The organism is Shinella sp. (assembly GCF_049651085.1).
Taxonomy (GTDB): Bacteria; Pseudomonadota; Alphaproteobacteria; order Rhizobiales; family Rhizobiaceae; genus Shinella.
Genome location: NZ_JBASBL010000011.1, coordinates 1 through 57671, shown reverse-complemented (window position 1 = coordinate 57671; position 57671 = coordinate 1). Strand labels below are relative to the sequence as shown.

At 64.9% G+C, this 57671-nt stretch carries 45 protein-coding genes and 1 riboswitch (1 of these 46 running past the window's edge); of the genes, 25 read left to right on the top strand and 20 right to left on the bottom strand.

The genetic code is table 11. The annotated features are described in order from the left end of the window. Positions 1 to 86 carry the end of a formyltetrahydrofolate deformylase gene (gene purU, locus WA950_RS07465; protein ID WP_424551068.1) on the top strand. 799 nt of this gene lie to the left of the window's left edge, so only the last 86 of its 885 coding nucleotides appear in the window; its start codon lies off the left edge, out of view; the stop codon is at positions 84 to 86. A gap of 36 nt (positions 87 to 122) precedes the next feature. Here the strand turns inward: purU and WA950_RS07460 are convergent, their stop codons facing one another. Then, complete coding sequence (locus WA950_RS07460; protein WP_424551067.1) at positions 123 to 563, bottom strand: Lrp/AsnC family transcriptional regulator; 441 nt, start codon at positions 561 to 563, stop codon at positions 123 to 125. A gap of 112 nt (positions 564 to 675) precedes the next feature. On the opposite strand from WA950_RS07460, the gene WA950_RS07455 reads away from it, so the two are divergent. Continuing rightward, positions 676 to 1776: a saccharopine dehydrogenase NADP-binding domain-containing protein gene (locus tag WA950_RS07455; protein WP_424551066.1), complete on the top strand. Its 1101-nt coding sequence runs from the start codon at positions 676 to 678 to the stop codon at positions 1774 to 1776. Between the two features lie 138 nt (positions 1777 to 1914). Here WA950_RS07455 and WA950_RS07450 read toward each other — a convergent pair whose 3' ends face one another. The 5 genes from WA950_RS07450 to hglS all read right to left on the bottom strand — a co-directional run bounded on the left by WA950_RS07450 (position 1915) and on the right by hglS (position 8605). Next, positions 1915 to 2877: a MerR family transcriptional regulator gene (locus WA950_RS07450; RefSeq protein WP_424551065.1), complete on the bottom strand. Its 963-nt coding sequence runs from the start codon at positions 2875 to 2877 to the stop codon at positions 1915 to 1917. Between the two features lie 116 nt (positions 2878 to 2993). Next, complete coding sequence (locus WA950_RS07445) at positions 2994 to 4226, bottom strand: pyridoxal phosphate-dependent aminotransferase (protein WP_424551064.1); 1233 nt, start codon at positions 4224 to 4226, stop codon at positions 2994 to 2996. Positions 4227 to 4232: 6 nt separating this feature from the next. Next, positions 4233 to 5756: an aldehyde dehydrogenase family protein gene (locus tag WA950_RS07440; protein WP_424551063.1), complete on the bottom strand. Its 1524-nt coding sequence runs from the start codon at positions 5754 to 5756 to the stop codon at positions 4233 to 4235. Positions 5757 to 5778: 22 nt separating this feature from the next. Further along, complete coding sequence (locus tag WA950_RS07435; protein ID WP_424551062.1) at positions 5779 to 7197, bottom strand: FAD-binding oxidoreductase; 1419 nt, start codon at positions 7195 to 7197, stop codon at positions 5779 to 5781. 10 nt (positions 7198 to 7207) lie between these two features. Continuing rightward, positions 7208 to 8605 carry a 2-oxoadipate dioxygenase/decarboxylase HglS gene (gene hglS / locus WA950_RS07430; protein ID WP_424551061.1) on the bottom strand — a complete coding sequence of 466 codons (1398 nt, stop codon included), beginning with the start codon at positions 8603 to 8605 and terminating at the stop codon, positions 7208 to 7210. Between the two features lie 116 nt (positions 8606 to 8721). On the opposite strand from hglS, the gene WA950_RS07425 reads away from it, so the two are divergent. After that, on the top strand, positions 8722 to 9615 hold the full coding sequence (locus tag WA950_RS07425; RefSeq protein ID WP_424551060.1) for a LysR family transcriptional regulator: 894 nt from the start codon (positions 8722 to 8724) through the stop codon (positions 9613 to 9615). A gap of 110 nt (positions 9616 to 9725) precedes the next feature. Beyond that, positions 9726 to 11009, top strand: a complete 1284-nt coding sequence (locus WA950_RS07420) for an NAD(P)/FAD-dependent oxidoreductase (RefSeq protein ID WP_424551059.1) — start codon at positions 9726 to 9728, stop codon at positions 11007 to 11009. Positions 11010 to 11064: 55 nt separating this feature from the next. Here the strand turns inward: WA950_RS07420 and WA950_RS07415 are convergent, their stop codons facing one another. Further along, complete coding sequence (locus WA950_RS07415; protein WP_424551058.1) at positions 11065 to 12264, bottom strand: MFS transporter; 1200 nt, start codon at positions 12262 to 12264, stop codon at positions 11065 to 11067. A gap of 107 nt (positions 12265 to 12371) precedes the next feature. On the opposite strand from WA950_RS07415, the gene WA950_RS07410 reads away from it, so the two are divergent. The 6 genes from WA950_RS07410 to WA950_RS07385 all read left to right on the top strand — a co-directional run bounded on the left by WA950_RS07410 (position 12372) and on the right by WA950_RS07385 (position 17588). Continuing rightward, complete coding sequence (locus WA950_RS07410) at positions 12372 to 13193, top strand: AraC family transcriptional regulator (protein ID WP_424551057.1); 822 nt, start codon at positions 12372 to 12374, stop codon at positions 13191 to 13193. A 142-nt stretch (positions 13194 to 13335) separates the two neighbouring features. Then, positions 13336 to 14115: a precorrin-6A synthase (deacetylating) gene (gene cobF / locus WA950_RS07405; protein WP_424551056.1), complete on the top strand. Its 780-nt coding sequence runs from the start codon at positions 13336 to 13338 to the stop codon at positions 14113 to 14115. Beyond that, positions 14112 to 15461 carry a precorrin-3B synthase gene (cobG, locus tag WA950_RS07400; RefSeq protein ID WP_424551055.1) on the top strand — a complete coding sequence of 450 codons (1350 nt, stop codon included), beginning with the start codon at positions 14112 to 14114 and terminating at the stop codon, positions 15459 to 15461. Before cobF ends, cobG begins: the two co-directional genes overlap by 4 nt. Beyond that, positions 15458 to 16090 carry a precorrin-8X methylmutase gene (locus WA950_RS07395; protein ID WP_424551054.1) on the top strand — a complete coding sequence of 211 codons (633 nt, stop codon included), beginning with the start codon at positions 15458 to 15460 and terminating at the stop codon, positions 16088 to 16090. Before cobG ends, WA950_RS07395 begins: the two co-directional genes overlap by 4 nt. Positions 16091 to 16092: 2 nt before the next feature. Then, entirely contained in the window at positions 16093 to 16827 is a 735-nt protein-coding gene (locus WA950_RS07390) for a precorrin-2 C(20)-methyltransferase (RefSeq protein ID WP_424551053.1), read from the top strand. Then, on the top strand, positions 16824 to 17588 hold the full coding sequence (locus tag WA950_RS07385) for a precorrin-3B C(17)-methyltransferase (protein ID WP_424551052.1): 765 nt from the start codon (positions 16824 to 16826) through the stop codon (positions 17586 to 17588). The genes WA950_RS07390 and WA950_RS07385 overlap by 4 nt, the downstream gene beginning before the upstream one ends. On the opposite strand, the gene WA950_RS07380 is transcribed toward WA950_RS07385, so the two are convergent. Then, positions 17552 to 18322 carry a cobalt-precorrin-6A reductase gene (locus tag WA950_RS07380; RefSeq protein ID WP_424551051.1) on the bottom strand — a complete coding sequence of 257 codons (771 nt, stop codon included), beginning with the start codon at positions 18320 to 18322 and terminating at the stop codon, positions 17552 to 17554. The two genes, WA950_RS07385 and WA950_RS07380, sit on opposite strands and share 37 nt — an antisense overlap. Here WA950_RS07380 and cbiE point away from each other — a divergent pair. Beyond that, positions 18306 to 19577, top strand: coding sequence for a precorrin-6y C5,15-methyltransferase (decarboxylating) subunit CbiE (gene cbiE, locus WA950_RS07375; RefSeq protein ID WP_424551050.1), 1272 nt, complete (start codon positions 18306 to 18308; stop codon positions 19575 to 19577). The genes WA950_RS07380 and cbiE overlap by 17 nt on opposite strands. After that, positions 19574 to 20335: a precorrin-4 C(11)-methyltransferase gene (cobM, locus tag WA950_RS07370; protein WP_424551049.1), complete on the top strand. Its 762-nt coding sequence runs from the start codon at positions 19574 to 19576 to the stop codon at positions 20333 to 20335. Before cbiE ends, cobM begins: the two co-directional genes overlap by 4 nt. Here cobM and WA950_RS07365 read toward each other — a convergent pair. Further along, positions 20332 to 21186: a LysR family transcriptional regulator gene (locus WA950_RS07365; RefSeq protein WP_424551102.1), complete on the bottom strand. Its 855-nt coding sequence runs from the start codon at positions 21184 to 21186 to the stop codon at positions 20332 to 20334. The two genes, cobM and WA950_RS07365, sit on opposite strands and share 4 nt — an antisense overlap. 86 nt (positions 21187 to 21272) lie before the next feature. Between WA950_RS07365 and WA950_RS07360 the strand changes: the two genes are divergently transcribed. Then, positions 21273 to 22298 carry a YeiH family protein gene (locus tag WA950_RS07360; RefSeq protein ID WP_424551048.1) on the top strand — a complete coding sequence of 342 codons (1026 nt, stop codon included), beginning with the start codon at positions 21273 to 21275 and terminating at the stop codon, positions 22296 to 22298. 6 nt (positions 22299 to 22304) lie between these two features. Here WA950_RS07360 and metH read toward each other — a convergent pair whose 3' ends face one another. Both metH and WA950_RS07350 read right to left on the bottom strand, forming a co-directional pair. Further along, positions 22305 to 26096, bottom strand: coding sequence for a methionine synthase (metH, locus tag WA950_RS07355; protein WP_424551047.1), 3792 nt, complete (start codon positions 26094 to 26096; stop codon positions 22305 to 22307). An 82-nt stretch (positions 26097 to 26178) separates the two neighbouring features. Further along, positions 26179 to 26394: a hypothetical protein gene (locus tag WA950_RS07350; protein WP_424551046.1), complete on the bottom strand. Its 216-nt coding sequence runs from the start codon at positions 26392 to 26394 to the stop codon at positions 26179 to 26181. A 101-nt stretch (positions 26395 to 26495) separates the two neighbouring features. Continuing rightward, positions 26496 to 26714: riboswitch (cobalamin riboswitch) on the bottom strand. A gap of 407 nt (positions 26715 to 27121) precedes the next feature. Between WA950_RS07350 and WA950_RS07345 the strand changes: the two genes are divergently transcribed. Further along, positions 27122 to 35608 carry a GH36-type glycosyl hydrolase domain-containing protein gene (locus WA950_RS07345; RefSeq protein ID WP_424551045.1) on the top strand — a complete coding sequence of 2829 codons (8487 nt, stop codon included), beginning with the start codon at positions 27122 to 27124 and terminating at the stop codon, positions 35606 to 35608. A gap of 25 nt (positions 35609 to 35633) precedes the next feature. After that, positions 35634 to 36806, top strand: a complete 1173-nt coding sequence (locus WA950_RS07340) for an OpgC family protein (RefSeq protein ID WP_424551044.1) — start codon at positions 35634 to 35636, stop codon at positions 36804 to 36806. Positions 36807 to 36811: 5 nt separating this feature from the next. On the opposite strand, the gene WA950_RS07335 is transcribed toward WA950_RS07340, so the two are convergent. Next, positions 36812 to 38569 carry a glucan ABC transporter ATP-binding protein/ permease gene (locus WA950_RS07335; protein ID WP_424551043.1) on the bottom strand — a complete coding sequence of 586 codons (1758 nt, stop codon included), beginning with the start codon at positions 38567 to 38569 and terminating at the stop codon, positions 36812 to 36814. Between the two features lie 302 nt (positions 38570 to 38871). Between WA950_RS07335 and WA950_RS07330 the strand changes: the two genes are divergently transcribed. The 3 genes from WA950_RS07330 to WA950_RS07320 all read left to right on the top strand — a co-directional run bounded on the left by WA950_RS07330 (position 38872) and on the right by WA950_RS07320 (position 43867). Further along, a complete protein-coding gene (locus tag WA950_RS07330) occupies positions 38872 to 39612 on the top strand; it encodes a helix-turn-helix transcriptional regulator (RefSeq protein ID WP_424551042.1) in 741 nt (246 codons plus the stop codon). Between the two features lie 115 nt (positions 39613 to 39727). Further along, complete coding sequence (pyc, locus tag WA950_RS07325) at positions 39728 to 43186, top strand: pyruvate carboxylase (RefSeq protein ID WP_424551041.1); 3459 nt, start codon at positions 39728 to 39730, stop codon at positions 43184 to 43186. Positions 43187 to 43315: 129 nt separating this feature from the next. After that, on the top strand, positions 43316 to 43867 hold the full coding sequence (locus WA950_RS07320) for an N-acetyltransferase family protein (protein ID WP_424551040.1): 552 nt from the start codon (positions 43316 to 43318) through the stop codon (positions 43865 to 43867). 22 nt (positions 43868 to 43889) lie between these two features. Here the strand turns inward: WA950_RS07320 and WA950_RS07315 are convergent, their stop codons facing one another. The 3 genes from WA950_RS07315 to acnA form a co-directional block, all read right to left on the bottom strand. Further along, on the bottom strand, positions 43890 to 44264 hold the full coding sequence (locus WA950_RS07315; RefSeq protein ID WP_424551039.1) for a DUF2794 domain-containing protein: 375 nt from the start codon (positions 44262 to 44264) through the stop codon (positions 43890 to 43892). 336 nt (positions 44265 to 44600) lie between these two features. Next, positions 44601 to 45359, bottom strand: coding sequence for a DUF1223 domain-containing protein (locus tag WA950_RS07310; RefSeq protein WP_424551101.1), 759 nt, complete (start codon positions 45357 to 45359; stop codon positions 44601 to 44603). A 171-nt stretch (positions 45360 to 45530) separates the two neighbouring features. Further along, positions 45531 to 48224: an aconitate hydratase AcnA gene (gene acnA, locus WA950_RS07305; protein WP_424551038.1), complete on the bottom strand. Its 2694-nt coding sequence runs from the start codon at positions 48222 to 48224 to the stop codon at positions 45531 to 45533. A 269-nt stretch (positions 48225 to 48493) separates the two neighbouring features. Between acnA and ccmA the strand changes: the two genes are divergently transcribed. The 5 genes from ccmA (at position 48494) to WA950_RS07280 (ending at position 51420) form a co-directional block, all read left to right on the top strand. Further along, complete coding sequence (gene ccmA / locus WA950_RS07300) at positions 48494 to 49138, top strand: heme ABC exporter ATP-binding protein CcmA (RefSeq protein ID WP_424551037.1); 645 nt, start codon at positions 48494 to 48496, stop codon at positions 49136 to 49138. Continuing rightward, on the top strand, positions 49135 to 49794 hold the full coding sequence (ccmB, locus tag WA950_RS07295) for a heme exporter protein CcmB (protein WP_424551036.1): 660 nt from the start codon (positions 49135 to 49137) through the stop codon (positions 49792 to 49794). The genes ccmA and ccmB overlap by 4 nt, the downstream gene beginning before the upstream one ends. 80 nt (positions 49795 to 49874) lie before the next feature. Continuing rightward, positions 49875 to 50645, top strand: coding sequence for a heme ABC transporter permease (locus WA950_RS07290; RefSeq protein ID WP_424551035.1), 771 nt, complete (start codon positions 49875 to 49877; stop codon positions 50643 to 50645). Further along, positions 50642 to 50809: a heme exporter protein CcmD gene (gene ccmD, locus WA950_RS07285; protein ID WP_424551034.1), complete on the top strand. Its 168-nt coding sequence runs from the start codon at positions 50642 to 50644 to the stop codon at positions 50807 to 50809. Before WA950_RS07290 ends, ccmD begins: the two co-directional genes overlap by 4 nt. Next, positions 50806 to 51420 carry a DsbE family thiol:disulfide interchange protein gene (locus WA950_RS07280; RefSeq protein WP_424551033.1) on the top strand — a complete coding sequence of 205 codons (615 nt, stop codon included), beginning with the start codon at positions 50806 to 50808 and terminating at the stop codon, positions 51418 to 51420. The genes ccmD and WA950_RS07280 overlap by 4 nt, the downstream gene beginning before the upstream one ends. 74 nt (positions 51421 to 51494) lie before the next feature. Here the strand turns inward: WA950_RS07280 and WA950_RS07275 are convergent, their stop codons facing one another. Both WA950_RS07275 and WA950_RS07270 read right to left on the bottom strand, forming a co-directional pair. Further along, positions 51495 to 52325 (bottom strand): aldo/keto reductase, encoded by an 831-nt coding sequence (locus tag WA950_RS07275; RefSeq protein WP_424551032.1) that lies wholly within the window; start codon positions 52323 to 52325, stop codon positions 51495 to 51497. A gap of 131 nt (positions 52326 to 52456) precedes the next feature. Further along, positions 52457 to 52936 (bottom strand): L,D-transpeptidase family protein, encoded by a 480-nt coding sequence (locus WA950_RS07270; RefSeq protein ID WP_424551100.1) that lies wholly within the window; start codon positions 52934 to 52936, stop codon positions 52457 to 52459. 182 nt (positions 52937 to 53118) lie between these two features. On the opposite strand from WA950_RS07270, the gene WA950_RS07265 reads away from it, so the two are divergent. After that, on the top strand, positions 53119 to 53802 hold the full coding sequence (locus WA950_RS07265; protein ID WP_424551031.1) for a response regulator transcription factor: 684 nt from the start codon (positions 53119 to 53121) through the stop codon (positions 53800 to 53802). A 73-nt stretch (positions 53803 to 53875) separates the two neighbouring features. Continuing rightward, the gene (locus tag WA950_RS07260) at positions 53876 to 54331 is read left to right on the top strand and encodes a cyclic nucleotide-binding domain-containing protein (RefSeq protein WP_424551030.1); all 456 of its coding nucleotides are present in this window, start codon (positions 53876 to 53878) and stop codon (positions 54329 to 54331) included. Between the two features lie 30 nt (positions 54332 to 54361). On the opposite strand, the gene WA950_RS07255 is transcribed toward WA950_RS07260, so the two are convergent. From WA950_RS07255 to WA950_RS07245, 3 genes are all read right to left on the bottom strand, one after another. Beyond that, the gene (locus tag WA950_RS07255; RefSeq protein WP_424551029.1) at positions 54362 to 55168 is read right to left on the bottom strand and encodes an exodeoxyribonuclease III; all 807 of its coding nucleotides are present in this window, start codon (positions 55166 to 55168) and stop codon (positions 54362 to 54364) included. 77 nt (positions 55169 to 55245) lie between these two features. Continuing rightward, on the bottom strand, positions 55246 to 55920 hold the full coding sequence (locus WA950_RS07250; RefSeq protein WP_424551028.1) for an outer membrane lipoprotein carrier protein LolA: 675 nt from the start codon (positions 55918 to 55920) through the stop codon (positions 55246 to 55248). A 108-nt stretch (positions 55921 to 56028) separates the two neighbouring features. After that, the coding region (locus WA950_RS07245; protein WP_424551027.1) for a DNA translocase FtsK at positions 56029 to 57671 on the bottom strand (1643 nt) is incomplete at its 5' end.

Here is a 57671-nt window from a genome sequence, read left to right as displayed (position 1 = left end):
TCCATCACCGCGTCTTCATGAACGGCAACAAGACCATCGTCTTCCCGCCGAGCCCGGGCAGCTACGCCTCCGAGCGCATGGGCTGAACCAACCAAAGGCCGGCGTTTCGCCGGCCTTTCCTTCTAGCGCCGGATCCGCGTCGACAGGATGATCGAGGAGAGCGTGCGCTCCACGCCCTCGATCTCGCCGATCCGGTCGATCAGGTGGTCGAGTTCGGCAATCGATGCCGCCTCCACGATGGCGATGAGGTCGAAACTGCCGCTTACCGAATGCAGGGTCCGCACGGCGGAAATGGCGTGCAGCTCCGTCGTGATGCGGGCGAGCGTCTTCGGCGCGATGGTGATCAGCACATGCGCCTTCACCATGCCGCTCTCATAGGCATCGGAAAGCTTGACGCCGTAGCCGGCGATCACCCCGTCCCGTTCCAGCCGATCGATCTTGGCCTGCACGGTGGTGCGCGAAAGCCCCAGCCTGCGGGCGATGGTGGCCGTCTGTTCGCGGGCGTTCTCGCTGAGAATGGCGAGGAGCTCGCGGTCTTTGGCGCCTAGCGTCGAAATGCTCATAGTTGCCGTCGTTCTGCCGATATCGATGAAGCATTATGCCAGATATGGCGCTTTAAATCGACAGTGCCTGCCCTCAAAATAAGCGCATCAGTTCATGCCAGAGGGAAATCAAATGAAGGACATCGTCGTCATCGGCGCAGGCAAGATCGGCTCGACCATCGCCCGCATGCTGGCTCACTGCGGGGACTATCGCGTCACCGTCGCGGACCGTTCGGACGAGCAGCTTGCAGCCATCGAGGTCCACGCCGCCGTTTCGACGGTTGTCGTCGACATCGCCGATGCGGCCGCCATGAAGGCCCTGCTGACCGGCAAGTTCGCCGTGTTGTCCGCTGCGCCCTATCATCTGACGGTCGCCATCGCGGAGGCCGCTGCGGCTGCCGGCGTGCACTATCTCGACCTGACCGAAGACGTCGAATCCACCCGCCAGGTCAAGCGCATCGCCGCGAACGCCAAGACGGCCTTCATTCCGCAGTGTGGTCTTGCGCCGGGCTTCATCTCCATCGTCGCCAATGATCTGGCCAGCCGCTTCGATTCGCTCGAAAGCGTGCGCATGCGCGTCGGCGCCCTGCCGCAGTATCCGTCCAACGCCCTCAACTACAACCTCACCTGGAGCACGGACGGCGTCATCAACGAGTATATCGAGCCCTGCGAAGCCATCGTGGAAGGTGCGCTGATCGAGGTTCCGGCACTCGAAGAGCGCGAGGAATTCTCGCTCGACGGCGTAACCTATGAGGCCTTCAACACCTCCGGCGGCCTCGGCACGCTCTGCGAAACGCTGAAGGGCAAGGTCCGCACACTCAACTACCGCACGATCCGCTATCCGGGTCACGTCGCCATCATGAAGGCGCTGCTCAACGACCTTGGCCTGCGCCATCGCCGCGAAGTCCTCAAGGACATTTTCGAAAATGCCCTGCCGACCACCACGCAGGACGTCGTCATCATCTTCGTGACGGTTTCGGGCCGCAAGAATGGCCGCCTGATCCAGGAAACCTACGCCAACAAGGTCTACAGCGCGCCGGTCGCAGGCGCCCTGCATTCGGCCATCCAGATCACGACGGCCGGCTCGATCTGCGCCGTGCTCGACATGCTGGCAGACGGCTCGCTGCGCGCCGAAGGCTTCGTGCGCCAGGAAGAAATCGCTCTCGACGCCTTCCTCGCCAACCGCTTCGGCCACTACTACGCCCAGGAAAATCACGGCGCCCGCGCCGCCTGATTTTCGCCAATCCTTCGACGCCCCGGCCAACACCGGGGCGTTTTCGCATCGTGGCCCAAGCCGCGGGGAAGAGAAGAACGCCAAAAGGCGCGAACCAATAAAAATGGGGCCTCTCGCGAGGCCGCTTTTCTTTGCGGATCAGGCCGCACTCGGCCGGCAGGCCACCAAGCCCTCCGTGCGCGACCGGACGGCAGGCGTCGCCAGACACATGGCGACCGCCTCATATCCCCGTGCACCCTTCCGGGGTACTACAGCCATGGGCGTATCGTGGTTGGCGGGGCAGTAGAGGATGCTTTCATCCGCGCTGATATCGGCAAGGTCGAGGATCGAAGAGGAGCGTGTCAGCAGCAAGAGCGGCCGGTCGTCAAACGGCCGTGACCGCAGATAACGCCGCAGCGCCTGCTGCGTGGCCTGGTCCAGTCCCTGCTCCACCATGTCGACGACAAGGATGGCTGCCGCCGAGCGCTCCACGGCAACAACCAGCGCCGTCAGGGCGGGTGAGGAGCCCGCGCCCTGCGCGGCAAGCAGCCGAAGGTGCGCTTCAATCCGCGCATCGGCCGCCATGGCGCTGCCGTCGTCCAGCCGCTCCAGCCCGATAAAGGCGGCATTCGGAACGGCTTCGGCAATCGCGCGCGCCAGCCGGGTCTTGCCGCTGCCGAGGGGACCTGTGATGTAGGTGATGGGCGTCAGGGCGGGCAGCGAGAACCGCTCGCCGCCCCACGGCCAGGGCAATTCCAGCGAAACAGCCCTGGCCGCCTTCGCCATCAGGTTCTCCCGCGCCATCTCGACGGATTGAACGGTCTCCGCGATCCGGTCGAGCCGGCGTTCGAGGCCCGCCTGATGCCTTGCAAGCGCGGCCTTCAGGTCGTCCCCGTCGCCCGAAAGAACGTGCTTGATCTGAGAAAGGCCCATATCCAGCCGGCGCAGGGCGACGATGTCCCTGGCGCGGGCCATCTCGTTTTGACCGTATATCCTCCAGCCGGCAGCGGTGCGCAGCGGGGCCAGCAGGCCATGGCGCTCGTAGAGCCGGAGAGCCTTTGCCGAAATGCCGAGCTCCCTTGCCGCCTCGGCGGCAGTCAGATGAAGAGCAGACTTGCGCACGAATCACCTCCCTGTCGTTCACCGCCGTTTTATGAGGCCGGCCCCAGGGGCCGGGTCAACGAAAACCCGCCGCAGGCTGGCTGCGGCGGGCTCCGGAGGATCGAAGGCGGGCGGGCTCAGGAAAGCTGCGCGCAGGCCGCCGCGATGCGCTTCAGGGCCTCCGTCAGTTCCGCTTCCGACGTGGCGTAGGAGATGCGGAAATAGGGCGAGAGGCCGAAGGCCGAGCCGGGGACGACGGCGACGTGGGCGTCTTCCAGGAGATAATCCGTAAAGTCGCTGTCGGCTTCGATACGCCTGCCCTTCGGCGTCATCTTACCGATCACGCCCGCACAGCCGGCAAAGGTGTAGAACGCGCCTTCCGGCGTGCGGCAGACAAGGCCGGGGATGGCGTTCAGCGCCGAGACGACGAGATCGCGGCGGTGCTTGAAGCTTGCCTGGCGCTCCTTCAGGAAGTCCTGTGGGCCGTTGAGGGCTTCGACGGAAGCCGCCTGGCTGACGGAGGACGGGCAGGAGGTCGCCTGGCTCTGGATCACCGCCATGGCCTTGATCAACGCCTTCGGGCCGCCGGCATAGCCGATGCGCCAGCCGGTCATCGCATAGGCCTTCGAGACACCGTTGATCGTCAGCGCGCGGCTTTTCAGGCGCGGTTCGATGGCGACCGGGGTCACGAACTTGAAGCCGTCATAGACGATATGCTCATACATGTCGTCGACCATCAGCCAGACATGCGGATGGTTGAGCAGCACGTCGAGCAGCGGCCTGTAGTCGGCTTTGCTGTAGGCCGCGCCCGAGGGGTTGGACGGCGAATTGAACAGCACCCAGCGCGTCTTCGGCGTGATCGCCTGTTCCAGCTGCTCGGCCTTCAGGCGAAAACCGGCTTCCGCGTCGCAGGGGATCAGCACCGGCACGCCGCCGCAGATTTCCACGATGTCGGAATAGGAGGTCCAGTAGGGCGTCGGGATGATCACCTCGTCGCCCGGATTGACCGTAGCCATGAAGGCGTTGAAGAGGATCTGCTTTGCGCCCGTCGCGACGGTAACTTCGTCGATTGCGTAGTCGACATTGTTCTCGCGGCGGAATTTTTCCGAGATCGCCTTCTTCAGCTCCGGCGTGCCGTCGAGTGCGGTGTATTTGGTGTCGCCGCGGTCGATGGCGGCCTTGGCGGCGGCCTTGACGTTGTCCGGCGTGTCGAAATCAGGCTCGCCGGCGCCGAGGATGATGACCGGCAGGCCGTCCTTCTTCATCGCAGAGGCGCGTGCGCCGATCTGCAGGATCCTTGAAACGCCGATGGCGGCGATCCGCGAGGCGGGCGTGAAGCCCGCCTCCTCGATTTTGGATTGGCTATCCATGGCTGCCTACTCGATATCGAAGGAGACGCCCTGGGCGAGCGGCAGGGCCTTCGAGTAGTTCACCGTGTTGGTGGCGCGGCGCATATAGGCCTTCCAGGCGTCCGAGCCGGATTCGCGGCCGCCGCCGGTTTCCTTCTCGCCGCCGAACGCACCGCCGATTTCAGCGCCCGAGGTGCCGATGTTGACATTGGCGATGCCGCAGTCCGAGCCGTCGACCGACAGGAAGCGCTCGGCTTCCTGGACGTTGAGGGTGAAGATTGACGAGGAAAGACCGGCGGCAACCGCATTGTGGTCTTCCAGCGCCTTGTCGAAGTCGGAATACTTCATGACGTAGAGGATCGGCGCAAAGGTCTCTTCGAGAACCGGGCCGGCCTGCTTCGGCATTTCGACGATGGCGGGCTTCACATAGTAGGCCGTGTCCTTGCCGGCTTCCGCGACACGTTCGCCGCCCGTGACCGAACCGCCTTCCGCCTTGGCTGCCGAAAGTGCCTTCTGCATGCCGTCGAAGGCCTGCTTGTCGACGAGCGGGCCGACGAGGGCGGAGGTTTCCAGCGGGTTGCCGACGGAAACGCTCGTATAGGCCTTCTTCAGGCGCGGAACGAGCTGGTCGTAGACGCTGTCGTGCACGAAGAGGCGGCGCAGCGTCGTGCAGCGCTGGCCGGCGGTGCCCATGGCGCCGAAGGCGATGGCGCGCAGCGCCATGTCGAGGTCGGCGGACGGGCAGACGATGCCGGCATTGTTGCCGCCAAGCTCGAGGATCGAGCGGGCAAAGCGCTTGGCAAGGCGCGGGCCGACTTCCTTGCCCATGCGGGTGGAGCCGGTGGCCGAGACGAGCGCGATCTTGTTGTGGTCGACGAGGACCTCGCCGATGGCGCGGTCGCCGATGAAGACCTGCGACAGGTTCGCCGGGGCATCGCCGAAGCGGGCGAGGGCGCGCTCGAAGATCGCTTGCGATGCAAGGGCGGTCAGCGGGGTCTTTTCAGAGGGCTTCCAGATGATGGAATTGCCGGCGACAAGCGCCAGCGCCGCATTCCACGACCAGACGGCAACCGGGAAGTTGAAGGCGGAGATGATGCCGACGACGCCGAGCGGATGCCAGGTTTCCATCATGCGGTGGCCGGGGCGCTCGGTGGCGATCGTCAGGCCGTAGAGCTGGCGGGAGAGACCGACGGCGAAATCGCAGATGTCGATCATTTCCTGCACTTCGCCGAGGCCTTCGGAGGTGATCTTGCCGGCTTCGATCGAGACGAGGCGGCCGAGATCGGCCTTGGCGGCGCGCAGCTCCTCGCCGAGCAGGCGCACGAGTTCGCCGCGCTTCGGCGCGGGCACGAGGCGCCATTCCTTGAAGGCTTCATGCGCGGCTTCGATGGCCTTGCCGGCGTCAGCCGCCGAAATCGTCTTCAGCCTGCCGATCTCCTCGCCGCTGACGGGGCTGTAGGAGGCCATGTCGCCACCCTGCCAGGCGCTGCGTGCGACGCCCAGCTTGTCGAGAAGGGCTTCGGTTTCCTTTTTCACGTCGACGGTCGTCATGGAGTGTCTCCCTGTTGTCTGGTCAGAATGTGATGGCGCCGAGCGGACCCGGCGAGGTGATGGTTTTCAACCCGGCCGCCAGCTTGCGCAGCTCTTGCGGGGTGTATTTGTCGTAGAAGGTCTGGTTCTTGCGGCCGATCGCGTGTTCCGCGCTGAAGCTGCCATCGAACTGCTCGACCGCCACCGTGAAGACCCAGTCGCGCAGGTCCGCCTCGAAATCGGGATCGGAAAGCCGCGGATCGTCCTTCGCGACGACGAGATTGAAGTGCACGCCGCCATCGCCGATATGGCCGAAATCGCAGATCGTCACGTCCTCGAAGTGATCGGGTATCTCCGCCTTCATATGGGCAAGGAAAGGCATGATGTCGCCCCGGCGGAAGGACAAATCGAAGGCGATCAATCGTCCGCTATGCTTCACGCCCTCCGACAGCGCATGGCGCAGCGCCCAGATCTCGTGCGGCGGGCCGATAAAGGCGTCGGCAAGCGGTGCGTCTTCCTGCTCCCAGATCGCGGCCAGCACCTCTTCCAGCACCGCATCGAGCGGCTGCTCACCCTCGCGCGGCAGGTTGGAGCGGGAGATTTCCGCAAGGATCAAGAAATCCGGTACGATGCCGCCCTGGAAGGGATTGCGCAGCGACGGGACATGGTCGAGCGCGGCAGTGATCGCACCGCCGGACATGCCCTCGAAGGCGGAAAGGTAGCTGCCGAGCGCATCTTCCATGGCGACGAGCAGCGTCGAGACCTGTTCGGCCGAGGACGGCACGAGCAGGGCGGTCGCGGATTGCCTTGGTGCAGGCTCGAGATTCAGCACGCATTCGGTGACGATGCCGAAGGCGCCGGCGGTGCCGATGAAGAGCTGCTTCCAGTCTACGCCGGTATTGTTCTTGCGAAGGCTCGAGGAAAGGTCGAGCACGGTGCCTGCCTCGTCGGCGAGCACGACCGTGAGGCCCAAGGTGTTGCGGCGCACGTCGCCGTAGCGCAGGAAGCGCGAGCCGCCGGTATTCGTCGCGATCATGCCGCCAAGGCGCGGATCGGCGCCAAGATCGATGGGGAAGAACAGGCCGCTCTCCTCCAGCTTGCCGTTGAGATCGGAAAGGCGCAGGCCCGCGCCCGCCCTGACGGTACGGTTGACCCGGTCAAGCTCGAACGGCGCGGTGAGGCGGTCGAGGCTCAGGATGCCCTGCCGGCCGCTGTCGTCCGGCGTCGAGCCGGAGACGAGGCCGGTATTGCCGGATTGCGGCACGAGGGCGATGCCGTTCTTCACGCAATAGCCGACGAGCGCGGAAACCTGCGCGGTCGAAACGGGGCGGGCGACGAAGGCTGCGCGGCCCTTGTCGTAGCGCGCGCCCGTCTCATAGGCGGCCATGTCGGCGGGCTCGGTAAGAAGACCCTTCTCGCCGGCGAGGCTCTTCAGTGCTGCAATATGGCTTGCCTCGATCATTCCCTGTCCGTCACTCCGCTGCGACCGCCATGTTGACGATGCCGAGACACATTTCAAGCGATGCGCGCTCGATCCCGGCATAGTGGGCGAATTCGTCGAGAACCGAAGCGCCGAGGTCGCGCTCGAACATCACCTGGTTCGGGCTGGCGACGAAGTCCTGCGCCGCGTCGTCGCCGAGGTTCGACTGGAAGATGCCCGCGGCGCTGACCGGCAGGAAGTCTTCATAGACGATCGGGTCGAACTGGATGAGCCCGGCTTCTATGGCCGTTTCGAGATCGGCGCTGCGGCCGGTGACGCGGCTGCCCTTTTCCGTGAGGGAATAGCGGAAATAGCCGAGGCGCGCCTGGCGGATGCCGTCCCAGTCATCCGGGAAAGTCTTGAAGACATCGGTGAGCACGGCTTCGTATTCGCCGGCATTGGAGCCGTCGGCGGCCGGGCGCACGCGGACACGGGTCTCGTTCAAAAGCTGGTCGTAGAGTGCACGGCCCTTCGGCGTCAGCGCCACGCCGCGCTGCTCGATCTCCCCGAAACGGGCGGTGTGCGATCCCTCCTGCCAGCTGCCGTCCGCGGCGATGAAGGAAACGGGCTCTTCCAGCGACTTGAACGACGTCTGGCGCAGCAGGATCGGGCAGGTGCGGGTCGGCGGGCCTTCGACCACGGCCTTCGGGGCGATGCCTTCTTGCGGCATGCGCGCCTGAACCTTGTCGATGTCCAGCGTGCGCGGTGTAAGATGGTTGATATGCGGCCCCTTGAACGAGACGACATCGGCGATCAGGCGGTGCGCATCGTGCAGGCGCTTGTACATGTCGGTGCTGACGATGGCGTGATCGTGCCAGCGGAAGGTTTCGAGCACCTGCGCGACGAAGCGGGCGGCATCGACCGTATCCAGGCCGCCGTTGCGCTCGGCCTTCTCGACGAGGGTCACGGCTTCATCCGTGAAGATCTTGCGGGCCGCGAGAACCTCCGCAGCCTCGGCACGCAGCGCCGCATCGGCGATAAGGTCGAGGCGCAGCAGAGACGTGAAAACGCGGAACGGGTTGCGGTTGAGGCTTTGCGCGCCGACCGGGCGGAAGGCGGTGGAATGCACCGGCACGCCCGCCGTCGAAAGATCGTAGTAGCCGACCGGATACATGCCCATGACCGCGAAGACGCGGCGCATCATGGAAAGCTCTTCCGGCGTGCCGAGGCGGATGGCGCCGTGGCGCTCTTCGGAGATCCGGTCGAGCGTGTCGGTCGCTTCGAGGCGCGCCTTCAGGTGCGGATCGGCGGCAAGCGTTTCGTCATTCACGCTTGCGACCAGCGCCATCAGCGTGCCGTAGGCCGGAACTTCCTCGCGATACATGGCGGACATGGCCGCGGAAAAATCCGAGCGGATCCTGTCGGCGGAGACATACGAATTTGCTTTCATGGGAAGCGGTCTCATCTTACAAGGGTGGGAGGCCCTGTTCATTCTCAAAACGGATAATACCGCATCATTTTCTTGAGCGATTGCGACTGTTTTGACTATGTTGATGCGAGGAATGAATGAAGCTCAGTCGAAGGCTGATCCCGGACGTCACCACGCTGCAGGCGTTCGAATGCGCTGCCCGCCATGGCAGCTTCACGCAGGCGGCGCATGAGCTTAGCCTCACCCAGAGCGCCGTCAGCCGTCAGATCAAGGATCTGGAGGAGCAGCTTGGCGTGCTGCTGTTCGAGCGCGTGCGCCAGCGCGTCGTCCTGTCCGACGATGGACGCCGCTTCCTGCCGGAGGTGCGCAAGCTGCTGCACCAGACGGAAGAGACCATGCTGCGCGCCATGGCGTCGGCCTCCTCCGAGCACAGCCTCGCCATTGCGACCCTGCCGACCTTCGGCAGCCGCTGGCTGACGCCGCGCATTCCCGGTTTCCTTGCGGAAAATCCCGGCACGATCATCAACATTGCCTCGCGCTCGGCTCCCTTCGATTTCGACGAGGAGAATTTCGATCTCGCGATCCATTATGGCCAGCCGGTCTGGGCGCGGGCGGCCTGCACCTATCTGTGCAGCGAGGTCATCCTGCCCGCCGCAAGCCCGGACCTGCTCGCATCCTGGAACCTGAGCGAGCCGAGAGACCTCGAAAGGGCGCCGCTGCTGCATCTTGCGACGCGTCCGAAGCTCTGGGCGCAATGGTTCGAGCTGAGCGGTGCCTCGGCGGACACGGCCTATCGCGGCCACAGCTTCGACCAGTTTTCCATGGTGATCGAGTCGGCCGTCGCCGGGCTCGGTTTCGCGCTTCTGCCGAAATATCTCATCGAGCAGGAGCTTGCGAGCGGCCGCCTCGCCGTCGTCTTCGACCGGCCGATGGAGACCGAGAACAGCTATTATCTCGTTGTGCCGGAAGGAAAGCTGGAGAACCCGTTGAGCCAGGCCTTTCGCGCCTGGATCGCCAAGGAAGTGCCCTGACGTGCTTCATGCGGACGGGGCATGACCCCGTTCGCAATTTTCGCTTTTGTCATGGTGCGGTATCGCCGATTGTGCGAGGACAGATTTTCCTCCTTTAAAAGATAAGCACCATGCTCAACGACCCGCGCTCTCATGGCCTTTGGGAGATGACCGCTCCTCCCGCCCCCGAAACGGTTGCCTTTTCCGGCGCGGCGGAGGCGGATGTCGTCATCGTCGGCGGCGGCTATACGGGTTTTTCGACCGCGCTGCATCTTGCCGAGCGCGGCACGAAGGTTGTCCTGCTCGAGGGGGCGGAAATCGGCTATGGCGGTTCGGGCCGCAATGTCGGTCTCGTCAATGCCGGCATGTGGGTGATGCCGGACGAACTGCCGGGCGTGCTCGGTGATCTCTACGGCAGCCGGCTGCTCGAGCTGCTCGGTAATGCCCCGCGCCTCGTCTTCGACCTTGTCGGGAAACACAAGATCGATTGCGAGATCAATCCGGCCGGCACGCTGCATTGCGCGGTCGGCCAGTCGGGCTTCGACGAGCTGAAGCAGCGCGCCGAGCAATGGGCCCGCCGCGGCGCGCCGGTGCGCCTGCTCGGTGCTGACGAGACGGCGGCGAAGGTCGGCACCAAGGCCTATGCCGGTTCGCTGCTTGATATGCGCGCCGGCACGATCCAGCCGCTCGCTTATGCACGCGGCCTTGCCCGCGCGGCGATTGCCGCCGGCGCACAGGTCTTTACCGGCAGCCCGGTGACGGGCGCCGAGCGGAGCGGCAAGCGCTGGACGGTGAAGACCGCGCGCGGCACGGTGACGGCCGACTGGGTGGTCGTGGCGACCAATGCCTATACGGTCGCGCCGTGGCATGAAGTGCGCGCCGAACTCGTGCATCTTCCCTATTTCAACTTCGCCACGGTGCCGCTTTCGGCCGAAATGCAGGCGAAGATCCTGCCGGAACGCCAGGGGGCGTGGGATACGAAGGAAGTGCTGTCCTCCTTCCGTTTCGATCAGCGCGGCCGGCTGGTCTTCGGCAGCGTCGGGGCGCTGCGCGGCACGGGCGCCAGCATCCACAAGGCCTGGGCGCGGCGGGCGCTGAAAAGACTGTTTCCCGAGATCGGCGATATCGCCTTCGAGGCGGAATGGTATGGCAAGATCGGCATGACGTCGGACAACCTGCCGCGCTTCCATCGCCTTGCCGAAAACGTCATCGGCTTTTCCGGCTATAACGGCCGTGGCATCGCGCCCGGCACGGTCTTCGGCCGCACGCTGGCGCAGCTCGTCTCTGGCGAGATTACCGAGGCGGACCTTCCGTTGCCGGTCACCGATCCGCAGGCCCCTTCCTTCCGCGCGGTGCGCGAGGGCTATTACGAGCTCGGCGCGCAGATCGCCCATCTGGCGGGCGCGCGCTTCTAGCTCTTCTGACTGCCCCTTGCAGCAAAACGCCCGGTCGAAGCCGGGCGTTTCTCGTTCAGGGTTTTGCCGGCAGGCGCGGCAGGAAGATCGTCAGGATGCCGAGCAGCGGCATGTACGAGCAGACCTTGTAGATGAACTCGATGCCGTGACTGTCGGCAACGCCGCCGAGCAGGGCCGCGGCAAGGCCGCCGGCGCCGAAGGCGAAGCCGAAGAAGATGCCGGCGATCATGCCGACGCGACCCGGTATCAGCTCCTGTGCGAAGACGACGATGGCCGAGAAGGCGGAGGAGAAGATCAGGCCGATCAGCACGGTCAGCACGCCGGTCCAGAACAGGTTCGCATAGGGCAGCATCAACGCGAAGGGGATGACGCCGAGGATCGAGAACCAGATGACGAAGCGCGTGCCGAACCGGTCGCCGATCGGGCCGCCCATGAAGACGCCGAGGGCAGATGCACCGAGGAAGAGGAACAGCATGAGCTGCGCCTGCTGCACGTCGAGGCCGAAGCGGTTGATCGTGTAGAAGGTGAAATAGCTCGAAATGCTGGACAGGTAGGCGTTCTTCGTTGTCGTCAGCAGCACGAGCACGGCAAGCGCCCAGGCGACGCGTCCGCGCGGCAGCGGCAGCTCACGGCTGACGGCGGGCCGGCCGGCGGCCATCTTGCGCTCGCCGGCATACCAGTTGCCGACCCAGGTGAGGATGATAATGCCGACCAGCGCGACGACCGAGAGCCAGGCGACGCTCGTCTGGCCGAAGGGCAGCACGATGAAGGCGGCGAGCAGCGGGCCGATCGCCGTGCCGGCATTGCCGCCGACCTGGAACATGGACTGCGCAAGGCCATGCCGCCCGCCCGAGGCAAGGCGCGCGACGCGCGAGGATTCCGGATGGAAGATCGCCGAGCCGAGGCCGATCAGGCACGCGCCGAAGATCAGCATGGGGAAGGAATGCGCATAGGCGAGCAGGATGAGCCCGACAAAGGTGCTGCCCATGCCGACCGGCAGCGAGAAGGGCATCGGCCAGCGATCCGTGATGATGCCGACCGCTGGCTGCAGGAGCGATGCGGTGACCTGGAAGGCCATGGTCAGCAGGCCGATCTGCACGAAGTCGAGCGAATAGTTTTCCTTCAGCAGCGGATAGAGCGACGTCAGCAGCGACTGCATGATGTCGTTCAGCATGTGGCAGGCGCTGACGGCAATGATGACGGAATAGCTGGTGACGGCAGCGCTGCGCGGCGCTGCAGGAACGATAGTCGACATATTGGCCTCGAAATGATCCGCCGGTCCGGCGTTTTCTGCTCAGATACAAGGATTGCCCGCGGCCTGCTTTTGTGCTGAGGTCCATTTTTTACGCGAATGGGCCAAAAATGGGAAAATTGACCGCCGCGCGCCTCCAGGTGCTGAATGCCGATCACATCCGCAACCTTGCCCGGATGGAACAGTCGAACGAGGACGTGCTGGTTCACAGTACGGACGTTCCGGGCGGCTACATCGTGCCGCCGCACCGGCATCGCCGCACGCAGTTCCTGTGCGTGTTCGCTGGTGTCGTGCTGGTGGCGACCGATCGCGGCCGCTGGATGATCCCGCCCGGTCACGCCCTGCTCATTCCCCGCGGCCTGGAACATTCCGTCGAGATGTACAGCGATGTCAGCATGCGCTCGGTCTATATCTATTCGCCGGAAGGCCGGGCGTCGTCGCTGGAACCGACGGTGCTGGAAGTGACTGACCTTGCCCGGCAACTGATCGCCGCGACCGTGCGAAAGGATGCGATGGAGGAGGATCGCGGCCGCGAGGAGCTTGTCATGGCGTTGCTGCTCGACGAGATCGGCCGCCTGCCGGAGCGCCGCCTCGGCCTGCCCTTCCCGGCGAGTGGACGGCTTGCCGGCCTCTGCCGCGATTTCGTCGAGCAGCCGTCGCCGACGGTGAAAATCGACGATTGGGCGCGGCGTCTCCACATGAGCCGGCGCACCTTCACGCGCTTCTTCCGGCAGGAAATGGGCGTCAGCTTCGTCACCTGGCGCCAGCAGGCCTGCCTCTTCGCCTGCCTGCCGCGCCTTGCCGCCGGCGAGCCGGTGACGCAGGTGGCGCTCGATGCCGGCTATGAGAGCGTGCCGGCCTTCACCACCATGTTCAAGCGCATGCTGGGCGCTTCGCCGCGCGCCTATCTGACCAGCCGCAAGGCCGCTTAGGGCCAAACGGCGCGGAGTCTCAAAAAGACCGGCAAAGGACGCGATCCGGGGGCTGTCTTCCGGCGGCTTTTGGGATTAGGAAGAGGCGTGGGACCCAAGTCGGGACGCAAACCGGGAGCGCAAGCCGCACGGAGACGGGAATTTGAGAAAGATACTGGTCATCGGGATCGGCGCGGGCAATCCCGAGCACATGACCGTTCAGGCGGTGGGTGCGCTGAACCGGGCCGATGTGCTGCTCATCCCCACCAAGGGCGACGAGAAGGCCTATCTCGCCGCCGCGCGCCGCGAGATCTGCGACCGCTTCCTCACCAACCCTGCCTGCCGCGTCCTCGACTATGCCGTGCCGGTGCGCCGCGCCGACGGATCCTATGAGGACGGCGTCAACGACTGGCATCGCGCCATCGCCGCCATCTACGAGCGCACATTGTTGAACGAGGTGGGCGAGGACGAGACGCTCGGCCTGCTCGTCTGGGGCGATCCGATGCTCTATGACAGCACGCTGCGCATCATCGAGCATGTCCGCACGACCGGGCGTGTCGCCTTCAAGACCGAAGTCATTCCCGGCATCACCAGCGTCCAGGCGCTCTGCGCCGGGCATGGCATTGCGCTCAACCGCATCGGCCTGCCCGTCGAGATCACCACCGGCCGCCGCCTTGTCGAGGGCTGGCCGGAATCCTCGCGCGATGCGCTCGTCATGCTCGATGGTGTGCAGGCCTTCCGCACGGTGAGCGACCCGGAGGCGGAAATCTGGTGGGGCGCCTATCTCGGCACGCCGCATGAAATCCTGCTCTCCGGCCGGCTTGCCGACATGGCCGAGACCATCACCGAGACCCGCCGCAAGGCGCGCGAAGAGCATGGCTGGATCATGGACACCTACCTGATCCGCCGCCCCGCGAGCGAGGCCGAGGAGGGGGCGGCGTGACGACGATCCTCACCCAGTCGCAGAACGATACGGGCGCGCTGCGCCGTGGCGCATGCCCGTCGCTCGCAACGCCCATGCAGACCGGCGACGGCCTGCTGGTGCGCCTGCGCCCCGTTGCGGCGGCGCTGGGCGCGCACGACCTGCTGTGCCTTGCCGATCTTGCGCGCGAACACGGCAACGGCCTCATCGAGATCACCGCGCGCGGCAATCTCCAGCTTCGCGGCCTGACGGAGGCTTCGGTGCCGCGCCTTGCCGCGGGACTTGCCGCCGCCGGTATCGTCCCGCAACGGGGCGTCGCCATCGAGATCCCGCCGCTTGCCGGTATTGATCCGTCGGAAATCGCCGATGCCACGCCGGTCGCTGAAGCATTGCGCGAGGCGATCGCTGCCGCATCGCTTGTGCTTGCGCCGAAGCTTGCCGTGGTCGTCGACGGCGGCGGCGTGCTTGGCCTTGCCGATATGGTTGCCGACATCCGGCTCGATGCCGTTGCCGTGGGGGGCACGGTTGCCTGGCGCTTGTCGGTGCGGGGCAATCGCCAAACGGCAAAGGTCGTCGCCCTGCTTTCGCCGGACACGGTGATGGATGGCGCGATGACGGCCGTGGCCGCGCTTGCCGCAATCGGGCCTGCCGCCCGTGGCCGTGATCTGGATGCTTCCTCCCTTGCAGCGCGGCTTGGAGCGGTTTCGCAGCCCGTGGTTTTGCTTGTATCGTCCGCTCATCCGCTCGGTGCCCACCCTGTTGGCGGCGAAACCGTGCTCGGGATCGCCCCGGCCTATGGCCAGATGCGTGCCGAGCGGCTTGCGGGGCTTGTGACTGACCTGTCCGCCTGCGGCGCCTTTGAATTCCGCCTCGCGCCGCATCGCACCCTGCTGGTGCGCGGCCTGTCCGGGAAAGGGATGGCAAGCGCTCAGGCCTGCGCGGATCGCGCCGGCTTCTGGAGCAGGGACGACGCGCCCGGCCGCTCCGTTTCGATCTGCGCCGGTGCCGCCGGCTGCGCCTCCGCCCATTTCGATACCCATGCTGCGGCCGATGCCGTGGTGGCGCAGGCCGGCGCGCTGCTGGACGGCTCTGTCGATGTGCACATTTCCGGCTGCCCGAAGGGCTGCGCCCATCCGGGCGCTGCGGCGGTCACGCTTTGCGGCACGGTCGCGGGCGTCGGGCTCGTGCTCGGCGGGCGGGCGAGTGATACCCCCGTGGCAAGTCTACCGCCAGACGACCTGACGCCCGCGATCCAGCGCCTCGGCACCTTTTTGCGCGCGCGGCGTCTCGACGGCGAGACGGCGGGAAGCCTTCTCGACCGCACCGCGCCCGCATCCCTCGTTTCCGCATATCAAGGCCAACAATGACCCAGTACGACTACATCAAGGATGGCACGGCCATCTATGAGAAATCCTTCGCGATCATCCGCGCCGAGGCCGATCTTTCGCGCTTTTCCGAGGCGGAATCGGATGTTGCCGTGCGCATGATCCACGCCGCCGGGCTCGTCGAGGCGGCGGCGCATTTCGTCTTCTCGCCGGATTTCGTGGGGTCCGCGCGTGCGGCGCTTCAGGCCGGTGCGCCGATCTTCTGCGATGCCGAAATGGTCGCCCGCGGCGTTACCGCCGCGCGCCTGCCGGCAAGCAACGAGGTGATCTGCACGCTGCGCGATCCGCGCACGCCCGCGCTTGCGCAGGAAACCGGCAATACCCGCTCGGCCGCCGCCATCCGCCTGTGGCTGGAGCGCATGGCGGGTTCGGTCGTCGCCATCGGCAATGCGCCGACCGCCCTTTTCTACCTGCTGGAACTCCTGCGCGACGGCGCGCCGAAACCGGCGACGATCCTCGGCATGCCCGTCGGCTTTGTCGGCGCGGCGGAATCGAAGGATGCGCTCGCTGAAAATTCCTACGGCGTGCCCTTCGCCATCGTGCGCGGCCGTCTCGGCGGCAGCGCCATGACGGCGGCCGCCCTCAATTCGCTGGCGAGGCCGGGACTATGAACATGGCAATGGCGACGGGACGGCTCTATGGCGTGGGCACGGGACCGGGCGATCCGGAACTCCTGACGCTGAAGGCGGTGCGTGCGATCGGCGAAGCGGATGTACTCGCCTATTTCGCCAAGGCCGGTCGCTCCGGCAACGGGCGCGCCATTGTCGAGGGCCTGTTGAAGCCCGGCATGGTGGAGCTGCCGCTCTACTATCCGGTGACGACGGAAATCGACAAGGACCACGACGACTACAAGAGCCAGATCACGGCCTTCTACGATGCCTCCGCTGCCGCCGTGGCGGAGCATCTTGCCGCCGGCCGCACGGTCGCGATCCTTTCGGAGGGTGACCCGATGTTCTACGGCTCCTACATGCACCTGCATGTGCGGCTTGCCGACCGGTTCCCGACAGAGGTCGTTCCCGGCATCACGGCCATGTCCGGCTGCTGGTCGCTTTCGGGCCTGCCGATCGTGCAGGGCGACGACGTTCTTTCCGTTCTGCCGGGCACGATGGCCGAGGAGCAGCTGTCGCGCCGCCTCGTCGACACCGAGGCTGCCGTCATCATGAAGGTCGGCCGCAACCTGCCGAAAATCCGCCGGGCGCTGGCAAAGGCCGGGCGGCTGGGCGAGGCGATCTATGTCGAACGCGGCACCATGGCGGCAAGCAAGTCCATGCGGCTTGCCGAAAAGCTCGACGACACGGCGCCCTATTTCTCGCTGGTGCTGGTGCCGGGCTGGAGTGGCCGCGGATGACCGGCACGCTTTTCGTAATCGGTACCGGCCCCGGCAATCCGGACCAGATGACGCCGCAAGCGCTCAGTGCCGTCGAGGCGTCGCGCGAGTTCTTCGGCTATTTTCCCTATATCGACCGGCTGAATCTGCGGCCGGACCAGATCAAGGTCGCCTCCGACAACCGCGAGGAGCTCACCCGCGCAGAGGCAGCCCTGACGCGGGCGGCCGCGGGCGTGAATGTCTGCGTCGTCTCGGGCGGCGATCCCGGCGTCTTCGCCATGGCGGCGGCGGTCTGCGAGGCGATCGATGCGGGACCGCAGGAATGGAAGTCCGTCGATCTCGTCGTCGTGCCGGGCGTTACGGCCATGCTGGCGGTCGCCGCGCGCATCGGTGCGCCGCTCGGCCACGATTTCTGCGCCATCTCGCTTTCCGACAACCTGAAGCCCTGGGAAATCATCGAGAAGCGGCTGCGCATGGTTGCCGAAGCCGGCCTCGTCATTGCGCTCTACAACCCGATCAGCAAGGCGCGGCCCTGGCAGCTTGGCAAGGCCTTTGAAATCCTGCGGGAGGTTCTGCCGGCGCAAACGCCCGTCATCTTCGGCCGCGCCGCCGGCCGGCCGGACGAGTGCATGCTGGTCATGCCGCTTGGGCAGGCCGAGGCGGAGCGCGCCGACATGGCGACCTGCGTCGTCATCGGCTCGCCGGAAACGCGCATCATCGCCCGCCCGGACCTGCCGGACCTCGTCTATACGCCGCGCTTCCTGAAGGACGCGACGAGATGATCGGCGAGCCGCAGCGCATCTTCGACCGTCTCGGCGCGGTGGTCGTTCTCCACCGCCGCCCGCTCGACCAGAACGACGGGCAGGCCGAGATTGCGCGCGGCGACGATCTTGCCATGGGTGGCCTCGCCGCCGGAATTCTTGCTGACGACGACGTCGATGCGGTGCGCCTGCAGCAATGCCACTTCCGCCTCGACGGCGAAGGGGCCGCGGGCCAGGAGGTAGTCGACATGCGGCGCATCGAGCGGCGGATCGACGGGATCGACGCTGCGCACCAGATAGTGGTGCTGCGGGGCGGCGTCGAAGGCCTTCGCCTCCTGCCGTCCGATGGCGAGGAAGACGCGGCGCGGCTCAGCGCCCAGCGCCGCCACGGCGTCGGCAATCGAGGCGACGCGCGTCCAGCGGTCGCCCTGCGTTTCCTCCCAGCCGAGCCGTTCCAGCCGCAGCAACGGGATGCCGGTCGTCTCGCTCGCCGCGCGGGCATTGGCGGAAATCTGCTTTGCAAAGGGATGCGTGGCGTCGATGAGGAGATCGACGGCCTGTTCGCGAAGATGGGCAACAAGCCCCGGCACGCCGCCGAAGCCGCCGGTGCGCACCGGCACGGGCTGCGGCGCGGGATCGAGCGTGCGGCCGGCGAGCGACAGCGTGACGGCAAGGTCGGGCCGTTCGGCAAGACGTCCGGCAAGCGCGCGGGCCTCGCTCGTGCCGCCCAGTATGAGGATGCGTCTCTTGTCCACGCCTGATCCAGCCCTTTCCGCCGCCACCCCGTGGCTCACCATCGTCGGGATCGGCGAAGACGGTCTAGCGGGTCTCGGCGACGAGGCCAAGGCCGCCATTGCCGCTGCTGAATGCGTCTTCGGCGGCGCGCGGCATCTGGAGCTTGCCGACGGGGCGATCCGCGGCGAGCGGCAGGTCTGGCTCAGCCCCTTCGAGCGCTCCGTCGAGGCGGTCATTGCCGCGCGCGGCCGCCCCGTCGTCGTGCTCGCCTCGGGCGATCCGTTCTTCTACGGCGTGGGCGTCACGCTTTCACGCCGCATCGCGCGGGCGCAGATGCGTGTCCTGCCCGCGCCGTCCTCGTTCAGCCTTGCAGCCTCGCGCATGGGCTGGGCGCTGCAGGATACAGTCTGCGTCTCCCTGCACGGCCGGCCCCTCGATCTCATTCGCCCGCACCTGCACCCCGGCAGCCGCATCCTCACCCTGACATCCGACAGCGATGGTCCGGCGGCCCTTGCGGGCCTGCTTTCCGAATGCGGCTTCGGTGCCTCGGCGCTTACCGTGCTGGAAGCGCTCGGCGGTGCACGCGAGCGAGTGAGCAGCCACCGGGCCGACCGTTTTGCCCTTTCGGAGGCGGACATGCTGAATGTCTGCGCCGTGGAGGTTACGGCCGGCGAGGGGGCGCGGGTTCTTGCCTATACGCCGGGCCTCGACGACGGCCTCTTCGAGCATGACGGCCAGATCACCAAGCACGAGGTCCGCGCCCTGACGCTTTCGGCGCTCGCGCCGCGACGCGGTGAACTGCTGTGGGATGTCGGTGCCGGTTCCGGCTCCATCGGCATCGAATGGATGCTGGCCGACCCGTCGCTTCGCGCCATTGCAATCGAGGGTCATCGTGAGCGCGCTGCCCGGATCCGCCGGAACGCGAACAGTTTCGGCGTGCCGGGTCTTGCCGTGGTCGAGGGGGTAGCCCCTTCGGCGCTGGCCGGGCTTGCCGCACCGGATGCCGTCTTCATCGGTGGTGGCGGCAGCGAGACGGGGGTAATGGAGGTAGCGCTTGCAGGCCTCAAACCCGGCGGACGGCTCATCGCCAATGCGGTGACGACCGAAATGGAAGCGGTGCTTCTCGCCCATCACGCGCGGCTCGGCGGATCGCTGATCCGCATCGATATCGCACGCGCTTCACCTGTCGGGCAGATGACAGGCTGGCGGCCGGCCATGCCGGTCACGCAATGGCGCTGGGTGAAGCCGGCCAATCAAACCGAGGATACAGAATGACCGTTCACTTCATCGGCGCCGGTCCGGGCGCTGCCGACCTGATTACCGTGCGCGGCCGTGATCTCATCGGCAAATGCCCGGTCTGCCTCTATGCAGGCTCCATCGTCTCGCCGGAACTGCTGCAATATTGCCCGCCCGGCGCGCGCATCGTCGATACGGCGCCGATGTCACTCGACGAGATCGAAGCGGAATATGTCCGTGCCGCCGAAGCGGGCGAGGACGTGGCGCGGCTCCATTCCGGCGACCTTTCCGTCTGGAGCGCCGTCGCCGAGCAGATCCGCCGCCTCGAAAAGCACGGCATCGCCTATACGATGACGCCGGGCGTGCCGTCCTTTGCGGCCGCCGCCGCCGCCCTCGGGCGCGAACTCACCATTCCGGCCGTCGCGCAGAGCCTCGTGCTCACCCGCGTTTCCGGCCGCGCCTCGCCCATGCCAGGTCGCGAGACGCTGGAAGGGTTCGGCGCGACGGGCGCGACGCTCGCCATCCACCTCGCCATCCATGCGCTGAACAAGGTGGTCGAGGACCTGACGCCGCTCTATGGCGCCGATTGCCCGGTGGCGATCGTCGTCAAGGCTTCCTGGCCGGACGAGCGCGTGGTGCGCGGCACACTGGCCGATATCGTGGCGCAGGTCGCGCAAGAGCCGATCGAACGCACGGCGCTGATCTTCGTCGGACGCACGCTGGCGGCGGAGGATTTTCGCGAAAGCTCGCTCTACGATCCCGCCTACCAGCGCCGCTTCCGCGGCCGAGGCGATTAAAGCAGGTCCTCGAATGCCAGGGCGACCTTGGAGCGGTAGCGCTCCTTGTGCCGCAGCAGGCGGAAGGCGCGTTCGGGCAGGTCGAAGGCAATCGGTGCGAGCCGGCCGGCGGCAAGGTCGTCCCGCACGACGAATTCCGAAACGGCCGTCAGCGCATTGCCGCAAAGCACCGCGCTGCGCACCGCCTCGTTGGACGGGAGCGACAGCGCGATATCCAGAGTTTCCTCGTCGAGCACCGATGTCAGGGCGCTACGCGTACCGGAACCGGGTTCGCGCAGCACCCAGCGCGCTCTGGCAAGATCGTCGGGCGTGACGGGTTTTTCCGCCAGCGGATGACCGGACGGCGCGACGATGACGACCCGGTCGCGGGCGACGATGCGTTGCGATAGTGCAGGGTGATCCACCTCGCCCTCAACGAAGCCCAGCTCCGCCCGGCCGCCGAGAATGGCGTCGGCCACCTGCTCCGTGTTGCCGCTCATCATGCGGATATCGATTGCCGGATAGGATTGGCGAAAGCGCATGAGGCGTGGCGGCAGCCAGTAGCCGCCGGCAGTCTGGCTGGCGGCCAGCGCCAGCGTGCCGCGCTTCAGCCCGCCGATTTCGGTGAGGAAGAGGTCGGCGCTTTGCGCACGGGCGAGCGTCGCCCTTGCCTCCGGCAGGAAGGCGAGCCCCGCCTCCGTCAGTTCGATCCGCCGCCCCGTCCTGTGGAACAGGGCCGTCGCGTAGCGCTCCTCCAGCACGCGGATTGCCGAACTGACGGCCGAAGGCGTGAGGTTCAGCGCCTCCGCCGCGCGGGTCAGATGTTCCCGCTCCGCCACCGCGACAAAGATACGGAGTTGTTCCAGTGTCATCATTGTTCGATCCAGTCGAATGAAACATCCGATATTTACCGATGGATCGAACGGTTTTTCAAGCGCACTGTCGGCGCATGGAAAAAATGCCTAACAAACAAACGATCCTTGGAATTCGCGCCTTGCTGCCGGGCATAGTTCTGTCGGCCTTCATTTCCGGCCTTGCAGTGCTTGCCGAACGGCTGGAATTGCGGCTGACGGGGGGCGCGTGGATCGAGGCGCTGGTGCTGGCGATCCTGATCGGCGCCTTTGCCCGGCTGCTGATCCGCCGGCCGGAAGCCTTCGATCCCGGCATCGCCTTTTCGGCGAAGTATTTTCTGGAAGTGGCCATCGTGCTGCTCGGCGCCGGCGTCAGCGCTTCGGCGATCGCGGGCCTGGGCTTGCCGCTGATCGGCGCCATTGCGGCAGTGGTGGCGGTGGCTCTGGTCGCCAGCTATGGAATCGGCCGTGGGCTCGGCCTGTCCCGCCGCGTCGCGCTGCTGGTCGCCTGCGGCAATTCCATCTGCGGCAATTCGGCGATCGCCGCGACCGCGCCGGTCATCCGCGCCGATGCGCAGGACGTCGCTTCCTCCATCGCCTTCACCGCGGTGCTCGGCATGGTCACGGTGCTGCTGCTGCCGGTGCTGGTGCCGCTGCTCGGCCTGTCGGCGACGGGCTATGGCGTGATGGCCGGCATGACGGTCTATGCGGTGCCGCAGGTCCTGGCGGCGACGGCGCCGGTTTCCGCGCTCAGCATCCAGATCGGCACCTTCGTCAAGCTGGTGCGCGTGCTGATGCTCGGGCCTGTCGTCTTCGTGCTGTCGCTCGCCGCGGGCACCGCGGGCGGCCGCCGCCCGGCGCTGCACCGGCTCGTGCCGTGGTTCATCCTCGGCTTTCTCGTCATGCTCGCCGCGCGCAGTTTCGGCCTCATCGATGCCGGGCTGGCGGAGGCCATGAGCAAGGCCGCGACGGTGCTGACCATCCTCTCCATGGCGGCGCTCGGCCTCGGCATCGATCTCCGGCGCGTGATGCGCGCGGGGCCTCGGGTGACGGCCGCAGTCGTGCTGTCGCTCGGCGTGCTGGTTGTCGCCAGCTACGCCATGGTGCTCCAGCTGGGCCTTGCGACGGCCTGATCCGCCTCAGGCCGCGTTGTCGCGAACGGGCGCCGGCACGTAGTTGAGCACCGGTCCGAGCCAGCGTTCCACCTCGGCCACCGCCATGCCCTTGCGGCGCGCATAGTCTTCCGTCTGGTCGCGCTCCACCTTGGCGACGCCGAAATAGTAGCTTTCGGGCGAGCCGATATAGAGGCCGGAGACGGAAGAGCCGGGCCACATGGCGTAGCTCTCCGTCAGGGTGACGCCGATTTCCTTTTCCGCGTCGAGCAGACGGAACAGCGTCGTCTTCTCCGTATGGTCCGGCTGGGCGGGATAGCCCGGCGCGGGGCGGATGCCGGCATAGGGCTCGCCGATCAGCTCCGTCGGGGCAAAGGCCTCGTCCGGTGCGTAGCCCCACAGTTCCTTGCGCACGACTTCGTGCATGCGCTCGGCGAAGGCTTCGGCGAAACGGTCGGCCAGCGCTTTGACGAGGATCGAGGAATAGTCGTCGTTCGCCCGCTCGAAACGCTCGGCAATGGCGATCTCGCCGATGCCGGCGGTGACGACGAAGCCGCCGAGATAGTCCTGCTTGCCGCTGTCGACCGGCGCGACGAAATCGGAAAGCGCGAGATTCGGCCGGCCGTCCCGCTTGGAAAGCTGCTGGCGGAGCGTGAAGAAGGTGGCGACGTCTTCCTGGCGCGCCTCGTCGGTAAACAGGCGGATGTCGTCGCCATCAGCGCCCGCCGGCCAGAAGCCGACGACCGCCTTCGGGGTGAACCACTTCTCCGAGATGATCTGCTCCAGCATCGCCTGCGCATCGGCAAACAGCTGGCGGGCGGCGGCGCCCTGCTTCTCGTCGTCGAGGATCTTGGGATAGACGCCCTTCAGCTCCCAGGTCTGGAAGAAGGGCGTCCAGTCGATATAGCGGGCCAGTTCGGCGAGATCCCAGTCCTGGAAGACGCGCGTGCCAAGGAAGGACGGCGTCTTGGGCTGGTAGGCGGACCAATCGGCCCTGAAGGCGTTCTCGCGGGCCTTTGCGATGGGAAGGCGCTGCTTTTCCGCTTCGCTGCGGGCATGGGCGTCGGCAACCTTGCGGTATTCCGCCTTCAGCGTCTCCACATAGCCGGGCTTCATCTCGGCCGACAGGAGGCTGCCGACGACGCCGACCGCGCGGCTCGCATCGGTGACATAGATCGTCTGGCCCCGGTCATAGCGCGGGTGGATCTTGACGGCCGTATGCACGCGGCTCGTCGTCGCCCCGCCGATGAGAAGGGGGATGTCGAAGCCCTCGCGCTCCATTTCGGCGGCGACATGCACCATCTCGTCGAGCGAGGGGGTGATGAGGCCGGAAAGGCCGATCATGTCGACCTTTTCGGCCTTTGCCGTTTCGAGGATCCTGGTTGCCGGCACCATGACGCCGAGATCGATGATCTCGTAATTGTTGCAGGCCAGCACGACGCCGACGATGTTCTTGCCAATGTCGTGCACGTCGCCCTTGACGGTCGCCATCAGGATCTTTCCGGCGCTCTGCCGCTCGCCGCTGCCGCCGTTGGCAAGCTTCTCGGCCTCCATATAGGGTAGCAGCACGGCGACGGCCTGCTTCATCACGCGGGCGGATTTCACCACCTGCGGGAGGAACATCTTGCCCGCGCCGAACAGGTCGCCGACGACGTTCATGCCGGCCATCAGCGGGCCTTCGATGACGTGAAGCGGCCGCTCGGCATTCTGGCGGGCTTCCTCGGTGTCGATCTCGACGAATTCGGTGATGCCGTTGACAAGCGCGTGTTCCAGCCGCTTTTCCACCGGCCAGTCGCGCCAGGCAAGGTCGCGTTCCTTCGCTTCCTTGCCGCCCGCGCCCTTGAAGCGCTCGGCGATCTCCAGCATGCGTTCGGTCGCGGTGCCGCCGGCCTTGGGCGCGCGGTTCAGCACCACGTCCTCGCAGGCCTCGCGCAGCTCTGCCTCGATCGTGTCGTAGACGGCGAGCTGGCCGGCATTGACGATCCCCATGTCCATGCCCGCCTGGATGGCGTGGTAGAGGAAGACGGCGTGCATCGCCTCGCGCACCGGCTCGTTGCCGCGGAAGGAGAAGGAGAGGTTGGAAACGCCGCCGGAAATATGGACGTGCGGCAGCGTTGCGGTGATTTCGGCCGTCGCCTCGATGAAATCGACGCCGTAGTTGTCGTGTTCCTCGATGCCAGTGGCGACGGCAAAGATATTCGGGTCGAAGATGATGTCCTCCGGCGCAAGACCGGCGACTTCGGTGAGCAGCTTGTAGGCGCGGGTGCAGATCTCCACCTTGCGCGCCTTCGTATCGGCCTGGCCGGTCTCGTCGAAGGCCATGACCACGACGGCGGCGCCATAGGCGCGCACCAGTTTGGCGTGGTGCAGGAAGGCTTCCTCTCCCTCCTTGAGCGAAATCGAATTGACCAGCGGCTTGCCCTGCACGCATTTCAGGCCGGCCTCGATCACCTCCCATTTCGACGAATCGATCATCACGGGAACGCGGGCGATGTCCGGTTCGGCGGCAATCAGGTTCAGGTATTCCGTCATTGCCCGGGCGGAATCGATCAGGCCCTCATCCATGTTGATGTCGATGATCTGCGCGCCGTTCGCCACCTGGTCGCGGGCGACGTCGAGCGCGGCGGCGTAGTCGCCGGCGGTGATCAGCTTGCGGAATTTGGCGGAACCCGTGACGTTGGTGCGCTCGCCGACATTCACGAAGGGAATGGCGTCCGTCAGCGTGAAGGGTTCGAGGCCGGACAGGCGCATGTGGCGGGGAATGTCGGGAATGGCGCGCGGCGTGTGGCGCGCTGCCGCCTCGGCGATGGCGCGGATGTGGTCCGGCGTCGAACCGCAGCAGCCGCCGACGATATTGACCAGCCCGTCGCGCATGAAGCCCTCGATCTGGGCGGCCATTTCCTCCGGGCTCTCGTCATAGCCGCCGAAGGCGTTCGGCAGGCCGGCATTCGGATAGGCGCAGACGAAGGTCTGTGCGACGGAGGAGATTTCGGCAAGGTGCGCGCGCATGGCGTTGGCGCCGAGCGCGCAATTGAGGCCGATGGAGAAGGGGTCGGCATGGCGTACCGAATTCCAGAAGGCCTCCGGGGTTTGGCCGGAGAGGGTGCGGCCGGAAAGGTCGGTGATCGTGCCGGAGATCATGACGGGCAGCTCGATGCCCTTTTCCTCGAACACTTCGCGGGTGGCGAAGATTGCGGCCTTGGCGTTCAGCGTGTCGAAGATCGTCTCGATCAGGATGATATCGGCGCCGCCGTCGATGAGGCCGCGCAACTGGCCGGCATAGGCGGCGCGAAGGTCGTCGAAGGTGACGGCTCGGTAGCCGGGATTGTTGACATCAGGCGACATCGAGGCGGTGCGGTTCGTCGGCCCGAGCGCGCCGGCGACGAAGCGGCGGCGGCCGTCCTTTTCCTGCGCCCGCAAACCGGCCCGGCGGGCAAGGCGCGCGCCGTCGCGGTTGAGCTCGTAGACCATGTCTTCCATGCCGTAATCGGCCTGGGCGATGGTGGTGGAGGAGAAGGTGTTGGTTTCGAGGATGTCGGCGCCCGCAAGCGCATAGCGATAGTGGATGTCCTCGATCGCCCCCGGTTGGGTCAGCGTCAGCAGGTCGTTGTTGCCCTGCTGGTGGCAGGCGCAATTGTCGAAGCGGTCGCCGCGAAAGTCCTCTTCCACAAGCTTCAGCGTCTGGATTTCCGTGCCCATGGCGCCGTCGAGCACCAGGATGCGTTCCCGGGCTGCGGCCTGGAGCGCGGCCAGGATCTCCCGTCCGTTGCGCGGCGTCAGCTCGGGGCCAAACAGGGTGTCCAGGTGAGAATTGGCCATGATGAAGCCCTCCGGTGCAATATTCCTGCACCGGAGTCACATAAAGACATCTTTATGTCAATATGTGTTTGTGTTTGCGGGCCTAGTGCAGCGACCCGTCCGACCCCGCGAGCGAGGCGAACATGGTCCTGAGACGCGCGATATCCGGATCTGCACCGCCATATCGCGCCAGCTTCTGCACCTCCTTTCGCGCCTCGACAGCAAGGTCGGCGCCCCGCGGCTGCCAGAGCAGCCAGGAGATGAAGACGGATTCCGGCTTTCCGGTGCTGGAAGGCTGGTTTTCGGTGAATGCAAGCATTTGTTCCCCAATCGGAAATTGGGGGATGACCGGACGCACGCTGCTGGATTTTCGCCGAATGGCAAAAGCAAACGCACACCATTGGGACACCCCGCCCATGGACGTTACGAGCTGTCAGGGCAGGTCTCCTGGCTTGCGGGTCATAGCTTCTGTCTCGCCTTCCCGGTGTTTTGCACCAGTGGCATCAAGCGACAGCAACTCGCCGTTCACAGTTGCGGGGGCAGCGCCGGTCTTGGCGCTCCGTTAGGAGCATCGCACCGGCTTCCCTCTTAGCCTCCGAGCCGTAGACGACTCGGAAGACCCTGACGGCGGCCAGATTGTCGTGACGCTGCGGTCGAGTCAATGGCCGCCTCGGTCATGCACAGGGGCGGGAACTTTTCTTCGATCCGCGCATTTCCTCTTTTCCTGCACCATGTGCCGGCTCGCCATATGGGAGGGCTGGCGATTCATCAAAACCGTAGATGAGGGTCCATGCTGTGCCATCCGGTCCTGTTGACAGGTTGCAAGTCTTTGTCCTTACGGCTAAAAAATGCCGTTTTCATGCACCACGCGGCCAGGATGCCAACAAGCGTGTCGCCTGAGCCATCTCCATCCGTGAAGCGCCATGAGGGCGCGGTCCGGTGTCATGGCTGATCGCGGCACCGAGATGAAGCTTGCCCGCGAAAAACCCTTCGGCGCAAAGGCCGCCGCCGGATGGTTCCATATGGCCGGATCCAGAATCAGAAACATGCTCCTTCAAAATACGCCGCAAGCTCCGCGCGATGCCGATGCCAAGCAGATCGACTATAACGATTCGATCCGCGCTACCTATCTGACGCTGGAGGCGCTGGCCGCCTGCGGCGAAGCGCTTGCGCGCGACAAGACGGTATCCCTGCCCGGCTACCGCCCTTTCGAATTCCGGCCGCGGCACAAGGAAAACGAGAAGGAGATCTTCCGCGTCTACCAGGTGACCGCCAAGGACGTGGAGGCCGGTGCGCAGATCACGCCGGCTGCCGAATGGCTGCTCGACAACTACTATGTCATCGAAGAAGCGATCCAGGAGGTCCGGCGGGACTTTCCACGCCAGTTCTTCCGTCAGCTTCCCACCATCGAGGTCGACGGGCAGCAGATTCCGCGCACGCTGGCGCTTGCCTGGCTCTATGTCGCCCATACGCACAGCAATGCTTCCGAGGAAAGCCTGACCGCCTTCGTGCAGGGCTTCCAGAGACTGGATGCGCTGAAGATCGGCGAATTGTGGGCGCTGCCGTCCTTCGTCCGTTTCGTTCTGCTCGAAAACCTCCGCCGCATTTCCAGCCGCGTGGAGCGCTCGCGCAAGATGCGCTTCAAGGCGAACGAGGTGGCCGACGAACTGGTGCGCCTCAACGATCCGGAAAAGTGCATCGCGCAACTGTGCTCGATGGAGAGCTTTACCGAGGACAATACCTTCGTCATCCAGCTTCTCTATCGCCTGCGCGACGGCCTCCAGGCCTCTGGCGCGGTGATCCAGTGGCTGGAAGGCAAGATCGAGAGCCGCGGCAGCGACCTCGAGGAATTGATCGTTGCGGAAAACAACCGCCTTTCCTCCGGCAACGTCACGATGAGCTCGCTGATCAAGAGCCTGCGCACGCTGGACGATACGGAATGGCCGGTCTGGTTCGAGAGCGTCAGCCGCCTCGACGAGGCGCTGCGCCAAGGATCGGACTACAGCGATCTCGATTTCGGTTCGCGCAACAAATACCGCAATTCGATCGAGCGCTTTGCCCGCCGCTCGGGCAAGACCGAGCTGGAAGTCACCGAGACTGCACTCGCCATGACGGCGGAGGATAGCGCGGCGCATGGGCAGGACAGCGACCACGAGGTCAATGTCGCCGCCTTCCTCGTCGGCAAGAAGCGCAAGCTCCTCGAAAAGCGCATCGGCTACCGCCCGACGATCGTCCAGCGCATCGTGCGCCTCACCCGCAAGCTCGACTGGCTGGCGATCGCCGGCCCCAATATCGCCCTGACGCTGCTGGCGATGGTCGCGGTTTATTATTTCCTCGACCAGCTCGATATTCCCGATGGCGCATGGCTGATCATGCTCATCCTCTTTGCGCTGCCGGTGTCAGAAGGCGCGACGGGCCTTTTCAATACGCTCGTCACCCTCTTCGTGCCCCCCTCGCGCCTGGTCGGCTACGAGTTCAAGGACGGCATTCCGCAAGATGCGCGTACCCTTGTCGCCGTGCCCTGTCTGATTTCCAAGCGCGACCATGTCGATGAACTGGTGCGCAATCTTGAGGTCCACTATCTCGCCAATCCGCGCGGCGAGATCTACTTCGCACTGATCAGCGACTGGGCCGATAGCCAGGTAGAGGAAACGCCGGCCGATCTCGACGTGTTCGACTATGCCAGGCGCGAGATTGCAGCGCTCTCCGACCGCTACGGACAGGACGGCCGCACGCGCTTCTACTTCCTGCACCGCCGCCGCCTCTACAATCCGTCGGAAGGCGCGTGGATGGGCTGGGAGCGCAAGCGCGGCAAGCTGCACGAGCTCAACCTTCTGCTGCGCGGCGATGGCGATACGACTTTCCTGCCGGGCGCCAACATCGTCCCGGCGGATGTCAAATATGTCATGACGCTCGATTCCGACACGCGCCTGATGCGCGATGCGGTGACGAAGCTCGTCGGCAAGATGCACCACCCGATCAACCGCCCCGTCATCGACGAAGCGACGGGCAGGATCACGGCCGGCTATTCCATTCTCCAGCCGCGCGTCACGCCCTCGCTGACAACAGGCAAGGAAGCTTCCACCTTCCAGCGTATCTTTTCCGCCGACCGCGGCGTCGATCCTTATGTCTTCACCGTTTCCGACGTCTACCAGGACCTTGCCGGCGAAGGCACGTTCACCGGCAAGGGCCTCTACCACGTCGACGCCTTCGAGGCCGCCGTGAAGGGCCGCATCGCGGAGAACTCGGTGCTGAGCCATGACCTGCTCGAAGGCTCGCTCTCGCATTGCGCGCTGGTGACGGATGTCGAACTCGTCGAGGATTTCCCGACACGCTACGGCGTGGAAACCTCGCGCCAGCACCGCTGGGCGCGGGGCGATTGGCAGCTCCTGCCCTATCTGTTCAGCCCGTCGAGCGGGATTTCCATGCTCGGCCGCTGGAAGATGTACGACAACCTGCGCCGCAGCCTCATCCCGATTGCCTGGCTCGTCGCCTCCGTCATGGGCTGGTACTACATGGAGCCGCGCCAGGCGCTCATCTGGCAGCTCGTGCTGATCTTCCTGCTCTTCGTCGCCCCGACGCTCTCGCTGATCTCGGGCATCATGCCGCGCAGCAGCGACATCGTCGCGCGCGCCCATGTGCATCGCGTCTTTTCCGATATCCGCGCCGCCAATGCCCAGGTTGCGCTGCGCATCGCCTTCCTCGCCCATTCGGCGGCGTTGATGGCCGATGCCATTGCCCGCTCGGTCTACCGCACCTTCGTCAGCCGCAAGCTGATGCTGGAATGGCGCACGGCCGCGCAGGCCGACAGCCTCGCGCGCGGCGGCATCCTCGCCCACTACAAGTCGATGTGGCAGGCGCCGGCGCTGGCCGTCATTTCGGTGGCGCTCGCCATGATCTCGAGCACGGGCTTGCCCTTCATCGGTATTCCCTTTGCCCTCGTCTGGGCGCTCTCGCCGATGATCGCCTGGTATGTCAGCCAGACGGCGGAGACCGAGGACCAGCTTGCCGTCTCCGATCATGTTGCCGCCGAACTGCGCAAGATCGCGCGGCGGACCTGGCGCTATTTCGAGGAATTCGTCACCGTCGAGCAGCATTTCCTGCCGCCGGACAATTTCCAGGAAACGCCCCAGCCGGTGCTTGCCGAACGCACCTCGCCGACCAATATCGGCGTCTACCTGCTCTCGGTCATCTCCGCGCGCGATTTTGGATGGCTCAGTTTCGAGGAGGCGGTGCACCGTCTCGAGCAGACCATCGCCACGGTTGACGGCATGCCGAAATATCGCGGCCATCTCTACAACTGGTATCGTACCAACACGCTGGAAACGCTCGGCCCCCGCTATATCTCGGCGGTCGACAGCGGAAACCTCGCCGGCCACCTCATCGCCGTCTCGTCCATGTGCCGCGAATGGGCCGAAGCCCCCTCCGCGCATCTTCAGGGCAGCCTGGACGGCATCGGCGACGTCGCCGCGATCCTCTCCGAGACGCTGACGCAGCTGCCGGACGACCGCAAGACCGTCCGACCGCTCCGTCACCTGATCGAGGAGCGCATCGAGGGCTTCCACAACGCGCTCGCCGCCGTCAAGCGAGAGCACGAATTCGCCTCCATCCGCGTCATCAACCTCTCGGTGCTGGCGCGCGACGTCAACAAGCTGATCGTCAACCTGGATCACGAGATCAGGTCGTCCGAAAGCGGCGAGCTGGCCAAATGGGCCGGCGCACTGGTCGCCACCTGCGAGGCGCATATCGCCGACAGCGTCTTCGACCTCGGCAGCATCGAGCAGCTGCGCGATCGCCTGATCGTGCTGCGCGACCGCTCGCGCGACATCGCCTTCTCGATGGATTTCGGCTTCCTCTTCCGGCCGGAACGCCGCCTGCTCTCCATCGGCTACCGCGTGGAGACGAACGAGCTGGATGAGGCCTGCTACGACCTGCTCGCCTCAGAGGCGCGCCTCACCAGCCTCTTTGCCATTGCCAAGGGAGACCTTCCCACCGAGCACTGGTACAAGCTCGGCCGTCCGGTCGTACCGGTCGGCTCGCGCGGCGCGCTCGTCTCCTGGTCGGGCTCGATGTTCGAGTATCTCATGCCGCCGCTCGTCATGCAGGAACGCCAGGGCGGCATCCTCAACCAGACGAACAATCTGGTGGTCGTCGAGCAGATGAACCACGGCCGTCGCCTCGGCACGCCGTGGGGTATTTCGGAAGCGGCCTTCAACGCCCGCGACCATGAGCTGACCTACCAATATACCAATTTCGGCGTGCCGACGCTCGGCCTCAAGCGCGGCCTCGGCCAGAATGCCGTCATCGCGCCCTATGCCTCGCTGCTTGCCGCGCAATATGCGCCGAAGGAAGCGCTCGAAAACCTCGAGCGCCTGCGCAAGCTCGGCGCGCTCGGCGTCTACGGATTCCACGATGCGGTCGACTTCACGCCGACCCGCGTGCCGGAGGGCAAGACCTGCGCCGTGGTGAAGAACTACATGGCGCACCATCACGGCATGTCCATTGCCGCCGTCGCCAACGTCGTCTTCAACGGCGCGCTGCGCGAGCGCTTCCATGCCGACCCCGTCATCGAGGCGGCCGAACTGCTGCTGCAGGAAAAGGCACCGCGCGACATTCCGGTCATCAACGCCAAGCGTGAGCCGGAAACCGTCGGCAGCACCCAGGCCGACCTCCTGCGCCCGGAAATCCGTATCTTCAAGGATCCGATCTCGCGCGAACGCGAGACGGTGTTCCTGTCGAACGGCCACTATTCGGTCATGCTGACGGCGACCGGCGCGGGCTATTCGCGCTGGAACGGCCAGTCCGTCACGCGCTGGAAGCCCGACCCGACGGAAGACCGCTGGGGCTCCTTCATCTTCCTGCGCGATACGGCGACGAACGAATGGTGGTCCGCCACCGCCGAGCCGAAGCGCATCGAAGGCGAGGAAACGAAAACCCAGTTCGGCGACGACAAGGCGGAATTCATCAAGACCGTCGGCAAGCTGACGAGCGAGGTCGAGTGTATCGTCGCCACCGAGCATGATGCCGAAGGCCGCCGCCTGACGCTGCTCAACACCGGCACGGAAGACCGCTTCATCGAAGTGACCTCCTATATGGAGCCGGTGATTTCGACGGACGACGCCGACAGCGCCCATCCGCTCTTCTCGAAGATGTTCGTGCGCACCGAGATCGGCGAGCGCGGCGATGTCATCCGCGCCGAACGCCAGAAACGGAACCCGAACGAGCCGGACATGGCGATCGCCCACCTGATCGTCGACAGCGCAGGTCCCTCGCGCCGCACCGAGGTGGAGACGGACCGCCGCCGCTTCATCGGCCGCGGCCGCTCGCTGGCGACCGCCGCCGCCTTCGATGCCGGCGCACAGCTTTCCGGTACGGACGGCCTCACGCTCGACCCGATCATGGCGCTGCGCCGCGTGGTGCGGGTGCCGGCCGGCAAGAAGGTCAAGGTCATCTTCTGGACCATTTCCGCCCCGAGCCGTACCGAGGTGGACGCCGCCATCGACCGCTACCGTCACCCGGACACCTTCAACCACGAAATGATCCATGCCTGGACCCGCTCGCAGGTGCATTTGCGCCATGTCGGCGTGACCTCGCAGGAGGCCGCGAGCTTCCAGATGCTCGGCCGCTACCTCACCTATCCGGACATGCATCTTCGCGCCGATGCCGGCACCATCGAGACGGGGCTTACCGCGCAGTCGGCGCTGTGGCCGCTGGCCATTTCCGGCGATTTCCCGATCTTCGTGCTGCGCATCAACGAAGAGGCCGACCTCGACGTTGCCCGCGAGGCGCTGCGCGCGCAGGAATATCTTCGCCACCGGGGCGTCACGGCCGATCTCGTCATTCTCAACGAGCGGTCCTCCTCCTATGCGCAGGACATGCAGCACACGCTCGACCAGATGTGCGAAAACCTGCGCATGCGCGGGCAGTCCGATGGCGTGCGCCAGCATGTCTTCACGGTCCGCCGCGACCTGATGGAAGGCTCGACCTGGCAGGCGCTGCTGGCGACGGCCCGCGCCGTCTTCCATGCGCGAAACGGATCGATTGCCGATCAGGTCGCCCGCACCGCATCTCTCTTCTCGACGCCGCGCGACGAGGTGGAGACGACCGCGGAAGCGCCGTTGCCAAAGCTTTCCGCACCGGCCGGTGAACCTGTCGCCATCGACGGCGAGGGCCTTTCCTTCTGGAACGGGTTCGGCGGCTTCAATGATGACCGCCGCGAATATGCCGTGCGGCTGCGCGGCGGCGAAGCGACGCCGCAGCCGTGGATCAACGTCATCGCCAATCGCGAATTCGGCTTCCATGTCTCGGCCGAAGGGGCCGGTTTCACCTGGAGCCGCAATTCGCGCGATTTCCAGCTGACGCCCTGGACCAACGATCCGGTCATCAACCGTCCCGGCGAGGCCTTCTACGTGCGGGATCGCGCGCGCGGCACGGTGATGACACCTTTCGCGGCGCTCTCGCGCAAGGCGACGGTGAAGTTCGAGACCTGGCACGGCCTCGGCTACACCGCCTTCCGTAGCTGGGAGGACGATATCGAGCTCGATCTGGTGCAGACCGTCGACCCGCAGGACCCGGTCAAGTATTCGCGCCTCGTCGTGAAGAACACCGGCGATACCGAACGCAGCCTCTCCGTCTACGGCTATGTCGAATGGGTGCTGGGCAACAATCCCGTCAAAACCGCGCCCTTCGTGCTGACAAGCCATGACGAGGAGAGCGGCGCGCTCTTTGCGACCAACCCCTACAGCCTCGGTTTCGCCGGCCGGACAAGCTTTTTCGCTGTCGATGCGCCGCTTGCGGGCTTCACCGCGAGGCGTCGCGACTTCATTGGCCGGACCGGCGACATCGTCCAGCCGGCGGCCGTTGCAACGGGGCAGGCGCTTTCCGGCAATGCCGACGGTCTTGGCGATCCCTGCGCGGCGCTTTCCGTGGATATCGTGCTGAAACCGGGCGAGAAGCGCGAGCTTGTCTTCGTGCTCGGCGATACGGCGGATGCCGACAGCGCCCGCGCGCTTGCGGGCAAGGCGCGTGACGCCGATTTCGATACGGTCATGGCGTCCACACGGGCCTTCTGGGAGAACTTCACCGGCGCGCTTCAGGTCAGGACGCCGGATGCGGCGCTCGACCGCATGGTCAACGACTGGCTGCCCTATCAGGCGCTGGGCTGCCGTATCATGGCGCGTTCCGCCTTCTATCAGGCGAGCGGCGCCTATGGCTTCCGTGACCAGTTGCAGGATACGCTTGCCTTCATCCTGCATCGTCCGGAACTTGCCCGGGCGCAGATACTCAACGCCGCCTCGCGCCAGTTCGTCGAGGGCGACGTGCAGCATTGGTGGCTGCCGGACAGCGGCGCGGGCGTGCGCACGATGATTTCCGACGACGTGGTCTGGCTTGCCCATGCGGTGGAATATTATTGCCGCGTCACCGGCGACCGCGACGTGCTCGACGAGAGGCTTGCCTTTATCGAGGGTGCGCCGCTCGCCGAGGGGCAGCACGATGCCTTCTTCACGCCGGATCGCTCGGGAGAGGAAGCGCCGCTTTACGACCATTGCGCCCGCGCGCTCGACCTCGCCCTCCGGCGTACCGGGGAGAACGGCCTGCCGCTGATCCTCGGCGGCGACTGGAACGACGGCATGAACCGCGTCGGCGAGGCCGGTCGCGGCACCAGCGTCTGGCTCGGCTGGTTCCTCGCCGGCACGCTGCGCGGCTTCATCCCGATCGCCCGCGAGCGCGGCGATCATGGCCGCGCCGACCAGTGGGAAGGCCATCTCGGTCGCCTGAAGCAGGCCCTCGAAACCGCGGGCTGGGATGGCGGCTACTATCGTCGCGGCTACTATGACGATGGAACGCCGCTCGGCTCAGCCGACAGCGCGGAATGCCGCATCGATTCCATCGCGCAGAGCTGGAGCGTGCTCTCCGGCGAGGGCGACAAGCAGCGTTCGCGTCAGGCGATGGATGCCGTCATGGCCGAACTCGTCGACAGGGAGAACGGCATCATCCGCCTGTTCACCCCGCCGCTTTCCGAAACCCCGCAGGATCCGGGCTATATCAAGGCCTATCCGCCGGGCGTGCGCGAAAACGGTGGCCAGTATACCCATGCCGCGACCTGGGTCGTGCTGGCGCTGGCGCGACAGGGCCGGGGCGATGACGCCTATGCCTGCCTCGACCTCCTCAACCCGGTCAAGCACGCGCTCGACGCGGAGGCTGCCGAACGCTACCGCGTCGAGCCCTATGTGGTGGCGGCCGACGTCTATGGCGAAGGCGAGGGTACGGGCAGGGGAGGCTGGAGCTGGTATACCGGTTCTGCCGGCTGGCTCTACCGCGCGGCTGTCGAGGGCATCCTCGGTATCCGCAAGGAGGGTAATCGCCTCTTCGTCGACCCGGTGCTGCCGGCAGCATGGAGCGGCTACAGCGCGACGTTGACGCTGGACGGCAGGAAGCTGTCGATCCGTGTCGATCGCCTCGATGACGGCGGATGGCAGGCAATTGTGAACGGTGCCGTCATCAAATCTTCAAACGAGGGCTATTTGCTCTGATCCACATGATGTGGATCGGAGCGCTATGACAGACAGACATGGACCGGTGGGCGTCGTGCCGCGGCAACGCGACACACGCCTCGACGTCTTCCGGGCCCTCGCCCTCCTGACGATCTTCGTCAATCACGTTCCGGGCCAGTATCTGGAACACCTGACGCACAAGAATTTCGGCTTCTCCGATTCGGCGGAAGCCTTCGTGCTGATCTCCGGCATGTCCGTCGGCCTTGCCTACGGGGCCCGCTTTGTCGTCGGCGAGCGGCTGGCCGTGACGTTGCGCATCCTGCGCCGGGCGCTGACGCTCTATGTCGCGCATATCATGACCAGCATCATCACCTTCGCCATCTTCGCGGGCGGGGCGCTGTGGTTCTCACGGCCGGATCTTCTCTCGGAGATCAACCTGCGTGCCGTCGTCGACCGCACCGAGCAGGGCGTCGTCAGCATGGTGCTGCTCGGCCACCAGTTCGGCTACAACAACATCCTCTCCATGTATGCCGCGCTATTCCTGATGCTGCCCGGCTTCCTCTGGCTCTACCGGCGAAGCTCGCGTCTGCTGCTTGCCGTGTCCGGCACCATCTGGCTCTGTGCCGGCATCTGGCGGATCGCCCCGTCGAACTTTCTCGACGACGGCTACTGGTTCCTCAACCCGCTTTCCTGGCAGTTTCTCTTCGTCATCGGCTTTGTCGGTGTCCTGCGGGCGAAGGCGAAGGGGTTTGCGCGCAATCCCGTTCTGATGATTCTGGCGGCGGCCTATCTTGTCGTTTCGCTGCTTTGGGTCGTGTTGTCGTGGTGGAGCATCGACATCTCCTATGGGCTGCCAGCGGTGCTGACCGGTTTCGACAAGACGTTCCTGTCGATCAGCCGCCTCCTGCATGTGCTGGCTGGCGCCTATCTGGTGGCGACCATCCCGTTCCTGTCGAACTGGGCCGCCCTGCCGCTGTCCCATCCGCTGGTCGCCATCGGCCGGCATTCGCTGGCCGTCTTCGTCTTCGGCACCATCCTTGCCATGGCGGGTCAGGTGTTGATGTTCGTGACGGGCAAGAACCCGCTGTTCGGCACGCTCTATGCCGTCGCGGGCATTGCCCTGCATTTCGCCTATGCCCGCTATCTCGACTGGCAGGCTGCCGTCATCAGCCAGAACGCAAAACGGCAGGGCCTGCAGGCCCTGCCGGTAAAAAGTCGCGATACCCGAAAGCGGTAGGGCCGTCAGGCGGCCGTGTAGCTCTTGCGAACGTCGTCGTCCGTCAGGATGCCGCTCGCCCTCAGGAGTGCGGCGAAGCGGCCGTTGCTATGGCTGAGGTCGCTGAACGTGCCCATCTCGGCGATCTGGCCGTGATCCATGAACACGACGAGATCGGCCTCGCGAACCGTCGACAGGCGGTGTGCGATGATGAAGGTCGTGCGGTTGCGGCGCAGTGAATCGATCGCCGTCTTCACGCGGGCTTCCGTTTCCACGTCGAGCGCGCTGGTCGCCTCGTCGAGCACGAGGATCGGCGCGTTCTTGAGGATGGCGCGGGCAATCGCGATGCGCTGGCGCTCGCCGCCGGAAAGCCGGTTGCCGCGCTCGCCGACATGGGTCTCATAACCGCTCTGGCGCGAGGTGATGAAGTCGTTCGCCGCCGCTGCTTCCGCAGCCGCCATGATCTCCTCCTCCGTCGCACCCTCGCGGCCGAGACGGATATTGTCGGAAATCGAGCGGTTGAGCAGGCCCGCATCCTGGAACACGGTGGCGATCGAGCGGCGCAGCGACTTGCGCGTCACCTTCGAAATATCGATGCCGTCGATGAGGATCTGGCCGGAATTCGGCTCGTAGACGCGTTGCAGCAGGTTGACCAGCGTCGTCTTGCCAGCGCCCGTCGGGCCGACGATGGCGACGGTCTGGCCGGCCTCAACGGTGAAGGACACGTCGCGCACGCCCTGCGTCGCATTGGCGAAGTCGAAGCTGACATTGCGATACTCGATCTTGCCCTTGACGTCGCCGAGATCGCCGGCGCCGGCGAGTTCCTCGCGGTCCTTCACGGCGTCTTCCAGCGTGAAGAAGTCTTCCAGCTTGGCGCGGGCCTCGAAGATCTGCGTGGCAAACGCCTTCATCTGGTCCAGGCGGCCGATGAGCAGGCCGGCAAAGCCGATGAAGGCGATGACGTCGCCGACCCGGATTTCGCCGCGCTGCACGAGCACCGTGCCGATGACCAGGATCGTCATCATGGAGATGGTCGAGGCGATGCGGTTGAGCGCGCTGGCCAGCGCCCACCAGTCGAGCACGGGGAACTGCGCGTTGATCAGCCGCTCGGCAAAACGCTTCAATTCGCGCGTCTCGGCCTCGATGCGGTTGTAGCTGTGCACGACCGAGACGTTGCTGATGGAGTCAGACACGTGTGAGAAAACGGTGTGGTAGTGGTTCTCGACCGAGGCCTGGCCTTCGCGCGTGCGGTTCATCACCATCTTGCCGATGATGACATAGAGCACGCCGAGCACGACCAGCACCAGCGACAGGCGGTAGTCCATCGCAAAGGCGGTCGGGACAAGAAGGACGAGCGCCACGGCGGTGGCCAGATGCGTGCGCATGAATTCGAGCCAGAGGCCGAACAGCGTCTCGCAGGCGCGCAGCAGCGTGTGCAGGGCGTTGGAGGTGCCGCGCTGGCTATGCCAGGCAAGCGGCATGGATATGATGCGGCCGAAGGCTTCCGTCAGAAGGTTCGCGCGCCGGCCATGCGCCAGCCGGTCGGCCTCGCGGGCGACAAGCACATAGGCGATGGTGTTGAACAGGCCGAAGCCCGCCCACATCAAAAGCATGGGCGTGACGTCGCCCTTTGTCGATATGGCATCGATGATGCGGCCGAACAGGATCGGCTCGGCGATGGTGATTACCGCGAGCACCACGTTGGCCGCAACCACCAGTCCGACGCGAACCTTGTAGATGCCGAGATAGCTGAGAGCTCTTGCATAAACCTGAAACAAAGACACGGGAGCGAAGCCTTTCCGGCAGTACCTTGGTGTTGTGCGTAAAACGCAGTTTCATGCCTCTTCGCTGCGGGGTCTGCTCAGCGGAAGGGGCAAAACTTCTTGGTGGAACGGCAAATTTGAGGAAGAGCCTGAAATTTTGCCTGATTTTGCGATTTGCGTGTCGCGATACCCTTGGAGCGATTGATTTTCATCCTGTGTTCCTGCCAATTGTATGTGGGGCAACATGAACGGGACATGACTGGTCTTTTGGAGCGGGCCAGCAAGTTCAGGTATTCATCAGGGCGCCTTGGCGCTAGGGACACATGAAAATCAACCTGCTGGTGCAATTCCTTGCACTGATTGACGAATTGCGTGACCGAGAGGAGGCGACGTCCGAGTTCGAGCGTCTTCTGGCTCTCTACGGATTCGAATATTACGGGTTGATTCAGGCGCCGCGGCCCGTGAAGAACCCGGAGACCCTGCTTCTGGCGGGCCGCTTGCCCGATGGTTGGCTGGAGACCTATCTGCGCAAGCGCTACATGCAGGTCGATCCCACCGTGCGCTATCTCGGTCATGCGCAGGAAGGCTTTCGCTGGCGCGATACGCTCTCTGCCTTCCGCGCAAGCCCGCATCGCAAGCGCATGGAACGCATGATGGTGGATGCGCGCCAGAACGGGCTGGAGGATGGCTACATGTTCCCCGTCCACGGCCGGCGCGGCCTCATCGGCTGCCTCAGCCTCTGTGGCAAGCCGGTCGATCTGGAGGAAATCGAGGTGGGGCTGTTCGACAGCATCGCCCGCCGGCTCTATTGGAAGTTCATCCATGCTGCCGACCCGGAAGCGGCGGCGCGGCTCTCGGCGGTTGTCGATGTCGAATTGACGCGCCGCGAAATGGAGGCGCTGAGCCTGCTTGCCGAAGGCATGACCTCGAACGAGATCGGCCGTGTCCTTGGAATTTCCAGCCATACGGTGGACTGGTATATGAACGGCATCCAGCTAAAGCTCGGTGCGCGCAACCGGCACCATGCCACCGCCATCGCCTTTCGGCTCGGTCTTGTCTCCTGACCGTCATATTTCTTTTGCCGAACAGCCACTCCAAAATTGAACTTTGAAAATTACCCGCTAATAATTCTCTTCGCGGGTGCAGCATTTCCCGTTTCGAGTCCCTGAGGAGTCCGATTTGCCAATTTCCAAGATCCTTGTCGCCAACCGTTCTGAAATCGCCATCCGTGTGTTCCGCGCGGCCAATGAACTGGGGCTCAAAACGGTCGCGATATGGGCGGAAGAGGACAAACTTGCGCTGCACCGCTTCAAGGCGGACGAAAGCTACCAGATCGGCCGCGGTGCGCATCTCGAGCGTGATCTCGGGCCGATCGAAAGCTATCTCTCGATCGACGAGGTGATCCGCGTCGCCAGGCTCTCCGGCGCCGATGCGATCCATCCGGGCTATGGCCTGCTTTCGGAAAGCCCGGAGTTCGTCGATGCCTGCGATGCCGCCGGCATCACCTTCATCGGCCCGCGGCCGGATACGATGCGCCGGCTCGGCAACAAGGTCGCCGCGCGCAACCTCGCCATTTCCGTCGGCGTGCCGGTCGTGCCCGCCACCGATCCGCTGCCGGAGGACGAAAAGGAAATCCATCGCCTTGCCGCCGAAATCGGCTATCCGGTGATGCTCAAGGCCTCATGGGGCGGCGGGGGGCGCGGCATGCGCGCCATCCGCGACCCGAAAGACCTTATCCGCGAGGTGACGGAAGCCAAGCGCGAGGCGAAGGCCGCCTTCGGCAAGGACGAGGTTTATCTCGAAAAGCTTGTCGAGCGCGCCCGCCACGTCGAAAGCCAGATCCTTGGCGATACGCACGGCAATGTCGTGCATCTCTTCGAGCGTGACTGCTCCATCCAGCGCCGCAACCAGAAGGTCGTCGAGCGCGCGCCCGCTCCCTATCTCACTGAAGCGCAGCGCCGGGAGCTTGCCGACTATTCGCTGAAGATCGCACGGGCGACCAACTATATCGGCGCCGGCACGGTCGAGTATCTGATGGATGTCGACAGCGGCAAGTTCTACTTCATCGAGGTCAACCCGCGCATCCAGGTCGAGCATACCGTCACGGAAGTCGTGACCGGCATCGATATCGTGAAGGCGCAGATCCATATCCTTGACGGCGAGGCGATCGGCACGCCGTCATCGGGCGTCCCGCGCCAGGAGGACATCCGCCTCAACGGCCACGCCCTGCAGTGCCGCATTACCACGGAAGATCCCGAACAGAACTTCATTCCGGACTATGGCCGCATCACCGGCTACCGCTCGGCCTCGGGCTTCGGCATCCGTCTCGACGGCGGCACGGCCTATCCCGGTGCCGTGATCACCCGCTTCTACGATCCGCTGCTCGTGAAGGTCACGGCCTGGGCGCCGAACCCGGTCGAGGCGATCACCCGCATGGATCGCGCGCTGCGCGAATTCCGTATCCGCGGCGTTGCGACCAACCTCACCTTCCTCGAGGCGATCATCAGCCACGAGGCGTTCCGCGACAACACCTACACGACCCGCTTCATCGACACGACGCCGGAACTGTTCCAGCAGGTCAAGCGCCAGGACCGCGCGACGAAGCTGCTCACCTATCTTGCCGATGTCACCGTCAACGGCCATCCGGAGGCAAAGGGCCGTCCGAGGCCGCCGGAGGATGTCGCCAGGCCTGTCGTGCCCTTCATCGAAAGCGAGATCGTCGCCGGCACCAAGCAGAAGCTCGATGAACTCGGCCCGAAGAAATTCGCCGAATGGCTGCGCGGCGAGAACCAGGTCTTCCTCACCGACACGACCATGCGCGATGGCCATCAGTCGCTGCTCGCCACCCGCATGCGCACGCATGATATCGCCCGCATCGCGGGCACCTATGCCCGCGCCCTGCCGCAGCTCTTCTCGCTGGAATGTTGGGGTGGGGCGACGTTCGACGTTTCCATGCGCTTCCTGACGGAAGACCCGTGGGAGCGTCTTGCCCGTGTGCGCGAGGATGCACCGAACCTGCTGCTCCAGATGCTGCTGCGCGGTGCGAACGGCGTCGGCTACAAGAACTATCCCGACAATGTCGTGAAATACTTCGTCCGTCAGGCGGCAAAGGGCGGCATCGACGTCTTCCGTGTCTTCGACTGCCTCAACTGGGTCGACAACATGCGCGTCTCGATGGATGCGGTGGCGGAAGAGAACCGCATCTGCGAAGCGGCGATCTGCTACACCGGCGACATCCTGAATTCGGCGCGTCCGAAATACGACCTGAAATACTACACCGCGCTGGCGAGCGAGCTTGAAAAGGCGGGCGCGCATATGATCGCGGTAAAGGACATGGCGGGCCTCCTGAAGCCGGCCGCCGCGCGCGTGCTCTTCAAGGCGCTGCGCGAGGCGACCGATCTGCCGCTGCATTTCCACACCCACGACACATCCGGCATCTCCGCCGCGACCGTGCTGGCCGCCGTCGATGCCGGCGTCGATGTGGTGGATGCGGCGATGGATGCGCTCTCGGGCAACACCTCGCAGCCCTGCCTCGGCTCGATCGTCGAGGCCCTCAAGGGCTCGGAGCGCGATCCGGGTCTCGACCCGGAATGGATCCGCCGCATCTCCTTCTACTGGGAGGCCGTGCGCAACCAGTACGCCGCCTTCGAGAACGACCTCAAGGGACCGGCTTCCGAAGTCTATCTGCATGAAATGCCGGGTGGCCAGTTCACCAACCTCAAGGAGCAGGCCCGTTCGCTGGGTCTGGAGACCCGGTGGCACCGGGTTGCCCAGGCCTATGCCGACGCCAACCAGATGTTCGGCGACATCGTCAAGGTGACGCCGTCTTCCAAGGTGGTGGGCGACATGGCGCTGATGATGGTGAGCCAGGACCTCACCGTCGCCGACGTCGAGAACCCGGCCAAGGACGTTTCCTTCCCGGAATCGGTCGTTTCCATGCTCAAGGGCGATCTTGGCCAGCCCCCGGGCGGCTGGCCGCAGGCGCTGCAGAAGAAGGCCCTCAAGGGCGAGGCGGCCTATACCGCGGTGCCGGGCTCCCTGCTGCCGCCGGCCGATCTCGACGCCGAGCGCAAGGCGATCGAGGACAAGCTGGAGCGCAAGGTCGATGACTTCGAGTTTGCCTCCTACCTGATGTATCCCAAGGTCTTCACCGACTACGCGCTTGCCGCCGATACCTATGGTCCGGTCAGCGTCCTGCCGACGCCGGCCTATTTCTACGGTCTTACGCCGGGTGAGGAACTCCAGCCGGAAATCCAGAGGGGCAAGTCGCTCGTCATCCTGCATCAGGCGAAGAGCGAGCCGGATGCGCAGGGCATGGTGAAGGTGTTCTTCGAACTCAACGGTCAGCCGCGCCTCATCAAGGTGCCGGATCGCAACCGTGCTGCCACCTCCGCCGTTCGCCGCAAGGCCGATATCGGCAACGCCGCCCAGCTCGGTGCACCGATGCCGGGCGTCATCTCGACGGTCTCGGTCTCGGCAGGCCAGTCTGTCAAGGCGGGCGACGTGCTGGTTTCCATCGAGGCGATGAAGATGGAAACGGCGCTGCATGCGGAAAAGGACGGCACGATTTCGGAGGTGCTGGTGCGCGCCGGCGACCAGATCGACGCCAAGGACCTCCTGATCGTCTACGGCGCCTGATACGCGATACGCCGCTTGAAGAGCGGCTGGGGATACGGGGTGGCTGGCCATCCCGTATCTCCGATTTTACGGGATTTCGGACGCAAACCGCGGCGCGCTGTACCGCCGCCCCATTCATGAAGGCTTTCCATGGGCTTCGTCATTCGCACCGCCGATATCGGCGACCTTGCCGCTTTCACCGAAATCTACCGCGAATCCGTGCTGAACGGGGTGGCGAGCTACGAACTCGACCCGCCCTCGCTCGAGGAGATGACGGCGCGGTTCACCGATATCACGGCCAAGGGCTATCCCTATATTGTCGCCGTCGAACAGAACGGCGCCATCCTCGGCTATGCCTATGCATCCGCCTTCCGCACACGGCCGGCCTATCGCTGGCTTGTCGAGGATTCGGTCTATATCGCGCCGGAAGCGCGCGGCAAGGGCGTCGGCAAGGCGCTTCTGGAAGAGCTGATCCGCCGCTCGACGGCGCTGGGCTTCCGCCAGATGGTGGCGGTTATCGGCGGTGCCCATCCCGCCTCCATCGCCGTGCACAGCGCCACCGGTTTCGAGCACAACGGCCGCATGGCGGCCAGCGGCTTCAAGCACGGTCGCTGGCTGGATACGGTCCTGATGCAGCGTGCCCTGGGCGAGGGGGCGGATACGGACCCCTCCATGACCGACTATCCCGGAACGATGGCCTGAGAGCGTTGCCGGAAAACGGAACTCACGTCTCGATGAGCCGCAGCACCTTGTCGAACACTTTCAGCACCTGGACAAGCTCGTGGCCGCGCTTCAGGATGGTGCCGTGCGTGTTGATCACGCTGTAGGCGCCCTGTTTGGCGGCGAGCTTCGGGTTTTTCTCGACGCGATAGAGCGGTGTTTCGCCTGAGCGCTTGAAGATCGAGAAGACCGCCCTGTCGCGCAAATGGTCGATGGCATAGTCGCGCCATTCGCCTTCGCCGACCATGCGGCCATAGACGCGCAGGATTGCATCGAGCTCGCGTCGATGGAAGGTCACGGGCAGCGGATCCTTGCTGCTACGGTATTCCGTGAGGTCGACCACGACATTGGCCGCCTGAAAATCCGGCTGATCGGTCATCGAATCTCGGCACCTCGTCTGTGACGGCACGGTGACAGTGTGCCTGACCGGCACCGAAAAGCAAGCGGACGGGTCTAGACTTGCGTTTTCGCAAAAGTTTGTCTCGCCGCATTTCAGACAAACGGACGCCCAAATTTAAAGAGAGAGTTCCCCAGTCGCAGCGCGTACCGGCCCGCTACCTCGTGCGGGAAGCCGGTTCGGTACGGCCGCGCCTGTCGAGGTTGCCCTGTATTCCGTTGCCGGCAGCTTCGTCTCGGTCCGGTCCGTCTTTCTTCGAACCCTCAAGCCCCAGCCCCTCGAAGAAGCCGGACCGGACCTCCCCGCCTTGGGGGAGGTCTATCGCGAAGCCTTGTCGCCGCTCAGCACCGTTGCGCCCACGATGGCGCCCGGCGTATCCGCGCTCTTCATGCGCTGGAGAAGCACGGCGCAGCCGCCGGCTTTCTTTTTCTTCTTCAGCATGTCGGCCGGAAGCACCAGGTTGGTCTCCTTGCCTTCCCACATACCGATCGTTTCCATGTCGGTCACGGCGTGCCAGTAATTGACCGTCTTGCCGCGGTTCTCGCCCTTGTCGATGTTGATCGTGCGTTCCCGCTCGAAATAGGCGATGACGATATTGGCCTTGCCCTCGCCCGGCCCGACGCGGATGCGCAACTCGTCGTTCTTCACCTCGATATCGACGGGCACTTCGAGGCCGTTGCCTTCCTTCGGCATGGCCGCGATGCGCTGGCGGATGGTGGAAAGGTCGGCGCCGTTGACATGCTCGCGCCCGTTCAGCACGGCCTGCGGCGTGTAGACGCCGTTGCGGCCGAACATGCGGGCATAGGCATATTGGCGCTCGGTATTGTCCTTCGAGGCGAGGGTGTCCGCCCAGCCGAGATAGTTCCAGTAGTCGACATGATAGGAGAGCGCGACCACCTTGCCCTCACGCGCGAGCGTCTCGAGCGCCTTGTCGGCAGGCGGGCAGGAAGAACAGCCCTGGCTGGTGAAAAGTTCGACGACGCCTTGCGGCTTTTCGGCTTCCTGTGCGTGGGCGGTGCTGGCTCCAAGCATCAGCAGGATCGCCAGACATTCCGGTATGTACGGTCTCGGCATGATCAGTTCCAATGGAGCGCCGGCAGAACGGCCAGCCTTTTGAGCCGTCATACGCGCTTGGCGCTTCAACAGGAAGTCACGATGGAGTGAAACCAATCGTTGCGATACTGGCGCGGAAACATGAAAATGCCGGGGCTTTTGGCCCCGGCATCTGGCATTTCAGAGCGAATTCGCTCAGGCAGCGAGGTCGCGAAGAACGGTCTGCAGGATGCCGCCGTTGTTCATGTAGGTGACCTCGTCGAGCGTATCGATACGGCAAAGGAGCGGAACGTCCTTCACGGTGCCGTCAGAGTAGGTGATCTTGGCGATCTTCTTCTCGCGCGGCTTGATGTCGCCTTCCAGGCCCTCGATCGTGACGGTCTCGTCGCCCTTCAGGTCGAGCGAGGCCCAGGTCGTGCCTTCCTCGAAGACGAAGGGCACAATGCCCATGCCGACGAGGTTCGAGCGGTGGATACGCTCGAAGGACTGCGCCACCACGGCCTTGACGCCGAGCAGGTTCGTGCCCTTGGCCGCCCAGTCGCGCGAGGAGCCGTTGCCGTATTCGACGCCGGCGAAGATGACGAGCGGAACGCCCTCTTCCTTGTACTGCATGGCCGCGTCGTAGATCGACATCTCTTCCTTGGAAGGATAGTGGATCGTGTAGCCGCCTTCCTTGCCGTTCGGGCCGAGCATGTGGTTGCGGATGCGGATATTGGCGAAGGTGCCGCGCATCATCACTTCATGGTTGCCACGACGCGTGCCGTACTGGTTGAAGTCGGCGATGCCGACGCCATGGTCGATGAGGTAGGCACCGGCAGGCGAGGCCGCCTTGATCGAACCGGCCGGCGAGATGTGGTCGGTGGTGATCTTGTCGCCGAACAGGCCAAGGACGCGGGCGCCCTTGATGTCGGACAGGCCCGAGCCGGTCTTGCCCATGCCGACGAAGTAGGGCGGGTTCTGCACATAGGTCGACTGGTCGTCCCAGGCATAGGTCTGGCCCGCCGGCACCTGCACGGCCTGCCAGTTCTCGTCGCCCTTGAAGACGTCGGCGTATTTCGTGGCATAGAGCTCACGCGTGACGTACTTCATGATGAACTCCTGGATCTCCTTGGAGGAGGGCCAGATGTCCTTGAGGTAGACCGGGTTGCCGTTCTGGTCTTCGCCGAGCGGTTCGCTGGTGAGGTCCTTCTGGACGGAGCCGGCGAGCGCATAGGCCACGACCAGCGGCGGCGAGGCGAGGTAGTTCGCCTGCACGTCCGGCGAGATGCGGCCTTCGAAGTTGCGGTTGCCCGACAGGACGCCGGCGGCAATCAGGCCCTTCTCGTTGATCGTCTTGGAGATGGGGCCCGGCAGCGGACCGGAATTGCCGATGCAGGTCGTGCAGCCGAAGCCGACGAGGTTGAAGCCGAGCTTGTCGAGATCGACCTGGAGGCCGGACTTGGCGAGGTATTCGCCAACCACCTGCGATCCCGGCGCCAGCGAGGTCTTGACCCACGGCTTCGTCTGCAGGCCCTTGGCGACCGCGTTGCGGGCGAGAAGGCCGGCGGCGATGAGGACCGACGGGTTGGACGTGTTGGTGCAGGACGTGATGGCGGCGATGGCGACGTCGCCGTGGCCGAGATCATAGTCCGTGCCTTCGACAGCGTAGCGGTTCGCAAGCTGGCCCGGCTTCTTGTAGTCGTTGTCCATCGACGTGGCGAAGCCCGACGCGATGTTTTCCAGCGGGATGCGGCCTTCCGGGCGCTTCGGGCCGGCCATGGCCGGAACGACGTCGCCGAGGTCCAGTTCGAGCGTGTCGGTGAAGACGAGGTCGGAACCGTCGCCGTCACGCCACATGCCCTGCGCCTTGGAATAGGCTTCGACCAGCGCGATGCGCTGTTCTTCCCGGCCGGACATGGTGAGGTAGTTGACGGTCTCGGCATCGACCGGGAAGAAGCCGCAGGTCGCGCCGTATTCCGGGCCCATATTGCCGATCGTCGCGCGGTCGGCGAGCGTCATGTTGTCGAGGCCGGGGCCGAAGAATTCGACGAACTTCGAGACAACGCCCTTCTTGCGCAGCATCTGCACGACCATCAGCACGAGGTCGGTCGCGGTGACGCCTTCCTTGAGCTTGCCGGTCAGCTTGAAGCCGATGACTTCCGGCAGCAGCATGGAGACCGGCTGGCCGAGCATGGCGGCTTCCGCCTCGATGCCGCCCACGCCCCAGCCCAGAACGCCAAGGCCGTTGATCATGGTCGTGTGGCTGTCCGTGCCCACGCAGGTATCCGGGTAGGCGATGATCTCGCCGTCTTCTTCCTTGGTCCAGACCGTCTGGCCCAGATATTCCAGATTGACCTGATGACAGATGCCGGTGCCCGGGGGAACGACGCGGAAATTCTTGAATGCCTGCTGGCCCCACTTGAGGAAGCGGTAGCGCTCGCCGTTGCGCTGGTATTCCAGCTCCACGTTGCGGGCAAAGGCGGTCGGCGTGCCGAATTCGTCGACGATGACGGAGTGGTCGATGACGAGGTCGACGGGAACCAGCGGATTGATCTTCTCCGCGTCGCCGCCGAGCGAAACCATGGCGTCACGCATGGCGGCAAGGTCGACGACGGCGGGAACGCCGGTGAAGTCCTGCATCAGCACGCGTGCCGGGCGATAGGCGATCTCGTTTTCGACCGTGCCCTTGTTGGTCAGCCACTGCGCGACGGAGAGGATGTGCTCCTTGGTGACCGAGCGGCCGTCTTCGAAGCGCAGCAGGTTTTCCAGAAGCACCTTCATCGAGTAGGGCAGCTTCGAGACGCCGGCAAGGCCGTTCGCCTCAGCCTTGGGCAGGCTGAAATATACATAATCGGTGCCATTGACCGTAAGGGTCGAACGACAATTGAAACTGTCTAGGGATCTGGACACTTTATACCCCGCTCCGTCTGGTCGCCAGAAAACTGACGTACGAACGCCCGAGCGCTTGAAAAGCGCGTATGGGATGCGGGTACGGTCATTTCCGCTGTCCGTACGCGGAAATCATTCCCGTGTTCGGCGCTTGGATGAAATTCACGCCGACCGCTGGCGTGTTGCGGGCGTTATAGATAATTTCTAAGAAACGATCCAGAGCGCCGAAGGGCAAATTCGGACAATTTTTTTGCGTTGCGACCATGGTCGTAAAGGGAAAGTGAACAGTCATGCGGCTTGTCGCCGAGGGGTTGAGCGCCAAGCGTGGTGAAGACCTGATTTTCCAAGATATTTCGTTCGAGATCGCCAGCGGGGAGGCGCTTGTCATCAAGGGGCCGAATGGCTCCGGCAAGTCGACGCTGCTACGTGTTCTGGCCGGCCTGCTGCCAGCCGAGGCAGGAACGGCGAAGCTTCTTGCTGCAGCGCACCCGGTCGAGCGGGTCGGGGAGGCCGCGCACTATCTCGGCCATCGCAATGCGATGAAGCGGGAGCTGACCGTCGAGGAGAACCTGACCTTCTGGAAAGCCTTCCTCGGCGATTTTGCCGGTGGGGCGGGGCTGCCGGTGTTCGAGGCGGTCGAGGCGGTCGGGCTTGGCGGCATCGCCCACCTTCCCTTCGGTTATCTTTCTGCCGGCCAGCAGCGCCGCATGGCCATGGCGAAGCTTCTCGTCGTCTGGCGCCCGGTCTGGATCCTCGACGAACCGACGGCCGCGCTCGATGTGGCGGCCGAGGCGATGTTCGCCGGTCTCGTCACCGCCCATCTTGCACGCGGCGGCATCGCGCTTGCCGCGACGCACCAGCCGCTCGGGCTCAAGGATGTGAAGGAGCTCAGGATGAAGGGCTTCGAACATGCCTATCCGGGAGAATGGGCATGATGGCTCTGCTTTTTCGCGACCTGAAGCTTTCCGTTCGCTCCGGCGGCGGCGCGCTGGTCGGTGTGCTGTTCTTCATGACGGTCGTTGCCGTCATTCCCTTCGGCGTCGGGCCGGACCTCAACCTCCTTTCGCGGATAGGTCCGGCGATCCTGTGGATCGGCGCGCTGCTCGCCTCGCTGCTCGGGCTCGACCGGCTGTTCCAGGCCGAGCGCGAGGACGGCTCGCTCGATCTCCTGCTGATGCAGGAGACGCCGCTGGTGCTGACGGTCTTCGTCAAATGCCTTGCGCACTGGATCGCGACCGGCCTGCCGCTGGTCATCGCCTCGCCGCTGCTGGGCCTGTTCATGAACATGGATGAGGTGGCCATCGGTGCGACGACGCTGACGCTTCTTGCCGGCACGCCCGCGATTACCTTCATCGGGGCGGCGGGCGCGGCGGTTGCCGTGGCGCTGCCGCGCGGTGGCCTGCTCGTCTCCATCCTCGTGCTGCCGCTCGCCATTCCCGTGCTGATCTTCGGGGTGAGCGCCGTCTATGCGGCGATCCAGGACCCGGCGCCGTTCCTGCCGCCCTTCCTCATTCTCGTCGCGCTCAACCTGTTCTTTGCGGTCATCGGCCCCGTTGCGGCGGCCGCGGCACTTCGCCTTTCGAGCGATTGACGCTAATGTGATTGCGGCAGATCAATTGAAGATGGGGTGCTGACGCGTTAAAGAACCACCCGACATGTTGAAGGGTCCCCATGAGCGAACCGAGCCTTGCCATCCGAAAATTCAGCGATCTGGCCAACCCGACGCGGTTCATGGCGCTGGTCGCCATCGTCTGGCCCTGGCTTGCCGGGTTGACGCTCTGTCTGTTCGCAGTCGGACTTTTCCTTTCCTTCACGACGCTCGGTGACTACCAGCAGGGCGAGACGGTGCGCATCATGTATGTGCATGTCCCGGCCGCCTGGCTGTCGATGATGTGCTACTCGGTCATGGCGCTCTCGGCGCTCGGCACGCTCGTCTGGCGCCATCCGCTTGCCGATGTCTCGGCCAAGGCGGCGGCCCCCATCGGGGCCTGCTTCACGCTGGTCGCCCTCATTACCGGCTCGCTCTGGGGCAAGCCGATGTGGGGCACCTGGTGGGTGTGGGATGCACGGCTGACCTCCGTCTTCGTGCTGTTCCTGATGTATCTCGGCCTGATCGCGCTCGGCCGGGCGATGGACGATCCGGCGCGGGCCGCCAAGGTGAGCGCCGTGCTGATCCTTGTCGGCTTCGTCAACATCCCAATCATCAAGTTCTCCGTCGAATGGTGGAACACGCTGCACCAGCCGGCGAGCGTCATCCGCATGGATGGCCCGACCATCGATCCGGAATTCCTCTGGCCGCTGCTCTTCATGGCGATCGCTTTCACCATGCTGTTCTTCACGCTGCACATCCTTGCCATGCGCAACGAGATCCTGCGTCGCCGCATAGCCGTGCTGCGCCGCCATGCCGCCCGGTCCGCCGGGCACCAGGGAGGCGCTTCATGAGCCATACCTTCTACGTTGCGGCGTCCTATGCCGCCGCCTTCGCCGTTACGATCGGCCTTGCGCTGTGGGTCTGGCTCGACCATCGCGGCCGCCATCGCGAGCTGGAACAGCTGGAAGCGGCCGGCATCCGCCGTCGCTCCGCCAAGGCCGGGGATGCGCGATGAGCGAGAGCGAAAACAATGCCGAAGGCGCGGGCATGCGCACGCGCCTGGTTCTCGCCGGGCTGCCGCTTGCGATCTTCCTCGGTCTTGCGCTGATCTTCTGGACGCAGCTCAATTCCGGCCGTGACATTTCCGAAATCCCCTCCGCGCTGATCGGCAACAAGGCGCCCTGGCGCGACCTTGAACCGCTCGCCGGCGCGACGAAGGACGGTGCGCCGACGCCGGCCCTGACGACGCAATCGGGCAAGGGCAAGCTGACGCTGGTCAACTTCTGGGCCTCCTGGTGCGTGCCCTGCCGGCAGGAGCATCCGGCGGTTATGGCGCTGTCGAAGGACCCGCGCCTCACGGTCCTCGGCGTCAACTACAAGGATGGCAGCGAGAACGCGCTGCGCTTCCTCGGCGAACTCGGCAATCCCTACTCGGCCATTGGCCTTGATCCCGACGGCAGGATGGCGATCGACTGGGGTGTCTACGGCATTCCGGAAACCTACCTCGTCGGCCCGGACGGCACGATCCTCTACAAGAAGGTCGGTCCTCTCGACGAAAAGAGCCTCAGGGACGGCCTCTATCCGGCGATCGAGAAGGCATCGGGCACGCCGGCGCAGTCCGGCTGAGGGAGAATCCTCGGGCCGGGCCCGAGGATGAGGCAGGAGGATCGATGGGTCTGCTTCCAAGCCCATCGGGAAAATCAGAACGTTGCCGTCATCGGGTCGGGGCCGATGCGCTTGCCGTCCTTTTCGAGGCCGGCCAGCGTCTTCCTGTCTGCACCGTCCAGCTTGAAGTCGAAGACCTTGAAGTTCTCCTCGATGCGCGAAGGGGTGACCGACTTCGGGATGACGACGAGGCCGTTGTCGATGTGCCAGCGGATGATGACCTGCGCCGGCGTGCGGCCGTGCTTGGCCGCGACCCCGGCGACGACCGGGTTCTCCAGCAGCGTGCCCTGGCCGAGCGGGCTCCAGGACTGGGTAACGATCCGGTGCTTGTCGTGATAGGCGCGAGCCTCTGCCTGCGGGAAGTCCGGGTGCAACTCGATCTGGTTGATGACCGGCGTGATGCCGGTTTCGTCGATCAGGCGCTGCAGGTGCTCGGGATAGAAGTTGGACACGCCGATCGAGCGGGCGCGGCCTTCCTTCTGGAGCTGGATGAAGGCCTTCCAGGTATCGACGAACTGGCTGCGATTGGGCGCCGGCCAATGGATGAGGTAGAGGTCGACATAGTCGGTGCCGAGAAGCTTCAGGCTGGCATCGAAGGCTTTCAGCGTCGAATCGTAGCCCTGCTCGGAATTCCACAGCTTCGTCGTGAGAAAGATTTCCGCGCGGTCGACCCCGGAAGCGCGGATGCCCTCGCCGACACCCTGCTCGTTCTCGTAGATCGCGGCCGTGTCGATATGGCGGTAGCCGGTGGAAAGCGCTGCCTTGACCGCCGCTACGGCCGTGTCGTTCGGGGTCTGCCAGACGCCGAGACCCACCTGGGGAATGCTGTTGCCGTCATGAAAGGTGATTGTCGGTTGATCGATCATCAGAATGGCTCCGTGAAAAGAAGGGCGTGCTTGAACCCGGACGGGCTTGCCCTGCGCCTTGCAGCCCGGCGAGGGGCGATGCTGATATAGGACCCGCCGGCAACTGTTTCAGCCCGTGCCTTGGTAAAATCTCAAAGCACGCGCAGGATTGTCCCGCGCCCGATATGCGGCAGGATGCGAATCATGTCGCGCCTCGCTATGGCGATGCAGCCGGCCGTCGGCTCGTAGCCGGGGCGGATGAGATGGAGGAAGATCGCCGACCCGGCCTGGCGCCGGCGGGAGGTGACGTTCCAGTCGAGCACGAGGCAGATGTCGTAAAGCTCGTCCTGACGCTGCATCTCCTCGTGGCTCGGCTTGAAGGGCGCGCGGACGAGACGATTGTAGGAAGGATCCTTCGGTGCGTCGCACCAGAGCATGGTGGGCCGGATGCGTGTGAGCGGCAGGGTGGTTCTCGGCGCGGCCACGCGGTCGCCGCGCAGGTATCCCGAAAGAAGCGGCATGGCCGCGATGGGGGTTGCGCCGTCGCCCTCGCGCTTGCGGCTGGTGCGCCCGGAGCGGCCGATGGCGGCGGGGATGCGCAGCGGTCCGACCTGCAGGATGGCGCGGGTCATGCTGCCCGGCGCAGGGCGCACGAGGATCGTCCTCACGCAATGTTCAAGAGATGTGATCCGGTTCATACCCATCCGTCATATTCGCGCCACGCGGCGACTTATCTGGCTAAGCCATGGACGGGCTTGCCAAAAGCGCCAGTTCCCTTACTTTCCAGAGGAATGCCGAGAGGTAAAGCCAAAGCATGACATCCCGTACCATCCTTCTTGTCGATGACGACAACGACCTCCGTGAAACGCTCGTCGAGCAGCTTTCGCTCTATGAGGAATTTTCGACGCTCGAGGAAACCACGGCCACCAGGGGCATCCAGGCGGCGCGCGCGGGTCAGATCGACCTGCTCATCATGGATGTCGGCCTGCCGGACATGGACGGGCGCGAGGCGGTGAAGCTGTTGCGCAAGGGCGGCTTCAAGGCCCCGATCATCATGCTGACCGGGCACGATACCGATTCGGACACGATTCTCGGGCTGGAAGCGGGCGCCAACGACTATGTGACGAAGCCGTTCCGCTTTGCCGTGCTTCTGGCGCGCATCCGCGCCCAGCTTCGCCAGCACGAAAGCAGCGAGGATGCGACCTTCACCGTCGGCCCCTATACGTTCAAGCCGGGGCAGAAGCTGCTGACGCTGGAAAACGGCCAGAAGATCCGCCTGACGGAAAAGGAGGCGGCGATCATCCGCTACCTCTACCGCGCCGACCAGAAGGTGGTGACGCGCGACGTGCTGCTGGAGGAAGTCTGGGGCTACAATTCGGGCGTCACGACCCACACGCTGGAGACCCATGTCTACCGTCTGCGCCAGAAGATCGAGCGGGACCCTTCCAATGCGGAGATTCTCGTGACAGAGAACGGCGGCTACAAGATCGTACCTTAAATTCACGCAATTCCGACGGAAACCGCTTGCCGCTTTCCCTGGAATTGCTCCCTTGACCAGGAGATTGCCCGACGTGGCTCTCAGCGACGATATCGCCCTTCTTTCCAAGGTGCCGCTTTTTGCCGGTCTTGCCGATGACAAGCTGCGCCTGATGGCCTTCGGCGCGGAGCGCCGTCGGCTGGTGGAGGGGCAGACGCTGTTTCGCGAGGGTACTTCGGCCGATTGCGGCTTCGTCATCGCCTATGGCGCGTTCGCCCTGACCTCGACGCTCAGGGACGGGGTCACGCGGAATGAAGGCACGGCCGGGCCGGGCGCGCTGCTCTCCGAACTGGCGATGATTTCCGCCGTCGAGCGCAAATATACGGCGGTCGCGGTGGAGGACAGCGAGGTCATTCGCATCAACCGTCCGCTCTTCCGGCGCATGCTGGAGGAATATCCGGACGTCGCCGTGCTCGTCGATGCGCGTATCCGCGAGAACCTTGCCGCGATGATCAGCCAGATGCGCGGCCTCTCCGGTCGCTTCGCCTGAAGAAGTTCCAGAAAAGCGCTTCGAAGAGAATCAGAAGTCGAATTCCGCAATGACCGGAACGTGGTCGGACGGCCGCTCCCAGCCGCGCGCCTCGCGGATCACCGAAATATTGGCAAGATGCGGCTCGAGGTCGGCGGAGGACCAGATGTGGTCGAGGCGGCGGCCCTTGTTGGCGGCCACCCAGTCGGCCGAGCGGTAGCTCCACCACGTATAGAGCTTTTCATCCGCCGGCACCTTGCTGCGCATCAGGTCGACCCAGGCGCCCTTGGCCATCACATCGAGCAGACCGTCCGTCTCGATCGGCGTATGGCTGACGATCTTCAGGAGCTGCTTGTGCGACCAGACGTCGTGCTCCAGCGGTGCGATGTTGAGGTCGCCGACGAGGATGGAGGAAATACCGGCATCGGCCTGCGCATGCAGCAGCTTCATCTCCTCGATGAAATCGAGCTTGTGGCCGAACTTCGGATTGATCGTGCGGTCCGGTTCGTCGCCGCCGGCCGGAACATAGAAATTGTGCAGGCGGATCGACTTGTTCCGATGATGGAAGAGCACCGAGATGTGGCGTGCATCGCCGACGCTGCAATAGTCGCGCCGCTCGACGATCTCGGTCAGGGGCAGGCGGGAGATGGTGGCGACGCCGTGATAGCCCTTCTGGCCATGGATGACGATGTGTTCGTAGCCGAGCGCCTTCAGCGGCTTTGACGGGAACTGGTCGTTCGGGCACTTGGTTTCCTGCAGGCACAGGATGTCCGGCGAAAAGGTCTTCAGGAAATGCTCGACGAGCGGCATGCGCAGCCGCACGGAGTTGATGTTCCACGTCGCGATCGAAAATGTCATGCCTGCCCCCGGAAAGTCGTCCGGGGGGTCTTAGCGCATGTGTCCCGAAACGGAAACGGCTTTCGCGCCGTCAGCCGTCAGTTGCGGCCGCGGTTGCGGATTTCCTCGTAGGGAATCGCAAAGACCTTGTCGTCGAGCGCGACGCCGGTCTTGACGTTGAAGATCATGACGGACGTGTCCTTGCCCTGCGCGTCGGTGATCGTCCACTGGCGCAGGTCGTAAGTCTTCGGGTCGAACATCATGGTGATGGTCGAATCGCCGAACATGTTCCGGTCGCCGAGGACGATCGTTGTCAGATCCGCCTCTTCCTTCACGTTGCGCACCATCTTGGCCGAAAGATCGATCTGCTCTCCGAGCAAGAGGTTCAGCGGCGTCTTGGACAGCGGGTAGATGTCCCAGGTCTTGAGCTTGCGGTTGCCGATGACGACCGACCTGCCGTCGGAGATCACGCGCATCGGCGAGGGGTCTTCATAGTTGAAGCGGATCTTGCCGGGCCGGTTGATGTAGAACTTGCCGCCGGTCTGCTCGCCGCGCGGGCCGAACTGCACGAACTCGCCCATCATGGTCTTCACCGAGGCGAAATGGTCGGCAATCTTCTGTGCGGCGGCGCTCGCCTGCGCCGAGGCATCCGTCGGCGAAAGCACCGAAAGGCCGGCTGCGAGGGTGAAAGCCAGCAGGCAGGTGAAGCCGCGGCGGGTCAGCGTTCCGGTCGCACGGTCTTGTTCGGATCGGATCATGTCGGTCTCCTTCATGCGTTTCTCATGCGAGCCAAACGCGGCGCCATGATGGCATCGGCCCGCAGGCAGAAATGTGGTGCGGGACTTGCCGGCCGAAACGCCGCGAAGGGGGCTGCGTTCGGCTCATCGTCCCGAGATTTCGTCTTCCGTCGGCACGAGGATCTCGCGCTTGCCGGCGTGGTTGGCGGGGCCGATCAGGCCCTCCTTTTCCATGCGCTCGATCAGCGAGGCGGCGCGGTTGTAGCCGATGCCGAGGCGGCGCTGGATATAGGAGGTGGACGCCTTTCCGTCGCGCAGCACCACGGCCACCGCCTGGTCGTAGGGATCGTCCGAATCGTCGAGATTGGCGGTGCCGGCCGGGCCGCTGCCGCCCTCGCCGTCCTCGTCGTCGTCCACGGTGATCGCCTCGAGATATTGCGGCGTGCCTTGTGTCTTCAGATGCGCGACGACCGCTTCGACCTCGCCGTCCGAGACGAAGGGGCCGTGCACGCGCTGGATGCGCCCGCCGCCGGCCATGTAGAGCATGTCGCCCATGCCGAGCAGCTGTTCGGCGCCCTGCTCGCCAAGGATGGTGCGGCTGTCGATCTTCGACGTCACCTGGAAGGAGATGCGGGTGGGGAAATTCGCCTTGATCGTGCCGGTGATGACGTCCACGGACGGGCGCTGCGTCGCCATGATGACATGGATGCCGGCGGCGCGCGCCATCTGGGCGAGCCGCTGGACCGCGCCTTCGATGTCCTTGCCGGCGACCATCATCAGGTCGGCCATCTCGTCGATGATCACGACGATATAGGGCATCGGCTGCAGGTCGAATTCTTCCGTCTCGTAGATCGCCTCGCCCGTCTGGCGGTCGAAGCCGGTCTGCACGGTGCGGGCGATGTTCTCGCCCTTGGCGAGCGCCTGCTCGACGCGGCTGTTGAAGCCGTCGATGTTGCGCACGCCGATCTTCGACATCTTCTTGTAGCGCTCCTCCATCTCGCGCACCGTCCATTTGAGGGCGACGACGGCCTTCTTGGGATCTGTGACGACGGGGGAGAGCAGGTGCGGAATGCCGTCATAGACGGAGAGTTCCAGCATCTTCGGGTCGATCATGATCAGACGGCACTGCTCCGGCTTCAGGCGGTAGAGCAACGACAGGATCATGGTGTTGATGGCCACGGACTTGCCAGAGCCGGTGGTGCCGGCGACCAGCAGGTGGGGCATCTTGGCGATGTCGGAGATGACCGGCTCGCCGCCGATCGTCTTGCCGAGCGCCATGGCGAGGCGCGCCTTCGAGGTCTCGAAATCGCGGCTGGCGATGAGTTCGCGCAGATACACGGTTTCGCGGCTCTGGTTCGGCAGTTCGATGCCGATGGCATTGCGGCCCGGCACGACGGCGACGCGCGCGGCGATCGCGCTCATCGAGCGGGCGATATCGTCGGCAAGGCCGATGACGCGCGAGGACTTGATGCCGGGGGCCGGCTCTAGTTCGTAGAGCGTGACGACCGGGCCGGGGCGCACATGGATGATCTCGCCCTTGACGCCGAAATCCTCCAGCACGCCTTCCAGCATGCGGGCATTCTGTTCGAGCGCGTCGGCCGAGAGCGTGGCGTCGCGCACCGGGCCTCTCGGCTCGGCGAGAAGATGGATCGGCGGCAGCTGGAAACCGTCCGGGCCGACGAGGGAGGTCTGGGCTTCTCGCTCGATACGCTGGCCGGGTTTCGGCCGGGCGGCCGGCGGCACGACGCGGGCGCTGGCGGTCTGCGGCGGCTGACGGGGTGGCGCAC

Bases quoted from the DNA above. Each gene is read 5' to 3' on its own strand.
- WA950_RS07460 (WP_424551067.1), bottom strand. From the start codon at position 563: ATGAGCATTTCGACGCTAGGCGCCAAAGACCGCGAGCTCCTCGCCATT.
- WA950_RS07455 (WP_424551066.1), top strand. From the start codon at position 676: ATGAAGGACATCGTCGTCATCGGCGCAGGCAAGATCGGCTCGACCATC.
- WA950_RS07445 (WP_424551064.1), bottom strand. From the start codon at position 4,226: ATGGATAGCCAATCCAAAATCGAGGAGGCGGGCTTCACGCCCGCCTCG.
- WA950_RS07440 (WP_424551063.1), bottom strand. From the start codon at position 5,756: ATGACGACCGTCGACGTGAAAAAGGAAACCGAAGCCCTTCTCGACAAG.
- WA950_RS07435 (WP_424551062.1), bottom strand. From the start codon at position 7,197: ATGATCGAGGCAAGCCATATTGCAGCACTGAAGAGCCTCGCCGGCGAG.
- hglS (WP_424551061.1), bottom strand. From the start codon at position 8,605: ATGAAAGCAAATTCGTATGTCTCCGCCGACAGGATCCGCTCGGATTTT.
- WA950_RS07425 (WP_424551060.1), top strand. From the start codon at position 8,722: ATGAAGCTCAGTCGAAGGCTGATCCCGGACGTCACCACGCTGCAGGCG.
- WA950_RS07420 (WP_424551059.1), top strand. From the start codon at position 9,726: ATGCTCAACGACCCGCGCTCTCATGGCCTTTGGGAGATGACCGCTCCT.
- WA950_RS07415 (WP_424551058.1), bottom strand. From the start codon at position 12,264: ATGTCGACTATCGTTCCTGCAGCGCCGCGCAGCGCTGCCGTCACCAGC.
- WA950_RS07410 (WP_424551057.1), top strand. From the start codon at position 12,372: ATGGGAAAATTGACCGCCGCGCGCCTCCAGGTGCTGAATGCCGATCAC.
- WA950_RS07395 (WP_424551054.1), top strand. From the start codon at position 15,458: ATGACCCAGTACGACTACATCAAGGATGGCACGGCCATCTATGAGAAA.
- WA950_RS07390 (WP_424551053.1), top strand. From the start codon at position 16,093: ATGGCAATGGCGACGGGACGGCTCTATGGCGTGGGCACGGGACCGGGC.
- WA950_RS07385 (WP_424551052.1), top strand. From the start codon at position 16,824: ATGACCGGCACGCTTTTCGTAATCGGTACCGGCCCCGGCAATCCGGAC.
- cbiE (WP_424551050.1), top strand. From the start codon at position 18,306: ATGCGTCTCTTGTCCACGCCTGATCCAGCCCTTTCCGCCGCCACCCCG.
- cobM (WP_424551049.1), top strand. From the start codon at position 19,574: ATGACCGTTCACTTCATCGGCGCCGGTCCGGGCGCTGCCGACCTGATT.
- WA950_RS07365 (WP_424551102.1), bottom strand. From the start codon at position 21,186: ATGACACTGGAACAACTCCGTATCTTTGTCGCGGTGGCGGAGCGGGAA.
- WA950_RS07360 (WP_424551048.1), top strand. From the start codon at position 21,273: ATGCCTAACAAACAAACGATCCTTGGAATTCGCGCCTTGCTGCCGGGC.
- metH (WP_424551047.1), bottom strand. From the start codon at position 26,096: ATGGCCAATTCTCACCTGGACACCCTGTTTGGCCCCGAGCTGACGCCG.
- WA950_RS07350 (WP_424551046.1), bottom strand. From the start codon at position 26,394: ATGCTTGCATTCACCGAAAACCAGCCTTCCAGCACCGGAAAGCCGGAA.
- WA950_RS07345 (WP_424551045.1), top strand. From the start codon at position 27,122: ATGCTCCTTCAAAATACGCCGCAAGCTCCGCGCGATGCCGATGCCAAG.
- WA950_RS07340 (WP_424551044.1), top strand. From the start codon at position 35,634: ATGACAGACAGACATGGACCGGTGGGCGTCGTGCCGCGGCAACGCGAC.
- WA950_RS07330 (WP_424551042.1), top strand. From the start codon at position 38,872: ATGAAAATCAACCTGCTGGTGCAATTCCTTGCACTGATTGACGAATTG.
- WA950_RS07320 (WP_424551040.1), top strand. From the start codon at position 43,316: ATGGGCTTCGTCATTCGCACCGCCGATATCGGCGACCTTGCCGCTTTC.
- WA950_RS07315 (WP_424551039.1), bottom strand. From the start codon at position 44,264: ATGACCGATCAGCCGGATTTTCAGGCGGCCAATGTCGTGGTCGACCTC.
- ccmA (WP_424551037.1), top strand. From the start codon at position 48,494: ATGCGGCTTGTCGCCGAGGGGTTGAGCGCCAAGCGTGGTGAAGACCTG.
- ccmB (WP_424551036.1), top strand. From the start codon at position 49,135: ATGATGGCTCTGCTTTTTCGCGACCTGAAGCTTTCCGTTCGCTCCGGC.
- WA950_RS07290 (WP_424551035.1), top strand. From the start codon at position 49,875: ATGAGCGAACCGAGCCTTGCCATCCGAAAATTCAGCGATCTGGCCAAC.
- ccmD (WP_424551034.1), top strand. From the start codon at position 50,642: ATGAGCCATACCTTCTACGTTGCGGCGTCCTATGCCGCCGCCTTCGCC.
- WA950_RS07280 (WP_424551033.1), top strand. From the start codon at position 50,806: ATGAGCGAGAGCGAAAACAATGCCGAAGGCGCGGGCATGCGCACGCGC.
- WA950_RS07275 (WP_424551032.1), bottom strand. From the start codon at position 52,325: ATGATCGATCAACCGACAATCACCTTTCATGACGGCAACAGCATTCCC.
- WA950_RS07270 (WP_424551100.1), bottom strand. From the start codon at position 52,936: ATGACCCGCGCCATCCTGCAGGTCGGACCGCTGCGCATCCCCGCCGCC.
- WA950_RS07265 (WP_424551031.1), top strand. From the start codon at position 53,119: ATGACATCCCGTACCATCCTTCTTGTCGATGACGACAACGACCTCCGT.
- WA950_RS07255 (WP_424551029.1), bottom strand. From the start codon at position 55,168: ATGACATTTTCGATCGCGACGTGGAACATCAACTCCGTGCGGCTGCGC.
- WA950_RS07250 (WP_424551028.1), bottom strand. From the start codon at position 55,920: ATGAAGGAGACCGACATGATCCGATCCGAACAAGACCGTGCGACCGGA.